Annotated in this window: 50 protein-coding genes (1 of these 50 cut by a window edge); 21 read left to right on the top strand and 29 right to left on the bottom strand. The window is 59.5% G+C overall.

Annotated elements, in window-relative coordinates:
* Positions 1–93 precede the first annotated feature (93 nt).
* Both yjeH and I6L40_RS07945 read right to left on the bottom strand, forming a co-directional pair.
* The gene (gene yjeH, locus I6L40_RS07950; RefSeq protein ID WP_216995237.1) at positions 94–1,371 is read right to left on the bottom strand and encodes an L-methionine/branched-chain amino acid transporter; all 1,278 of its coding nucleotides are present in this window, start codon (positions 1,369–1,371) and stop codon (positions 94–96) included.
* A 101-nt stretch (positions 1,372–1,472) separates the two neighbouring features.
* Positions 1,473–2,372, bottom strand: a complete 900-nt coding sequence (locus I6L40_RS07945) for a LysR family transcriptional regulator (protein ID WP_216995236.1) — start codon at positions 2,370–2,372, stop codon at positions 1,473–1,475.
* Between the two features lie 156 nt (positions 2,373–2,528).
* Here I6L40_RS07945 and I6L40_RS07940 point away from each other — a divergent pair, with 156 nt between their 5' ends.
* Positions 2,529–3,551, top strand: a complete 1,023-nt coding sequence (locus I6L40_RS07940) for an MBL fold metallo-hydrolase (protein ID WP_216995235.1) — start codon at positions 2,529–2,531, stop codon at positions 3,549–3,551.
* A 91-nt stretch (positions 3,552–3,642) separates the two neighbouring features.
* On the top strand, positions 3,643–4,362 hold the full coding sequence (locus I6L40_RS07935; RefSeq protein ID WP_216995234.1) for an ABC transporter substrate-binding protein: 720 nt from the start codon (positions 3,643–3,645) through the stop codon (positions 4,360–4,362).
* A 91-nt stretch (positions 4,363–4,453) separates the two neighbouring features.
* Here the strand turns inward: I6L40_RS07935 and I6L40_RS07930 are convergent, their stop codons facing one another.
* Positions 4,454–5,746, bottom strand: a complete 1,293-nt coding sequence (locus tag I6L40_RS07930) for an HAAAP family serine/threonine permease (protein WP_216995233.1) — start codon at positions 5,744–5,746, stop codon at positions 4,454–4,456.
* A gap of 494 nt (positions 5,747–6,240) precedes the next feature.
* Here I6L40_RS07930 and I6L40_RS07925 point away from each other — a divergent pair, with 494 nt between their 5' ends.
* Positions 6,241–7,179 carry a LysR family transcriptional regulator gene (locus I6L40_RS07925; RefSeq protein ID WP_042032866.1) on the top strand — a complete coding sequence of 313 codons (939 nt, stop codon included), beginning with the start codon at positions 6,241–6,243 and terminating at the stop codon, positions 7,177–7,179.
* 73 nt (positions 7,180–7,252) lie between these two features.
* Entirely contained in the window at positions 7,253–8,665 is a 1,413-nt protein-coding gene (locus I6L40_RS07920; protein WP_216995232.1) for an MATE family efflux transporter, read from the top strand.
* A gap of 86 nt (positions 8,666–8,751) precedes the next feature.
* On the opposite strand, the gene alsS is transcribed toward I6L40_RS07920, so the two are convergent.
* Positions 8,752–10,422 carry an acetolactate synthase AlsS gene (alsS, locus tag I6L40_RS07915; RefSeq protein WP_042032863.1) on the bottom strand — a complete coding sequence of 557 codons (1,671 nt, stop codon included), beginning with the start codon at positions 10,420–10,422 and terminating at the stop codon, positions 8,752–8,754.
* Between the two features lie 18 nt (positions 10,423–10,440).
* Positions 10,441–11,235 (bottom strand): acetolactate decarboxylase, encoded by a 795-nt coding sequence (gene budA, locus I6L40_RS07910; protein ID WP_033115811.1) that lies wholly within the window; start codon positions 11,233–11,235, stop codon positions 10,441–10,443.
* A gap of 108 nt (positions 11,236–11,343) precedes the next feature.
* Between budA and I6L40_RS07905 the strand changes: the two genes are divergently transcribed.
* Positions 11,344–12,255 (top strand): LysR family transcriptional regulator, encoded by a 912-nt coding sequence (locus I6L40_RS07905; RefSeq protein ID WP_104015449.1) that lies wholly within the window; start codon positions 11,344–11,346, stop codon positions 12,253–12,255.
* A 22-nt stretch (positions 12,256–12,277) separates the two neighbouring features.
* Here I6L40_RS07905 and tyrS read toward each other — a convergent pair whose 3' ends face one another.
* Entirely contained in the window at positions 12,278–13,477 is a 1,200-nt protein-coding gene (gene tyrS / locus I6L40_RS07900) for a tyrosine--tRNA ligase (protein WP_041208119.1), read from the bottom strand.
* A gap of 109 nt (positions 13,478–13,586) precedes the next feature.
* On the opposite strand from tyrS, the gene I6L40_RS07895 reads away from it, so the two are divergent.
* Together I6L40_RS07895 and I6L40_RS07890 are read left to right on the top strand one after the other, a co-directional pair.
* The gene (locus tag I6L40_RS07895) at positions 13,587–14,924 is read left to right on the top strand and encodes a peptidoglycan DD-metalloendopeptidase family protein (RefSeq protein ID WP_041208118.1); all 1,338 of its coding nucleotides are present in this window, start codon (positions 13,587–13,589) and stop codon (positions 14,922–14,924) included.
* A gap of 124 nt (positions 14,925–15,048) precedes the next feature.
* The gene (locus I6L40_RS07890; protein ID WP_216995231.1) at positions 15,049–16,167 is read left to right on the top strand and encodes an anhydro-N-acetylmuramic acid kinase; all 1,119 of its coding nucleotides are present in this window, start codon (positions 15,049–15,051) and stop codon (positions 16,165–16,167) included.
* 81 nt (positions 16,168–16,248) lie between these two features.
* On the opposite strand, the gene I6L40_RS07885 is transcribed toward I6L40_RS07890, so the two are convergent.
* Complete coding sequence (locus I6L40_RS07885) at positions 16,249–16,710, bottom strand: GNAT family N-acetyltransferase (RefSeq protein ID WP_216995230.1); 462 nt, start codon at positions 16,708–16,710, stop codon at positions 16,249–16,251.
* Positions 16,711–17,298: 588 nt separating this feature from the next.
* A complete protein-coding gene (locus tag I6L40_RS07880; protein WP_216995229.1) occupies positions 17,299–17,451 on the bottom strand; it encodes a hypothetical protein in 153 nt (50 codons plus the stop codon).
* A 188-nt stretch (positions 17,452–17,639) separates the two neighbouring features.
* Between I6L40_RS07880 and I6L40_RS07875 the strand changes: the two genes are divergently transcribed.
* Positions 17,640–18,905: a RidA family protein gene (locus I6L40_RS07875; RefSeq protein ID WP_216995228.1), complete on the top strand. Its 1,266-nt coding sequence runs from the start codon at positions 17,640–17,642 to the stop codon at positions 18,903–18,905.
* A 71-nt stretch (positions 18,906–18,976) separates the two neighbouring features.
* Here I6L40_RS07875 and I6L40_RS07870 read toward each other — a convergent pair whose 3' ends face one another.
* The 3 genes from I6L40_RS07870 to I6L40_RS07860 form a co-directional block, all read right to left on the bottom strand.
* Entirely contained in the window at positions 18,977–19,699 is a 723-nt protein-coding gene (locus tag I6L40_RS07870; RefSeq protein ID WP_216995227.1) for a PA1136 family autoinducer-binding transcriptional regulator, read from the bottom strand.
* Complete coding sequence (gene hchA / locus I6L40_RS07865; protein ID WP_041208110.1) at positions 19,696–20,559, bottom strand: glyoxalase III HchA; 864 nt, start codon at positions 20,557–20,559, stop codon at positions 19,696–19,698. Before hchA ends, I6L40_RS07870 begins: the two co-directional genes overlap by 4 nt.
* 145 nt (positions 20,560–20,704) lie before the next feature.
* On the bottom strand, positions 20,705–21,577 hold the full coding sequence (locus I6L40_RS07860) for a LysR family transcriptional regulator (RefSeq protein WP_216995226.1): 873 nt from the start codon (positions 21,575–21,577) through the stop codon (positions 20,705–20,707).
* 134 nt (positions 21,578–21,711) lie between these two features.
* On the opposite strand from I6L40_RS07860, the gene I6L40_RS07855 reads away from it, so the two are divergent.
* Entirely contained in the window at positions 21,712–22,743 is a 1,032-nt protein-coding gene (locus tag I6L40_RS07855; RefSeq protein ID WP_216995225.1) for an NAD(P)H-quinone oxidoreductase, read from the top strand.
* Positions 22,744–22,963: 220 nt separating this feature from the next.
* Here I6L40_RS07855 and I6L40_RS07850 read toward each other — a convergent pair whose 3' ends face one another.
* Both I6L40_RS07850 and tkt read right to left on the bottom strand, forming a co-directional pair.
* Positions 22,964–23,770 (bottom strand): HEPN domain-containing protein, encoded by an 807-nt coding sequence (locus I6L40_RS07850; protein WP_071912217.1) that lies wholly within the window; start codon positions 23,768–23,770, stop codon positions 22,964–22,966.
* An 82-nt stretch (positions 23,771–23,852) separates the two neighbouring features.
* Positions 23,853–25,844 carry a transketolase gene (gene tkt, locus I6L40_RS07845; RefSeq protein WP_083593451.1) on the bottom strand — a complete coding sequence of 664 codons (1,992 nt, stop codon included), beginning with the start codon at positions 25,842–25,844 and terminating at the stop codon, positions 23,853–23,855.
* Between the two features lie 350 nt (positions 25,845–26,194).
* Between tkt and metK the strand changes: the two genes are divergently transcribed.
* The 5 genes from metK to gshB all read left to right on the top strand — a co-directional run bounded on the left by metK (position 26,195) and on the right by gshB (position 30,651).
* Positions 26,195–27,346: a methionine adenosyltransferase gene (gene metK / locus I6L40_RS07840; protein ID WP_041208104.1), complete on the top strand. Its 1,152-nt coding sequence runs from the start codon at positions 26,195–26,197 to the stop codon at positions 27,344–27,346.
* Between the two features lie 68 nt (positions 27,347–27,414).
* Entirely contained in the window at positions 27,415–27,954 is a 540-nt protein-coding gene (locus tag I6L40_RS07835; RefSeq protein WP_071912221.1) for a SprT family zinc-dependent metalloprotease, read from the top strand.
* A 73-nt stretch (positions 27,955–28,027) separates the two neighbouring features.
* Complete coding sequence (locus I6L40_RS07830; RefSeq protein ID WP_043849340.1) at positions 28,028–28,732, top strand: endonuclease; 705 nt, start codon at positions 28,028–28,030, stop codon at positions 28,730–28,732.
* A gap of 119 nt (positions 28,733–28,851) precedes the next feature.
* On the top strand, positions 28,852–29,583 hold the full coding sequence (gene rsmE / locus I6L40_RS07825) for a 16S rRNA (uracil(1498)-N(3))-methyltransferase (RefSeq protein ID WP_005343824.1): 732 nt from the start codon (positions 28,852–28,854) through the stop codon (positions 29,581–29,583).
* Between the two features lie 114 nt (positions 29,584–29,697).
* Positions 29,698–30,651, top strand: coding sequence for a glutathione synthase (gene gshB, locus I6L40_RS07820; RefSeq protein ID WP_216995224.1), 954 nt, complete (start codon positions 29,698–29,700; stop codon positions 30,649–30,651).
* A gap of 108 nt (positions 30,652–30,759) precedes the next feature.
* Here the strand turns inward: gshB and I6L40_RS07815 are convergent, their stop codons facing one another.
* The gene (locus tag I6L40_RS07815) at positions 30,760–32,385 is read right to left on the bottom strand and encodes a methyl-accepting chemotaxis protein (protein WP_071912223.1); all 1,626 of its coding nucleotides are present in this window, start codon (positions 32,383–32,385) and stop codon (positions 30,760–30,762) included.
* Between the two features lie 118 nt (positions 32,386–32,503).
* Here I6L40_RS07815 and I6L40_RS07810 point away from each other — a divergent pair, with 118 nt between their 5' ends.
* Together I6L40_RS07810 and ruvX are read left to right on the top strand one after the other, a co-directional pair.
* Entirely contained in the window at positions 32,504–33,058 is a 555-nt protein-coding gene (locus tag I6L40_RS07810; protein WP_043849418.1) for a YqgE/AlgH family protein, read from the top strand.
* Between the two features lie 37 nt (positions 33,059–33,095).
* Positions 33,096–33,518, top strand: coding sequence for a Holliday junction resolvase RuvX (gene ruvX, locus I6L40_RS07805; RefSeq protein ID WP_033116074.1), 423 nt, complete (start codon positions 33,096–33,098; stop codon positions 33,516–33,518).
* A gap of 56 nt (positions 33,519–33,574) precedes the next feature.
* Here the strand turns inward: ruvX and dtpB are convergent, their stop codons facing one another.
* The 7 genes from dtpB to ampC form a co-directional block, all read right to left on the bottom strand.
* The gene (dtpB, locus tag I6L40_RS07800) at positions 33,575–35,080 is read right to left on the bottom strand and encodes a dipeptide/tripeptide permease DtpB (protein WP_071912225.1); all 1,506 of its coding nucleotides are present in this window, start codon (positions 35,078–35,080) and stop codon (positions 33,575–33,577) included.
* 480 nt (positions 35,081–35,560) lie between these two features.
* Positions 35,561–36,526, bottom strand: coding sequence for an HTH-type transcriptional regulator YidZ (gene yidZ, locus I6L40_RS07795; RefSeq protein ID WP_071912227.1), 966 nt, complete (start codon positions 36,524–36,526; stop codon positions 35,561–35,563).
* Between the two features lie 177 nt (positions 36,527–36,703).
* Entirely contained in the window at positions 36,704–37,648 is a 945-nt protein-coding gene (locus I6L40_RS07790) for a hypothetical protein (RefSeq protein ID WP_071912229.1), read from the bottom strand.
* Positions 37,649–37,670: 22 nt separating this feature from the next.
* Positions 37,671–38,021: a hypothetical protein gene (locus I6L40_RS07785; protein ID WP_133164099.1), complete on the bottom strand. Its 351-nt coding sequence runs from the start codon at positions 38,019–38,021 to the stop codon at positions 37,671–37,673.
* Between the two features lie 416 nt (positions 38,022–38,437).
* Complete coding sequence (yidZ, locus tag I6L40_RS07780) at positions 38,438–39,409, bottom strand: HTH-type transcriptional regulator YidZ (protein ID WP_041208095.1); 972 nt, start codon at positions 39,407–39,409, stop codon at positions 38,438–38,440.
* Between the two features lie 18 nt (positions 39,410–39,427).
* Positions 39,428–40,600, bottom strand: coding sequence for an MdtL family multidrug efflux MFS transporter (locus I6L40_RS07775; protein WP_071912233.1), 1,173 nt, complete (start codon positions 40,598–40,600; stop codon positions 39,428–39,430).
* A gap of 293 nt (positions 40,601–40,893) precedes the next feature.
* Complete coding sequence (gene ampC / locus I6L40_RS07770; RefSeq protein ID WP_216995223.1) at positions 40,894–42,042, bottom strand: FOX/MOX family class C beta-lactamase; 1,149 nt, start codon at positions 42,040–42,042, stop codon at positions 40,894–40,896.
* A 212-nt stretch (positions 42,043–42,254) separates the two neighbouring features.
* Here ampC and I6L40_RS07765 point away from each other — a divergent pair, with 212 nt between their 5' ends.
* Genes I6L40_RS07765 through I6L40_RS07755 form a run of 3 tightly spaced genes read left to right on the top strand, consistent with a single transcriptional unit; the run spans position 42,255 to position 46,112 of the window.
* The gene (locus I6L40_RS07765) at positions 42,255–43,175 is read left to right on the top strand and encodes a MoxR family ATPase (RefSeq protein WP_216995222.1); all 921 of its coding nucleotides are present in this window, start codon (positions 42,255–42,257) and stop codon (positions 43,173–43,175) included.
* Complete coding sequence (locus I6L40_RS07760) at positions 43,172–44,155, top strand: DUF58 domain-containing protein (RefSeq protein ID WP_216995221.1); 984 nt, start codon at positions 43,172–43,174, stop codon at positions 44,153–44,155. The genes I6L40_RS07765 and I6L40_RS07760 overlap by 4 nt, the downstream gene beginning before the upstream one ends.
* Entirely contained in the window at positions 44,142–46,112 is a 1,971-nt protein-coding gene (locus I6L40_RS07755) for a DUF3488 and DUF4129 domain-containing transglutaminase family protein (protein WP_216995220.1), read from the top strand. Before I6L40_RS07760 ends, I6L40_RS07755 begins: the two co-directional genes overlap by 14 nt.
* Before the next feature lie 73 nt (positions 46,113–46,185).
* Here I6L40_RS07755 and I6L40_RS07750 read toward each other — a convergent pair whose 3' ends face one another.
* Positions 46,186–47,616, bottom strand: coding sequence for a sodium:alanine symporter family protein (locus I6L40_RS07750; RefSeq protein WP_041208088.1), 1,431 nt, complete (start codon positions 47,614–47,616; stop codon positions 46,186–46,188).
* Positions 47,617–48,327: 711 nt separating this feature from the next.
* On the opposite strand from I6L40_RS07750, the gene tal reads away from it, so the two are divergent.
* Positions 48,328–49,278 carry a transaldolase gene (gene tal / locus I6L40_RS07745; RefSeq protein WP_071912242.1) on the top strand — a complete coding sequence of 317 codons (951 nt, stop codon included), beginning with the start codon at positions 48,328–48,330 and terminating at the stop codon, positions 49,276–49,278.
* 159 nt (positions 49,279–49,437) lie between these two features.
* On the top strand, positions 49,438–49,620 hold the full coding sequence (locus I6L40_RS07740; RefSeq protein WP_005338547.1) for a DUF3545 family protein: 183 nt from the start codon (positions 49,438–49,440) through the stop codon (positions 49,618–49,620).
* 148 nt (positions 49,621–49,768) lie between these two features.
* On the opposite strand, the gene accA is transcribed toward I6L40_RS07740, so the two are convergent.
* The 7 genes from accA to lpxD form a co-directional block, all read right to left on the bottom strand.
* The gene (accA, locus tag I6L40_RS07735; RefSeq protein WP_033116084.1) at positions 49,769–50,719 is read right to left on the bottom strand and encodes an acetyl-CoA carboxylase carboxyl transferase subunit alpha; all 951 of its coding nucleotides are present in this window, start codon (positions 50,717–50,719) and stop codon (positions 49,769–49,771) included.
* A 15-nt stretch (positions 50,720–50,734) separates the two neighbouring features.
* Positions 50,735–54,214, bottom strand: a complete 3,480-nt coding sequence (gene dnaE, locus I6L40_RS07730; protein WP_041208431.1) for a DNA polymerase III subunit alpha — start codon at positions 54,212–54,214, stop codon at positions 50,735–50,737.
* Positions 54,215–54,282: 68 nt separating this feature from the next.
* The gene (gene rnhB / locus I6L40_RS07725; protein ID WP_043849329.1) at positions 54,283–54,873 is read right to left on the bottom strand and encodes a ribonuclease HII; all 591 of its coding nucleotides are present in this window, start codon (positions 54,871–54,873) and stop codon (positions 54,283–54,285) included.
* Between the two features lie 153 nt (positions 54,874–55,026).
* Positions 55,027–56,166, bottom strand: coding sequence for a lipid-A-disaccharide synthase (gene lpxB / locus I6L40_RS07720; RefSeq protein WP_071912245.1), 1,140 nt, complete (start codon positions 56,164–56,166; stop codon positions 55,027–55,029).
* Positions 56,159–56,950 carry an acyl-ACP--UDP-N-acetylglucosamine O-acyltransferase gene (lpxA, locus tag I6L40_RS07715; protein WP_042030265.1) on the bottom strand — a complete coding sequence of 264 codons (792 nt, stop codon included), beginning with the start codon at positions 56,948–56,950 and terminating at the stop codon, positions 56,159–56,161. Before lpxA ends, lpxB begins: the two co-directional genes overlap by 8 nt.
* Positions 56,951–56,955: 5 nt before the next feature.
* A complete protein-coding gene (gene fabZ, locus I6L40_RS07710; RefSeq protein WP_013724020.1) occupies positions 56,956–57,378 on the bottom strand; it encodes a 3-hydroxyacyl-ACP dehydratase FabZ in 423 nt (140 codons plus the stop codon).
* 63 nt (positions 57,379–57,441) lie between these two features.
* Positions 57,442–57,671, bottom strand: partial view of a UDP-3-O-(3-hydroxymyristoyl)glucosamine N-acyltransferase gene (gene lpxD / locus I6L40_RS07705; RefSeq protein ID WP_005343790.1) — the end only. Its footprint extends 790 nt past the window's final position; only the last 230 of its 1,020 coding nucleotides appear in the window; the start codon falls outside the window, past its right edge; its stop codon occupies positions 57,442–57,444.

Raw genomic sequence — 57,671 nt, 5'->3', positions numbered from 1 at the left:
GATTTTGGCAAAAAGCGCGCTGACTTATGACCCATATGAGCATCCATTATGCCCATATCAAAAAGCCCCGCACTGCGGGGCTTTTTCCGGGAGCTACTTGATGGCGCAAATATCGTCAGAGGTCAGCAGGCGGCGTCTGCGCCGCCACAACGAGAAGCCGCCGTAGCCAAGAGTGAGCACCACCGCATAGAGCACCTGAGTGGCGAGCGCCACCAGCACCAGAGCACAGAGCAGCACACTCACCCCCGCCAGCCCCTTGCCCACCCCGCCGAGCAGGCGCCAGCCCGCCGCCATGCAGAGCAGGTAGACCAGCACGAAGTTGCCGTTGGCATAGCGGATCAGCTCATCGAGCGGCAGTCGCAGCCAGATGATCAGGGTGATGCAGAGCAGACAGATGGCGAGCACCAGTCCTAGCGCCCGCAGCGGTGCGCCGCGCGCGGTGAGCACGGCCAGCGAAGCGGGCAGCTTGCCTTCCCGCGCCATGCTCCAGATCAGCCGGGCAAAGCCCTGAATGTAGATGTTGATGCTGGCAAAACAGGAGAGGTAGCCGAGCACCGCCACCAGCCACTTGGCGGTGGGGCCGAACAGCAGCGCCAGCAGGGAGGGGATCGCAGTGGCGTTTTTCGCCTCATCGCCGTAGAGGCCATATTTGAGCACCACCAGCGAGTGGATCCAGTAGATAAGCCCCGCCAGCAACACCCCGCCAAGCAGGGCGATGGGGTAATCCCGCTCCGGCCGCTTGAACTCCTCCCCCATATGGGCGAAGGCTTCCAGCCCGACGAAACACCAGAACATCACCGCCAGCGCGGTGGCCATGGCGGGCCACTCGTCCGCCGTCGGCAGCGGCCGGGCCGCATCGCGCCAGCTCACCTCCCCCTTGAACCAGATAAGCAGGGTGAGCCCCAAAATGGCCAGCGCGATCAGCAATTGCAGGTTGCCGGAGGAGCGCGCCCCGCGCAGCCCCAGCAGAAAGACCCCGAGCAGGGTCAGCAGCTGGATGGCCCAGAGGGTCCACTCCCCCATATCGAACAGGGCGTGCCAGAAACCGGCGGCAATCATCAGGGCGGCGGGCAGACCCACCGGCAGCACTGCCAGAAAGAGGAAGGCGGAGAAGCGCTCGGCGCCGTTGCCAAAGGCGAGGCCGATGAGGTGCGGAGCGCCGCCCGCGTGGGGATAGCGGCGGCCGAGGCGGGCGAAGGTAAAAGCGATGGGCAGCACCAACGCAATCAGCAGCAACCAGGCCCAGAGCGAGGCCCCGCCCGCCAGCGAGGCGGCGGTCGCCGGTACCACGAAGATCCCGGTACCGAGCAGCGAGGTGGCGAGCAGCCCCATCCCCTGCCAAAGCCCGAGATCCTTTTTCAACCCAGACATATCCTTTTGTCCTGACTAAAAAAACATCCCGCCATGTTAGGCCTGCCCCGCCCCTTTGTTAAGTACGATGGTTAAGCGCGGTGGCGAAAATATGCAGCCTTTTATTCAGGCTCGGGCTCAGCTTGCAGGGATTCGGCCAGAAAATCCCCCAGCAGGGTGATCTTGAGCACCTGCCGCCGCGCCGCCGGATAGATGAAGTAGAGGGTCTTGGCCGGGCTCTGATAGTTGCCAAGCAGCGGCAGCAGACGTCCCGCAGCGATATGGTCACGCACCTGTTCGGCGGGCTGCAAGGTGATGCCGGCCCCCGAAAGCGCCGCCGTCAGCAGCGCCGGCCAGTGGTTGATGCGCAGGCGCGAGGCGACCCGCACCTCCTCGCTCTGGCCATCCTCGCCGACAAACTGCCAGCGCTCGTGCTCGCCCCAGTTGCCGTGCAGACACTGGTGGCGGGCGAGATCGGCCGGATGACGGGGCACCCCGTGACGATTGAGGTAGTCGGGGGCCGCGCAGAGCCGGTAGTGCTGGGTCAGCAATGGGCGGGCAATGAGCGCCTCATCCTGCGGGCGCAGGGTACGGATGGCGGCGTCAAACCCCTCCTCCACCAGATCGACCCAGCGCGGGGTAAGCTGCAGATCCACCTCCAGCTTGGGGTAGCGGTCGAGAAAAGCGGGCAGCAGCGGCACCAGCCGGTGGTGGCCAAAACTGAGGGGGGCGGCGATACGCAGCCGTCCGGCCGGCTCGGCCAGCAGATTCTGGGTGAGTGACTCGGTCAGAGCCAGCTCCTCCAGCACCCGCTGGCAACGAGCGAGAAAGAGCTGGCCCAGTTCGGTCAGGGTCTGCTGGCGGGTGGTCTTGTGAAACAGCTTGCCCCCCAGCCACTGCTCCAGCCCCAGCACATGCTTGCCCACCATCTGGGCGCTAATTCCCTCCTCGCTCGCCACCGCGCTGTAGGAGCCGAGATCCACTACCCGGGTGAAGATACGCATGCTGGTCAATCGGTCCACAACCCCTCCTTTTTGCCCGTTTCAAGGCCGTTTGGCCCGCGACAAGGGCTCCAATTCACAACCAAAAGTTTAGTAAGAAATGATTTTTAGCCAATTTATCGCACTTTTGGTTACCAATATAGTGACCAGCAACGCCACCAAACAGGACATATCCCCATGAAAAGCACCTATCTGGCCGCCCTGCTGGTCGGTCTGCTGGCCACCGGTGTCAGCCAGGCGGCCGAAAGCAGCTTTATCAGCAACCTCGATCACGCCCCGGCCACAGCAACTCAAGCCCGGCCCGATATCTTCCGGGTCAGCCTGCTCGGCACCGGCACCCCGGTGCCCCAGATCAGCCGCGGCGGCTACAGCACCCTGGTCGAGGCGGGCAACCAGAAGCTGGTGTTCGATTTTGGCCGCAACTCCGCCACCCGCCTGTGGCAGCTGCATATCCCCATCGGCCGGGTCAACGCCTTCTTCCTCACCCACTTCCACTCGGATCACACCAACGGACTGGCGGATCTCTGGCTGACCGGCTGGCTGCAACCGGCCTATGGCCAGCGCCACGCACCGATGGAGCTTTACGGGCCCAAGGGCACCGATGCCCTGGCTCACGGCCTGCAGCAGGCCTACGCCACCGATATCGCTACCCGGGTCAAGGATGAGGGGACGCCGCTCGACGGGGTGAAGATCAACAGCCACGAGGTGACTGCCGGGGTGGTCTACGACCGGGATGGGGTCAAGGTGACCGCCTTTGACAACGACCACGGGGTCAACATCAAGCCGTCGTTTGGCTATCGCATCGACTACCACGGCCACAGCGTGGTGCTCTCCGGCGATACCCGCTACAGCCCGCAGGTGGTGAAAGAGGCCAAGGGGGCCGATCTGCTGGTGCACTGTGTCTCCATGACCTCGGCCGAGCAGATGCAGGCCAACCCGGGCTACAAGGCGATTGCCGGTCACCTCGCCTCCCCCGAGCAGGCTGCCCGCGTTCTGAACGAAGCCAGACCGGACCTGACCGTGTTCAGCCACATCGGGCTCAACGGCAAGATCACGGTGAAAGATCTGGCGCAGGATCTACGTGCCCGCTACACGGGCCCCTTCGTCATCGGCAATGACCTGATGCAGATTGACCTGCCCACCACGCCGTCCGGCAAGGGCTACGCCCTCTGGCAGGCGGAGAATATCGACAACAAATAGGTGACATGGATGCCGATCAGTCATGACCGGCATCCGCAATCGGCACCACAGGGCTATCTTTAAGAGGTGTTTGACCACAAGGAGTTATCTCATGAGTCTGAAATGGAAGCACCTCGCCCTGGCCACCCTTCCCCTGCTCGGCATGACAGCCGCTCAGGCGGCGCAGTTGACCAGCCTTGAATGGCCCCCCTACACCAGTGCCAGTCTGCCTGAACAGGGCAAGACCAGTCAGGTGGTGACCGCGGCCTTTGCCCTGGCCGGCGACCCGCTGACCATCAAGTTCTACCCCTGGCAGCGCGCGGTGGACGAGGCAACCAACAACCCCGAGGTGCTGGGCTACTTCCCCGAGTATCTCGATCCCAAGAGCAGCTGCCTCTTCTCCGATCCCATCGGCCACGGCCCCCTCGGCTTTGCCCAGCGGGCCGATCAGCCGGTGAGCTGGCAGAGTCTGGACGACCTGAAGGGCAAGAAGATCGGGGTCGTCACCGGTTACGTCAACACCACCGAGTTTGACCAGAAGGTGGCCAACAAGGCGCTCTCGGCCGATGCCACCAGCTCGGATAGCCAGAACCTGCTCAAGCTCGGCAACGGCCGGCTCGATCTGGCGGTCATCGACCAGAACGTGATGACCTATCTGCTGGAGAGCGATCCCCACCTCAAGGGGGTCGCCGCCAACCTCGCTTTCAACAGCAAGATCCTCGAAGACAAGTCGCTCCACGTCTGCTTTACCAACTCCGCCAAGGGCAAGGAGGCGCGGGACAAATTCAACAAGGCGCTGGCCAGCGACGAGGTGAAGAAGCTGATGAAGTAGCGATACCGCATCCGCTCACCGCCCCAAACAGCCATAAAAAAAGCCGCCTCTTGCGAGGCGGCTTTTTCATTCAACAGATTGACCGGAGTTATCAGGCAATCAGCTTGTAGATGATACCGGACATGGCGATCAGGCCGATGATGGTCACGAAGCCGTTGCTGATGTTGCCAGCGTATTTGCGCATGGCCGGAACCTTGGCGATGGCGTACATCGGCATCAGGAACAGCAGCATTGCGATGATCGGGCCGCCCAGATCTTCGATCATGCCGAGGATGCTCGGGTTGATGGTAGCGATGGCCCAGGTGGTCAGGATCATGAAGATCGCGGTCACTTTGTTCAGCTGCTTGACGTCAACGTTCTTGCCCTTTTCACGCAGGGACTTGGCCATCAGGCCGTTCATGCCCTCTTGCGCACCCAGGTAGTGGCCCAGGAAGGATTTGCTGATAGCAACCATGGCGATCAGCGGAGCCACAGTGGCGATAACCGGGTTGTCGAAGTGGTTGGCCAGATAGGACAGGATGGAGATGTTCTGTTCTTTGGCAGCAGCCAGGTCAGCCGGGGAGAGGCTCAGTACGCAGCTGAATACGAAGAACATAACGGTCATCACCATCATGACGTGGGCACCCAGCAGGATGTTGCTGCACTTCTTCTCGGCACCTTCACCGTAACGACCTTTGTTGTCCACCGCGAAGGAGGAGATGATCGGGGAGTGGTTGAAGGAGAACACCATTACCGGGATAGCCAGCCACAGGGTCTTGATGAAGTCGCCGTTGAAGGCATCACCCAGCGCCGGAGCTTCAGTGATGATGGCACCGTTCCAATGCGGGATCAGGTAGAGCGCCAGGCCCATCAGGGTGAGCACGAACGGGAATACCAGCACGCTCATCGCTTTGACGATAACCTGGCCGCCGAGGCGAACGATCGCCATCAGACCGAGGATCAGCGCCAGAGACAGGATGGCACGGGGAGGTGCAGTCATGCCCAGCTGGTGAACCATCAGGCTCTCGACGGTGTTGGTGATGGCTACTGAATACATCAGCAGGATCGGGTAGATGGCAAAGAAGTAGAGCAGAGTGATGAACTTGCCTGCGGTCTTGCCGAAGTGCTCTTCTACTACTTCAGTGATGTCGCCATCACGGGTAGAACCGGACAGCACGAAGCGGGTCAGGCCACGGTGGGCGAAGAAGGTCAGCGGCAGGGCCAGGATCAGCATGGCAACCAGCGGCCACAGGCCACCTACACCGGCGTTGATCGGCAGGAAGAGCACACCGGCACCGATTGCGGTACCGTACAGGCCCAGCATCCAGACCACATCGGCCTTGTTGATGCCACGAGCGGCGTTGCTGGCTACACGACCATCAGCTGCAATATTCATGTCAGACATAAGTTGTTCCTGTCATCTAGGAAAAATGGGATTCTTGTTCATTCGGGCCTTGGCCCGGTTCCATCTCCCTGGAACGCCTGCTCTTCTTCCCTGTAGCTCTCACGCCCCGGCAATCTGGTCATCACTCCATGTAACAACAAGAATGCAACAAACAACGGCATGAGTTTTTGACTCTGAGGGGGGACACCTGCTCGCCTTAACAACTCGACAACATGCGTCTCTCTCGATGGGGTGACTTTAATTAAATGACCTTATTAATCACAGCGTTTTTTTGAATTAATCAACCAAAGTTTGATTCGAGTCGCCTTTCGGACGACTAAGATCACACTCAAGGCGCCTTGTTGTGAGTTTTTTTTAACATTTAAAATTAGTTTCACTGGATTCAATGAATTTTGATGATTTACATTTTTAAAACAAACGACCATTTCCGGGTGGATTGTATGCAGCATCCCCTTGGCGTACCCTTGTGATTCACGCCTTTTTGTTGACTCAAGATGACCATAACCCGTACCGATCTCGCCGAACTGGCGGTGTTTGCCGCCGTCGCCCGCCACCGCAGTTTCAGCAAGGCCGCTCTCGAACTCGGCGTCTCCGCCTCCGCCATCAGCCACAGTCTGAAGGGGATGGAGGAGCGACTGGGGGTGCGGCTGCTCAACCGCAGTACCCGGGCCGTGGTGCCGACCGAAGCGGGCCAACGGCTGCTAAAGCAGCTGCTCCCCACCCTCAATACCCTGGAAGAGGCGCTCGCCGAGCTGGCCCGCAACAGCGATGAACCGGTGGGCAGGCTCAAGCTCTGCGCCCCGCGCAACGCCATCGACAGCCTGCTGGCACCGGTGCTCATCGACTATCTGGCCCGTTATCCGCGGATGCAGGTGGAGGTGGTGGAGCAGGAGCTGATGCCGCGCATGATCGAGGATGGCTTCGATGCCGCCCTCTTTTACGGGGATCTGCTGCCCAAGGAGATGATCGCCATTCCGCTCGGGCCGCCCCAGCGCTATCTGGTGGTGGGCTCTCCCGCCTATCTGGCGCAGAACGGCACGCCGGAGCACCCGAGCGAGCTGAGCCGCCACGCCTGCATCGGCTATCGCCTCACCCCGCACCACCACTACCGCTGGGCCTTTGCCGCCGATGGCAACCTGCTGGAGATAGAGGTAACCGGGCCGCTCACCACCAGCACGCCGGCCCTCTATCTGGGCGCTGCCGAGGCGGGGTTGGGGCTGGCCTACTGCCTTGAGGAGGAGGTGAGCCAGAAGGTTGCAGAGGGGAAACTCATCACGGTGCTGGAGCCCTGGAGCCCCACCTTTGCCGGCTTCTATCTCTTCTATCCGAGCCGCCATCAGCTTGGCAGCGGGCTGCGCATCCTGATCGACATGCTCAAGGCGCACTATCAAAACAGCGGATTACTGAGTAACACTCAGCAATTCATCAAGTAGAAACCGGATTATCACCAAAAAAGTATTAATCTAGACTAACTGTTCGATAACCGAGCACATCGAGAGAACAGATATGTCTGCCTACTTCACATTACGGCAACGGGCCATGACCCGTCGCTTCTGGGCCTATGCCCTCCCTTCGATCCTTGCCATGCTGGTGTCCGGTGCCTACTACCTGGTCGATGGCATCTTCGTCGGCCACTATGTGGGGGCGGCCGGTCTGGCCGGCATCAATCTGGTCTACCCGGTGATCATGGTGCTGCTCGGTCTGGCCGCCATGATCAGCATGGGTGCCGCCACCGGCATCTCCTACCAGCAGGGTGCCCGCAACTTCGCGCTGGCGCGCAAGACGCTGGTCAATGCCCTCTGGCTGCTGCTGGTGCTCGGTATTACCGCCCCCATCCTGCTCTATTACCTCCACACCGATATTCTGCTGGCACTCGGCATCGAGCAGGGTACCGAGACCTGGAAGCAGGCGAGCGACTATCTGCTCTGGATTGGTGGCGGTACCCTGCTGCTGGCGAGCAATCTGGCGGTGCCCTATCTGCTGCGCAACGACGGTCGCCCGAAACTGGCCATGGTGCTGGTAAGCAGCGGCGCCGTGCTCAACATCCTGCTCAACTACGTGATGGTGGCCAGACTGGGGCTGGGACTGATCGGTACCGCCCAGGCGACTCTGATGGCGGAAGGGGCGGTGAGCCTGATCGGCCTTGGCTACTTCTTTACCCCCTGGGCCCGGCTGCGCCTCGGTTGGCGCGACATGGTGCCGAGCCTGCCCACGGTGCCGAACCTGCTCTTTACCGGTCTGCCGAGCCTGATTGCCCAGTTCAACCTCGGCCTGCTGCTGATGCTGCACAACAGCCAGCTGATGGTGTATGGCAATGTGAAGGATCTCGCCGGCTTTACCGTGGCCGGTTACACCGAGGCGGTCTTCATCGTCATCCTGCAGGGGCTGGCCTTCGGCATTCAGCCGCTCATCAGCAAGGCGGCGGGGGCCAAGCGCAATCGCGACCTCAAGTATCTGATGGAGATGGGGCTCAAGTTCACCTTCATCTACGGCATGCTGGTCTGGATCACCATCCAGCTGCTGCCCCAGCAGGTAGCCATGCTCTATACCGGCGATGACGACCCCGAGCTGCTGGCCGCCGCCGTCAGCAGTCTGCTGCTCAATCTGGGCGCCATTCCGCTGGAGGGGATCATCATGTTCGGCATCGTGCTGCTGCAATCCATGGCCCGTACCCGTCAGGCGCTGGTCATCTCGATTGCCAAAACCTTGCTGCTGCTGCCGCTCATCTTCCTGCTGCCGCTGCTGTGGGGCCGTGATGGGGTACTGATGGCCCAGCCGGCCACCGTGCTGCTGCTCACCCTGCCGCTCTGCTGGCTGCTGTGGCGTGAATGGCTGCGCCTCAAGCGCGCCTGCGCCCCCACAATCAAGCGCCGCACCAAGCCGGCCAGGGCCGACGGGGCCATTCAGCTGGCTCGCTAAATTCTGCCTGAACCCTGCCTGCAATCGGCATAAAAAAACCGGCATCCCTGATGCCGGTTTTTTCATCTCTCAGCGCCCGAGCACACTCAAGCCATCACTTCCGGCCTGAGCTGAGCCATCAACCCGGGGTTGTCGCTGTAATCCACCGGAATGGCCACCACGGCCGGCCCCTCCACCGCCAGCGCGGCACGCAGGGTGGCGCGCAGCTCGTCGGCCGAGCGCACCGCAAAACCGGCCGCCCCGAACGACTCGGCGTAGCGCTTGAAGTCGATGGCACCGAACGACACGCCGGAGGTGCGGCAATACTTCTGCTGCTCCTGGATCGCTACCATGTTGTAGCCGTTATCGACCCAGATGATGTGGACGATATTGCTCTTGAGCCGTACCGCCGTCTCCAGCTCCATGCTCGACTGCATGAAGCTGCCATCCCCCGATACCGAGATCACCTTCTCCCCCGGCCGCACCAGCGCGGCGCCGATGGCCCACGGCAAGGCGACCCCCATGGTCTGCTGACCGTTGGAGATAAGCACCTGACGGGCGCGGAAGCTGTAAAGGTAGCGGGCGATCCAGATATGGAAGCTGCCCATGTCGACGCAGAGGGTCATGTCATCGCGCACCAGATCCTGCAGCTCGCGCACGATGCGCAACGGATGCACCGGCGTGCCGTGCAGATCGTCGGCCCGCATCGCCAGCCGCAGCCGCTGCTGGCGCACCCCTTGCAGCAGGCGATCCACCTCGGGGATGCGCAGCTTGGGCGACCCCATGCGGCGGGTCAGTTGCAGCAGGTTGGCGCGGATCGACCCCAGCAGCTCCGCCGCCGGGCAGTAGCAGCTGTCGATATCGGCGGGCAGCACATCGATATGGAGGATGCGACGCACCCGGTCGCCATTCCACAGCACGGGGTCGTACTCGATGGGGCTGTAGCCGATGGCGATCACCAGATCGGCCCCCGCCAGCAGCTGATCCCCCGGCTGGTTGTTAAACAGCCCCACCCGCCCGGCGAAGTCATCGAAGTGGCAACTGTCGACCACCCCGGCCGCCTGATAGGTACCGGTCACCGGCAGCCGCGCCTTGTCAAGGAAGGCGCGCACCGCTTCGGCGTTCTCGGGCCGGCTCGCCATCAGGCCGAGCAGCACCACCGGATTGTCCGCCTCGCGAATGAGCTCGAGCGCCTGGGTCATGCTCGCCTCGTCGGCGGCGCCGGGCTCCGGCATCTCGCGCGGCACCAGCACCTCCCCCTGCACCGGCTTGTTGATGATGTCCATCGGCAGGCTGACAAAGGCAGCACCCGGGCGGCCAAACTCGGCGGCGCGAAAGGCGTTGGCCATCACCTCGGAGAGGGCCGCCCCGCTGTTGACCTGAGCGCTGAACTTGGTCACCGGACGGCAGAGGTTGACCGTATCCATGCTCTGGTGGGTGAGCTTGAGGCAGTCGGCGCGGCGCACCGCACCGCCCAGCGCCACCATGGGGTCCCCCTCCGAGGTGGCGGTCGCCAGCCCGGTAATAAGGTTGGAGCAACCGGGGCCCGAGGTGACCAGCGCCACCCCCGCTTTGCCGGTCAGGCGCCCCACCGCGGCGGCCATAAAGGCGGCGTTGGCCTCGTGGCGCACCACTATGGTCTCGATGGGGGAGTCCTCCAGCGCATCGAACACCCGGTCAATCTTGGCACCGGGAATACCGAACACCTGCTTGACCCCCTGCGCCTCCAGATGGCGCACCACCAGCTCGGCGCCGCACTTCCACTGTCTGTTTTCCATGATATTGCTCCTTCTATATCAGCCTTCCGCGGCCTGAATGGCGCGATCGAGATCGGCGGGGTTGAGGTCGGCCTGCCGGAAAGCGGGATCCGATGGCAGGGCCAGATTGAGATGACGCACCACCGAGAGACGCAGGGTGCCGTGGGCCATGGTGTAGTCGAGCAGATGGCCGCCGCCGCTGCGATCGGCGGTGATCATGTGCTCGTGAAAGCCCGCCACATTGATCCCCTGCACAAACGGCGGGCAGCGAAAGCCCACCAAAGTCCCCGCCACCGCGGCAAACCGGAACAGCGGCTGCTGCTCGATAGCCTCCAGCATGGGGCGATAGGGCGGCTCCTGACGCGGCACGGTGCGCACCTTGGCCGACTCGAACTGGCCGTCGAGGCGCATGGCGACGAAGACGTTGTCGGAACCCACCAGCCGATCGACCCACTGGTGAATTTCGTCGCGGCTGAGGGGATGGTCGAAGCGACGCTCCAGACAGGGGCGAAAGTGGGTCATCACCGCAAAGGGGGTCTTCTGATCGGCGCGGGCGGGCCGGGCCGAGCCATCGGCCCGCAACTGGTGGATCTGGCGCTCGAAGGCGATCAGCTCGCCATCGAGGTGGTTAAAGGTACCGAGACCAAAGTCGCCGTGGCGCAGCAGCTCGCTCATGGTGGTCTCCCCTTCGTAGACCCCCGCCAGCAGGGCGCTCATCAAAGAGCTTTGGTAGATCTCGCCGCCATCGTGCTGCCTGCGCCAGCGGGAAAACTGCTGACTCACTTCGAGGGCACACGCGCATCCGGCACTGTCAGATGTTGCAATACGTTCCATTCGGGTTTCACCTCCGGCCTGAATCCTGTTAGCGTTCGGATTCAATGGTGACCCGGATCACATTTCAACGCCAATACACCGATCCCGCGACTTTGAGACTCTTTCGATATGGAACTGCGAACCCTGCGCTACTTCATGGCGGTCGTCGACAAACAGAACTTCACCCGGGCAGCCGAGGCGCTCAACATGGCCCAGCCGCCCCTGAGCCAGCAGATCCGCAAGCTGGAAGAGAGCCTCGGCACCCCGCTGCTGCGCCGCCTGACTCGCGGCGTCGAGCTGACCGAGGCGGGCGCGAGCCTCTATCGGGATGCCACCCAGATCCTGACGCTGGCCGATGCAGCCAAACAGAAGGTGAAGCGGATCGCCCGCGGCGAGCAGGGGGCGCTGCGCATCGGCTTTGCCGGCTCTACCGTGCTCCACCCCGCGGTGCTGACCCTGTTGCACGACTATCGGGAACGCTACCCCGAGGTGGCGCTCACCCCGCAGGAGGGCACCATGCCGGCACTGGTGGAGGCGCTGCGCCACGACCGGCTCGATGCCGCCATCCTGCGCCTCCCCTGCAGCGGCAGTCAGGGGCTGGATCACCACCTCATCGAGCAGGAGCCGCTGCTGATCGCCCTGCCCACCAGCCACCCCAAGGCCAAGCTCGGCCCCATCGCCCTCGCCAGCCTGCGCGATGAGAGCTTTATCCTGTTCCCCCGCGAGATTGGCCCCGGCCTTCACGACGGCATCATGGCCCTCTGTCGGGAGGCGGGATTCGAGCCGCAGCTCGGCCCCGTCTGCCCGCAGGTGATCTCCACCGTCGGCATGGTGCAGGCGGGTTTTGGCGTGACCCTGGTGCCAAGCTCGGTGGCGGCGTTGCGCCCGCTTGGGGTGAGCTATCACCCCATCGCCGGCAGCGGCCTGATGACCGCCATCAGCCTCGCCACCCGCCCCCACCCCGGCAGCGCCGTGCTGCGCCGCTTCATCGCCCAGATACAAAAAAGGCCTCCCGAAGGAGGCCTTTTACGGCAATCTTGATGCCTTGCTTGACGGTCGCGGTTTACTTGACGGTCACGCGGGCGAACTTGCGCTTGCCAACCTGATAGACGGCGGTACCGGCACCGATGAGTGCCTTGCCATCTTCCAGCTTCTCGCCATCAACCTTGACCGCGCCCTGCTTGATCATCCGCAGCGCTTCGGAGGTGGTGGCCACCAGATCGGCATCTTTCAGCAGGTTGGCAATGGCCAGACCTTCGCCTTCCAAAGCCAGCTCGACTTCCGGCATTTCGTCCGGAATGGCGTTCTTGGAGAAGCGCTGGGTGAAATCTTCGTGGGCCGCTTCGGCCGCCGCTTCGTCGTGATAACGGGCGATGATCTCTTTGGCCAGCCAGATCTTCACGTCGCGCGGGTTGAGAGTGCCGGCAGCGATGCCTGCCTTGAACTCTTCGATTTCAGCCAGCGGACGGAAGGAGAGCAGCTCGTAGTAGTTCCACATCAGATCGTCGGTGATGGACATGATCTTGCCGAACATCTCGCCCGGAGCGTCATGGACGCCGATGTAGTTGCCTGCGGACTTGGACATCTTCTTGACGCCATCCAGACCCACCAGCAGCGGCATCATCAGCACGCACTGGGTCGCCATGCCGGCATCTTTTTGCAGCTCGCGGCCCATCAGCAGGTTGAACTTCTGGTCGGTACCGCCCAGCTCAACGTCCGCCTTCAGCGCGACCGAGTCATAGCCTTGCAGCAGCGGATAGAGGAATTCGTGAATCGCGATGGACTGGCCGTTGCTGTAGCGCTTCTTGAAGTCGTCGCGCTCCATCATGCGGGCTACGGTCTGCTTGGCCGCCAGCTTGATCATGCCGGTCGCACCCAGCTCGCTCAGCCAGCTGGAGTTGTACTCGATGCGGGTCTTGGCCGGGTCGAGGATCTTGAACGCCTGCTCGGCATAGGTGAGGGCGTTGTGCTTGATCGCCTCTTCGGAGAGCGGCGGGCGGGTGGCGTTCTTGCCGGAGGGGTCACCCACCATGGCAGTGAAGTCACCGATCAGCAGGATCACTTCATGGCCCAGATCCTGGAAGGTTTTCAGCTTGTTGAGGATCACGGTGTGACCCAGGTGAATGTCGGGGGCCGTCGGGTCCATGCCCAGCTTGATGCGCAGCGGGCGCCCTTCCTTCAACTTGGCAACCAGTTCCTCTTCAACCAGAATTTCTTCCGCTCCGCGCTTGATCTCGGCTAGCGCCACCTCGAGCTGGGACATTTTTTGACTCTCCATCACGATTCCACAGGGCCAAACATATTACTGGAATGGCGGGCCAATTGGAAAGGCTGTAAAATCCGTCCATTCTGCCCGACTTCATCTGCATCTCATGGTTATTTGGCACGCCTTCAACTCTCTCCCTCACTGGCACCGCAAGATGGTGCTGATTTTGAGCATCATGATCATGATGCTGGCGGCCTGGCCCAGCGAACAGGCGGTCGCCACCCGGGTCGATGAAAACGGCAACGAGATTGCCCTGCGACAGCAACAGGAAGAGAACAGCGACGACAATCTGCCCCAGGACGACATCACCGCAGATGCCGTGCAGCCGGCCACCCCGCCCAAGCCGACCTATGTCACCAAACATGTGAAGGTGCGTCGCGGCGACAACATGGGGGTGATCTTCCAGCGTCTTGGCCTCAGCACCACGGATCTGCACCTGATCGACCAGCTCGATGACAGCAACCCGCTGCGCATGCTGCAGCCGGGGCAGGAGCTCACCTTCAAGCTGACCGAAGATGGCCAGCTGCACAGCCTCTACTACCCCCACAGCCTCGAACAGGCGCTCAAGGTGAGCCGCAAGGATGACACCTTCGTCGCCCGCAGCGTCAAGATCGCCCTCGACACCCGTGAACAGGTGACCAAGGGGGAGATCCGCTCCAGCTTCTGGAGCTCCGCCGTCGAGGCGGGCATGACCGAGGATCAGATAATGGACTTGGCCGCCATCTTCGGCTGGGACATCGACTTTGCGCAGGACTTGCAGCCGGGGGACAGCTTCCGTGTGGTCTACGAAGACAAGTTCCGCGATGACGAGCGGGTTGCCTCCGGCGATATTCTGGCGGCCGAGTTCGTCAACCAGGGCACTGCCTACCGCGCCGTACTCAATGAAGATGGCAACTACTACACCCCGGAAGGCAAAGCGATGCGCAAGAGCTTCCTGCGCGCGCCGGTCAACTTCAAATACATCAGCTCCAACTTCAACCCGCGCCGCCTCCATCCGGTGACCGGCAAGATCCGCCCCCACAACGGCATCGACTATGTGGCGCCGGTGGGCACCCCCATCATGGCGGCGGGCTCCGGCAACGTGGTGGCGGCGGGCTACAACCAGTTCAACGGCAACTACGTCTTTATCAAGCATGCCGGCAACTATGTGACCAAGTACCTGCACCTCTCCAAACGCACCGTCAACAAGGGGCAGCGGGTCAAGCAGGGGCAGACCATCGGCCTGTTGGGGGGCACCGGTCGCGTCACCGGACCACACCTGCACTATGAATTCGTGGTGGGCGGCGTACACAAGAACCCGCGCACCCTCAACCTGCCGCAGGCGGAGTCCCTGAGCGGACGCGAGCTGGCCAACTTCAGAAAACTGGCGACACCGCAACTGGCCAAGCTCGACAGCCCCGAGCTGCAGCTGGCCCAGAACAAGCGGGAGAGTCGCGGCAACTAAAGCCTTCAGGGCTGGCGGGGTAGCGGCCCCGTCAGCCCTTTTTATTTTGCCTGCGCATGGCTCTGCGCCATGCTGCATCGGTGTCGGGAAGCGGACTATCCCGACCAGCGAGTGAGGAGAGCCAATGGCTGAACGCTATATCGGATTGATGTCAGGCACCAGCATGGACGGCATCGACGCTGTACTGGTGGTGATCGACGGGGATCAACTGCGGGTCGAGGCGGCCATCAGCCACCCCTGGCCCACCGCCCACGAGCTCCATGAGCTCTGCACCCCGAGCGACAACGAGATCGATCGCATGGGGGTGGCCGACAATCTGGTGGCGCGCGAATTTGCCGCCGCCACCCACGCCCTGCTGGCCAAGACGGAGCTCACGCCCGCCGATATTCGCGCCATCGGCAGCCACGGCCAGACCATCCGCCACCGCCCCCAGCTTGGCTTTACCCTGCAGATCGGCAACGCGGCCCTGCTGGCGGCGCTGACCGGCATCGATGTCATCGCCGACTTTCGCACCATGGACATGGCCCTCGGCGGTCAGGGTGCGCCGCTGGTGCCCGCCTTCCATCAGGCCTTCTTTGCCCGCCCCGGCGCCCTGCGGGTAGTTTTAAACCTCGGCGGCATCGCCAATATCTCGGTGCTGCCGGGCCATGCCAACGGGGTCTATGGCTTCGATACCGGCCCGGCCAACACCCTGCTCGACGGCTGGTATCGCCGCCATCACCCCAAGGGGGCCGGCTATGATGCCGGCGGCCAGTGGGCAGCCAGCGGCCAGCTCATCCCCGAGCTGCTGGAGCAGCTCTTGGCCCACCCCTACTTCACCGCCCCCCACCCCAAGAGCACCGGACGGGAGATGTTCACCCTGGCGTGGCTCGATGGCGAGCTGGCTGGCCGCCCCTATGCTCCGGCGGATGTGCAGCGCACCCTGCAGGCGCTCACCTGCCACAGCATCGCCCGCCAGCTGCCTGCGACTCCCGAGGCGTTCGGGGCCAGCCAACCCAAGACCGAGCTCTTTGTCTGCGGCGGCGGCGCCTACAACACCCCGCTGCTGGCGGAGCTGGCCAGCCTGCTGCCCGGCTGGCGCATCGCCAACACCGCCGAGCTGGGGATTGCTCCCGACTGGATGGAAGGAGCTGCCTTTGCCTGGCTGGCGGAGCGCTTTATCAAGCGCAAACCCGGCAACCTGCCCGCCGTCACCGGCGCCAGCCATCCGGCGGTGCTCGGCGCCCTCTATCCGGCGGGCTGACGGGCCCATACCCGGCCCTGCTATCGCCTGTCAGCCCGCGGCTGGCAGGCTTGTTCCCCCTCTTCGATTCCCCTGCGCCAGTTAATTCAGCCCCTCGATATTGAGGCTGTAGTAGTGCTCATCCTTCTCGATCTTGCCGGTAAAGCGAAAACCGAACGAGGCGTAGAGCTCTTTGGCAATCCGGTTATCCTCGTCGATCATCAGCAGCACCTCCCGATACCCCTCACGACCAAAGTGGGCCAGCAGCTCGCCAAAGGCCTGCCGCCCCAGCCCCTGCCCCATAAAGCGGGCATCCAGCATAAAGCGGAAGATCTCGACCATGTCGCCCGGCACATCACCCCCCTTGTACATGACAAAGCCCACCAGCTCCTCCCCGCGATAAATCGCTCTGGGCTCAAAGCCCGGGAAGTAGGCCGCCTCCACCAGCGAGATGGCATTGCAGCAGAGATACTGCTCGAACAGGGTGCCTACCCCGTCCTTGTTGGTTGTCAGCTCACACACCTCGAAGCAGTTCGAGGCGTCGATCTTCTCGATCCTGATCATCTACATCCTTTCGTTGTATCCGGCCCGCTGGCCGCGATAAATAAGCCCTCTCCTCTCTTTGCACTGTCATAACGCTGCACAGTCATAACGCTTGCACCGTCATCACGGGCAAAACCGGAGGGGTCGCCTGCCACAACAACACAGGGTTGTGCGCCCGATGGCAGGCTCAAATTGTTTCACCTGAGTAACAAAGAACAGAAACACCATTTCACTGGTGCAAAAATAGCAGGGAGCCCTGACGGCAACCGGTCGGCAAACCGGAGTCAGGGCCGGTGGCCGATCCTGACATGCAGGGGTGAAGGGAGTCTGAACGAGCCCGTTTGCCCGGCTCGGCACCGCTGAAAATTCATGGCATAAGGCTGATGCGTTGAGCCCCTTGCAGCGGCGTGCCATGGGATATCCGGAAAGCCTTTTCACCGGCTCCATGCAAAAGCGCTGAATTATATTCCCGTTACATCTTTGCAGGGGCCTGAATATCCCGCGGCTACCATATTTTCGCTCTGCCAGATAGTGCTTATAAAAAAGCAAAAATAGATATTTATGCGGCAAAAAATGAATGCGCTGCCAGCAAGCCTGAATAATTTGCAATTATCCTGAGTGCCAGCCACCCATATTTCTGGCGCCAAGACCGTCGGCGCGGGCCTCGCGCTGCAGGCCGCAAAAAATGGCCATCAGATACTTCTTATTAGCCCTGAATTGATCCGCACCAGAGATATATTTCAGGGCGTTGAGCCATCTCATAGAAACGCGATCCCGGTTTGCATCGCTATTTTGCGGTTCATAGAATCGCGCTTGTCTGAACCCTCTCCCCCTCTGGTGCCGCAATGGTTGCCGGGCGCGCTATATCGCCGCGCTCTGCCCACATTTTTTGTCGCTGGCGGGAGGAACCCCTGACCCCAATAACGATGATTACAACGAGGTGTATCCCAATGAGTGGCACTATTATCAAGTCGGCCCGCAATACCCCCAATGCTCCGCAGCATATCGGCCCCTATACCCAGAGCGTGGCCTTCTCCCACTACAACAATATCTCCGCCCAGCTGCCGGTCGACCCGAAAAGCGGCGCCCTGATCGAGGGTGATATCAAGGCGCAAGCCAGACAGTGCCTCACCAATATCAAGGCCATCGTCGAGAGCATCGACCATGTGATGGACGACGTGGTGAAAGTGACCCTCTTCCTGCAAGAGATGGCTGACCTCGAGGCGGTCAACGAGGTCTATCGCGAGTTCTTCCCGCGCAATCTGCCGACCCGCACCGTGCTGGCCGTGGCGGGTCTGCCGCTGCACGCCAAAGTGCAGATGGATGCGCTCATCTCCAACGGCGAAGGCACCTTCCCGCAAGCTCCGTGCCCGCTGGTGAAGCTCGCCCGCAACAGTGCCCGTGCGCCGCAAGACCCGCTCTCCACCCAGACCGTCGCCTTCTCCCACTACAACAATATCGGTGCCCAGCTGCCGGTTGAGCCCGCATCCGGCGCCCTGATTGGCGGCGGCATTCGCGAGCAGGCGGCCCAGTGCCTGCACAACATCAAGGCTGTGCTGGAGGGGATCGACGTGCCCTTCGACGATATCGTCAAAGTGACCGTCTATCTGACCAATCTGGCAGATCTGGATGCCGTCAACGAGGTCTACACCACCTTCTTCCCCGACTCCGCCATTGCCCGCGCCGCCGCCTATATGCCTGCCCGCAGCGTGATTGCTGCCTCCGCCCTGCCCATGGGTGCGCTGGTACAGATGGATGCGGTCATCTCCCACGGTGACGGCACCCCGCCGCAACTGGTGGAAGACAGACACAATCTGGTGATCCGCCCGCGCAATACCGACAAGGCACCGCGCAGCCACTTGCACACCCAGACCGTCGCCTTCTCCCACTACAACCATATTGCCGGTCAGCTGCCGGTTGATCTGGCCACCGGCAAGATCCTGACCGGCTGCGTGCGGGAGCAGACCGCCCAGTGCCTCAGCCATATCAAGGCGATTGTGGAGAGCATCGGCCATGTGATGGACGATATCGTCAAGGTCAATATCCAGCTCGCCAATATCGCCGATCTGGCCGAGGTGGATGCCATCTATACCAAATACTTCCCGGCCTACCTGCCGGCCCGCACCGTGATCGCGGTGCGCGAGCTGCCCGCCGGCGCACGAATCCAGATGGATGCGGTGATGTCCAACGCGGAAAGTACCCCGCCACAGGCGTAAGGTTTGTTGAAATAAAAAAGAGACCGGCTGATGGCCGGTCTCTTTTTACATGCCAGACAAAGGGGTGGCCCTCAGCCCTCAATATCGCGGTACCTGATCGCTACTCTGACCGCCTCAGCGGTAGTGGCAACCCCCAGCCGACGGCGGGCACTGCGCAGATGGTTCTCGACCGTGCGCACCGAGAGCTTCAGGGTGGTGGCGATATCGGCATGGCGCCAACCCCGGGAGACCCACTCCAGCACTTCGCGCTCGCGCCCAGTGAGGCCACGCTCGTGACCCGCCACCGGCATCTCCATCAGGCGACGGGCTACATGAAAAGCCGCCGCCGCGATCAGCGCAAGGCCAACCCGAGCGGGAGCGCTGGCATCGATCTGATCGCCGCCAAAGCTCATCGCCCCCTCCAGCCCCAGCGGCCCATAGACGGGCACCTGCAAGCCATGTCGGCCCGGCCCCTCAGGCTGGCGAACGATACGGTACAGCTCCCCAGCGGCGCTATGGATCTTGCTCCAGAAGAAGGGCTGGTCTCGTTCTCTGATGTGCATCGCCATCGGGCACTCGCGCATATAGGCATGCAGGTCGACCGCCTCGCCGCTCTCCAGCCACTCCCCCTCCAGCCAGTAGAGGTGCTCGACCACCCCCTCCTCGCTGGCACTGATGGAGAAGAGCGCAAAGCGGTGATACCCCAGCGGGGTGGCGAAGGCACGCACCAGTTGCTGGATCTCCTCCAGCCGCTGGCACCCTTCCAGCGCCACCGCGACCTGCAGTGCACTGGCTGGCGACGACGACAACCTCATCGCTTGGCAACCGCCTCCAGCAAGGTGGTGGCGGCCAGTTTGCCGAGGTTATTGCCAGCCAGCGGGCTGTCACCAGTCAGCAGATTGCGATCCCGGCATACCTCTCCCGAGATGCCGTTGTTGACGATCTCGAAGCCAATCTCTTTGAGCTTCTCGCCAAACTTCCAGGTGAGGTGGCCCGGCATATAGCCAATTGCCGGGGTCTGGGCATCCAGCTCGTCGGGGAAGGCGCAGATCTTGTAGCCCGCGAAGGTCTCTGGATTGGCCACCGCCAGCAGCGCAGCAGGCCCGTGACAGAGGGAGATGATGAAGCGATCGTTGGCCATCGCCCACTCCAGCAGCGCTTTCACCTCGGCACTCTCCGGCAGCCCCATCAGGGCGCCGTGCCCGCCGGGAATAAAGACGCCGATATAGTCCGAGTCGGCGGCCAGCGCCTCTTTCAGCAGATCGGCCAGCTTGGCCGGTTGGCGGAACTGCGCCTGATATTTGCCGTAGAGCCCTAGCACCTCTTCGTCTTCGCCGGGCATGGCCCACCACTCGAACTTGACCGGATTGCCGGAAAGGGTAGCCACATCAAAGGCAAAGCCCGCCTTGTCGAGGTGATACATGGGCAGCAGGGTTTCGACCGGATGGTTACCGGTAGAAAACAGGGTGCCGTTGTCGGTGGGCAGATAGCGCTCATCGGCCCCGATCAGCAGGATCTTCCAGCGCCCCTCCCGATAGGGAGCGGGATAGTCAGCCCCGGCAAGGTCAGATTTGCGCGAGGTGAACTGGCTCAGGGAGTAGGGCGACGGGAAGAAAGCATTCTGCTCTGCCGGATCCGGGGTCGGTTGTTTATCGTCAACAAGCATATCGGTCATGGGTCAGGCTCCAGTAGTGGTGGACTCGGTCTCACAGTATTGACTGTCAGAGACCAAGTAAATGAGGGTTTTCCCTCAACCGCCATGACTATGGCAAGGGATGTGACCGCGTTGCGACAAAACCTGAACAGAGCGCCCGCCAGACTTAGACCACTGCGGCAAATGCCCTGACGATGGCATCCATGACCGCCCTAACCCGCGCAGCATGTTGCACATCCTGATGGGTCACCAGCCACACATCGTAGGATTGCTGTAACTGCCGCTCGGGCCAGACTCGCATCAACCCGGCTTGCTCGGCCAGCGGAACCGCCACCTCGCCAAGCCCCAACCCCATCAACAGGGCCTGACGCAGCATCAGGCTGGTATTGACCCCCGCGGCGACCGTGGCTCCCTCGGCCGCCTCTTCGAGCATCATGGGGGATCGCGCGCTCTGCCAGTGGGGCTCATACACCACCAGCGAATGGCCCGCAAAACCGGTGCCCGCTTCGGGAATGCCATGGCGAGCCAGATAGTCGGCGGAGGCATACAACCCGACCGGCCAGGAGGCCAGCTTGCGAATAATCAGGTCGGGATTGTCCGGCTTCACCGTCCGGATCGCGATATCCGCTTCCCGCAAGGACAGATTGACCACCTGGGTCGAGGTATTGAGGATGACCCTGATATCGGGATAACGCTGATGCAGCTCGGTCAGGGCCGGTATCAGAAAATCCATCCCCAGGGTGTCTGTAGTCGCCACGCGGACCTCCCCGACCAGACGGTTGTCGACCCCTTGCGCCGCCCGTACGAAATCAATGGCCGCCAGCTCCATCTGCTGAGCGCTGGCCAGCACTATCTCTCCGACATGAGTCAGCACATACCCTTTGGATGTGCGGAGAAACAGCGTGGCCGCCAGACGATGCTCCAGTGCGGCAATCCGTCTGCCAATGGTTGCCTGATCGACCCCGACCACACGGGCGGCGCCCCTCAGGCTACCTTCCCGATGCAACGCCAGAAAAATTTTCGCATCATCCCAGTTCATCACGACTCCCGGTTGAAATGCATTTTTGCATTACAGGTGAGGGATAATACTGCGTTTATTCATCAGAAATCTCCACTATCTTGGTGCTCATCCCACTAGGGGAACCTCATATCACCTCGTTACAGGAGCAGCTGATGTCTCATTCTCATTTCATTCCCGCCACCATGAACGCGGTAGAGATTACCCAGCCCGGTGGCCCCGATGTCTTGCAACTGACCACCCGCGCCACACCAGCGCCCAAGCCCGATGAGGTCTTGATCCGGCACTATGCGACCGGCATCAATGGGCCGGATGTGATGCAGCGCAAGGGGCTCTACCCGCCTCCGGCAGGGGCATCGGATATTCCCGGGCTGGAGGTCGCCGGGGTCGTGGTCGCCAAGGGGGAGCAGGTGACCCATCTCAAGATTGGCGACAAGGTCGCAGCGCTGATTTCGGGTGGCGGCTATGCCGAGTACAGCGTCGCCCACCAGGGCAATGTCCTGCCCCTGCCGCCCGGATTGAGCTTTGTCGAAGCCGCGGCGCTGCCGGAAACCTTTATGACGGTCTGGTCAAATATGTTTGAACGGGGTCAGTTTAAAAAAGGGGACATTATCTTGATCCATGGCGGTGCCTCCGGTATCGGCACGACCGCCACCATGCTGGCCAAGGCATTTGGCGCCGCCAAAATCATCACCACGGTCGGCTCACCCGAGCAGCAGGCCGCTAGCATCAAGCTGGGCGCGGATGTGGCCGTGCTCTACAAGGAGGAGGATTTTGTCGAGGCAGTGCATGCCGCCACCGATGGCCATGGCGCCGACATCATTCTCGATATCATTGGCGGGGAGTATGTCGCGCGCAACTATGCGGCGGCCGCCATCAATGGCCGCATAGTCCAGATCGGCATTATTGCGGGCGCCGCCCCCAATCTGGATCTGTTTCCCATGCTGCAAAAGCGGCTGACCCATATCGGCTCCACCCTGCGCTCGCGTACTCCGCAGGAAAAAGCCGAGCTGATTGCCCAGCTGCAAACTCATGTCTGGCCATTTATCGAACGCGGCGAGGTCAAACCGCAGGTTTACCAGACCTTCCCGCTGGATGAGGCCGCTGCCGCTCACCATTTGCTGGATTCAGGCCGTCATATCGGCAAGCTGGTATTAACCATGGCGCCCTTGTCATCAGATAAATAAGGCACATAGCAGACTTGGTTGAGGTGAGTGCGGTGATATCCAACGCGGAAAGTACCCCGCCGCAGGCGTAAGGGTTGCAGAAATAAAAAAGAGACCGGCTATATGCCGGTCTCTTTTTTGGTAACAGGAAGGGCATTATTTTTATGGCACAGTCTAAAAGAACGCGAACGTCCGATGACGCTTCGCTAATCGAACCTGCGGGCCAACTCAATCACAATCACTAATTTCTTCGATAATTTTCCGAAATAAAGAAATATCGAAGAAGATGCTGATCTAGCTGTAACGCAATACTTTTTAACAGCTTACTCATCTCCGTCACCTGTTTTATTGACAGTTCTACTGGTTTACCATGCGCAATTTTATTTCTAATCTCACGAGTGTTATGGTATGAGTCAACAACATCATCAGGAATAACCATATGCAGACCATCTTTCAGAACTGATGGAATATCGGCTGATTTCATATTAGAGAGTTTTTGCATGAACATTTGAGCACCATAACTGCCAAACATGTCACTAGGAAAACGGTATTTTATGCTCTCCAACTCCCTTGTCGCTTCAAAGTACCGTTGAGGATTTTTCGATCTACTTGGGATTCTAATTTTTTTCCTCGTTTCTTCAACCTCATCATTTATTGCGTTTTGATAGCCCCTAGCTTTTGCTTTTTTAATAAACTCATCTATTCCTCCATGAAAGGTTAACATTTCTTTTATAACATCAAGAACGTAAGCCTCAAAGAAGCTAAAATTACTAATAAGTATGTACTTAGATAATTTTGCTTTATAACCAACACTAATTTCCTTTAATTGTTCCTTACTTCTCTCTCTTTGAGCATCATCAGGAGCTTCTCTTGCACCATAATGATCTGGAGCTGTTAACTCATCAATTATTCCCTTTTCAAAAAGTCTGATATTTCTTTTTAGTGTTGGCACAGCATGGCAAATTAATATAGAAAATTCGAAGGTTTCTTGTGTTTGCTCCTTCCAACGAGCAAAGGCTTCCGTATGTCGATTAAGTCTTTTATTCATGCGCCTTACTCCCCATCTTTAAAAAATAAAAAAGCGCCTCCCGAAGGAGGCGCTTTTCAGTTCTATACACAGCAATTAGCTATTACAGGGATTCAGCGGTCGCAACCACGTTTTCCACGGTAAAGCCGAATTCCTTAAACAGCAGCTCGGCAGGTGCGGACTCACCGAAGGTGGTCATACCGATGATCTTGCCGCCGAAACCGACGTACTTGTACCAGTAGTCGGCGATGCCGGCTTCGATGGCTACGCGCTTGGTGACGGAGGACGGCAGGACGGACTCTTTGTACTCGGCAGACTGGGCATCGAACACGTCGGTAGACGGCAGAGAGACCACGCGCACGGCACGGCCCTTGGCAGTCAGCTGCTCATAGGCGGCAACGGCCAGTTCCACTTCGGAACCGGTGGCGATCAGGATCAGCTCCGGAGTACCGGCGCAATCCTTCAGCACGTAACCACCCTTGGCGGTGTCGGCCAGCTGCTGGGCAGTACGGTCCATCTGGGCCAGGTTCTGACGAGAGAAGATCAGAGAGGTCGGGCCGTCGGTACGCTCGATGGCGTGTTTCCAGGCGATGGCAGATTCAACCTGGTCACACGGACGCCAGGTGCTCATGTTCGGAGTCAGACGCAGGGAGGCGATCTGCTCAACCGGCTGGTGAGTCGGGCCATCTTCACCCAGACCGATGGAGTCGTGGGTGTAAACAAAGATGGAACGCTGCTTCATCAGAGCGGCCATGCGCAGGGCGTTGCGGGCATACTCCATGAACATCAGGAAGGTGGCGCCGTAGGGGATGAAACCACCGTGCAGGGCGATACCGTTCATGATGGCGGACATGCCGAACTCGCGGACACCGTAGTGGATGTAGTTGCCGGAGGCATCGTCATTGGTCAGGGACTTGGAACCGGACCACATGGTCAGGTTGGACGGAGCCAGGTCAGCGGAGCCACCCATGAATTCCGGCAGCAGCTTGCCGAACGCTTCCAGTGCGTTTTGGGACGCTTTACGGGTTGCGATCTTGGCCGGGTTGGCTTGCAGGGTTTCGATGATCTTGGCGGATTCAGCAGCCCAGTTGGCCGGCAGTTCGCCTGCGGTGCGGCGCTTGAATTCGGCAGCCAGAGTCGGGTGAGCTGCTTCATAGGCGGCGAACTTGGCAGCCCAGTCGGCTTCCAGTTTGGCGCCCTTCTCCTGACCGTTCCACTCGGCAGCGATGTCGGCCGGGATAACGAACGGGGCGTGGTCCCACTTCAGGAAGGCGCGAGCAGCGGCGATCTCGTCGTTGCCCAGCGGTGAACCGTGGCAGTCGTGAGAACCGGATTTGTTCGGGGAACCGTAACCGATGATGGTGCGGCAGCAGATCAGGGTCGGCTTGCCGGTCTCGGCCTTGGCGGCTTCGATGGCAGCGTTGATCGCTTCCGGGTTGTGGCCGTCAACAGCCGGGATAACGTGCCAGCCGTAGGCTTCGAAGCGCTTGACGGTGTCGTCGGTGAACCAGCCTTCTACGTGACCGTCGATGGAGATGCCGTTGTCATCCCAGAACGCGATCAGTTTGCCCAGTTGCAGGGTACCGGCCAGAGAGCAAGCCTCGTGGGAGATACCTTCCATCAGGCAGCCGTCGCCCATGAAGGCGTAGGTGTAGTGGTCAACGATGTCGTGACCCGGCTGGTTGAACTGGTCAGCCATGGCCTTCTCGGCGATCGCCATACCAACGGCGTTGGTGATGCCCTGACCCAGCGGGCCAGTGGTGGTTTCAACGCCCGGCGCGTAACCGTACTCCGGGTGACCCGGGGTGCGAGAGTGCAGCTGGCGGAAGTTTTTCAGATCGTCGATGGAGAGGTCATAACCGGAGAGGTGCAGCAGGGAGTACAGCAGCATGGAGCCGTGGCCGTTGGAGAGGATGAAACGGTCGCGGTCGGCCCACTTGGGGTTGTTCGGGTTATGTCTGAGGTGGCTGCGCCACAATACTTCGGCGATATCCGCCATTCCCATGGGGGCGCCCGGGTGACCGGAGTTGGCTTTTTGAACGGCATCCATACTCAATGCACGAACGGCATTGGCAAGCTCTTTACGAGAAGGCATCTGTATCTCCTGCGATTGCTTCATTTGATGGCCAAGATGTAAGGCGCGTTATTGTCCCAGCAGGGCGCGCGGCGTGCAAATGTTATCTGGACGAATAAAGCCGCTTTGGGAGGACAATCGCTTTTCTTGGCGGCGTTTGACCAGACAGAACAACCGCAAACGTTTGATTTCCATCCCCTTGGGGATAGTAAGGAGCCAATAGTGGCCTTCTTGCGACACAGCGACAAAATAGTGCTGGCAATCGGGGGGGGTGCTAACTAAAATAGACGTCCAGATGTAGATACCTCTACACCGTCCTATTCATCCGGTTATTGCCGTGGCGATAACCCAGACAAGCTGAGATTAAAATCATGGCAAAGCTGTTTACTTCCGAGTCGGTCTCCGAAGGCCATCCCGACAAGATTGCGGACCAGATCTCCGATGCGGTACTGGACGCCATCCTCAAGCAAGATACCAAGGCACGCGTTGCCTGCGAGACCCTGGTCAAGACCGGTATGGTCATGGTGGCCGGTGAAGTAACCACCTCTGCCTGGGTAGACATCGAGCAGATCGTGCGCGATACCGTGCGTGAAATCGGCTACACCCACTCCGACATGGGCTTCGATGCCGACTCCTGCGCCGTGCTGAACGCCATCGGCAAGCAGTCCCCGGATATCAACCAGGGTGTTGACCGCAGCGATCCGCTGGAACAGGGCGCTGGCGACCAGGGCCTGATGTTCGGCTACGCCACCAACGAAACCGACGTGCTGATGCCCGCCCCCATCACCTACTCTCACCTGCTGGTGAAGCGTCAGGCTGAAGTGCGCAAGAACGGCACCCTGCCGTGGCTGCGTCCGGATGCCAAGAGCCAGCTGACCTTCGCCTACGACGACGCAGGCAAGATCATCGGTGTGGATGCCGTGGTTCTCTCTACCCAGCACGCTGAATCCATCAGCCACAAAGATCTGGTTGAAGCGGTACGCGAAGAGATCATCAAGCCGGTACTGCCGGCCGAGTGGGTCAACAAGGACACCAAATACTTCATCAACCCGACCGGCCGTTTCGTTATCGGCGGCCCGATGGGTGACTGCGGTCTGACCGGTCGCAAGATCATCGTCGACACCTACGGCGGCATGGCCCGTCACGGTGGTGGCGCCTTCTCCGGTAAGGATCCGTCCAAGGTTGACCGTTCTGCTGCCTACGCCGCCCGCTACGTTGCCAAAAACATCGTTGCCGCCGGTCTGGCCGATCGCTGTGAAATCCAGATCTCCTACGCCATCGGCGTGGCCGAGCCGACCTCCATCAGCGTGGAAACCTTCGGTACCGCCAAGGTTGCCGAGGATCTGCTGGTCAAGCTGGTACGCGAGCACTTCGAACTGCGCCCGTACGGCCTGATCCAGATGCTGGATCTGAAGCGCCCGATCTACCAGGCTACCGCTGCCTACGGTCACTTCGGTCGCAACGAGTTCCCGTGGGAGCAGACCGACAAGGCCGAACTGCTGCGCTCTGCCGCTGGCCTGTAAGGTTCACGGTTGTGATAAAAGGGGAGCCTGGCTCCCCTTTTGCTTATCCGCCATTTGACGAGAACCCGATGTCTGCCACCCCTACCCGCCTCGACCCCGCCCTGCACCAGCAGCTGCTCGCACGCGTCGATGCCTGCTTTGCACAAGCCGAAGCGCGCCTTGGCCGCACCTTCCCCCGCCCGCAAGTCCATTGCAACATGCGTGGTCGGGCGGCGGGATCGGCGCGGCTGCAAACCTGGGAGCTGCGCTTCAATCCCGCCCTCTGTCAGGCCAACCAGCAGGCGTTTCTGGATGAGGTGGTGCCCCACGAGGTGGCCCATCTGCTGGTCTATGCACTGTGGGGGGAAGGTCGCGGCAGATCGCGGGTGCTACCCCACGGCCGCCAGTGGCAATCGGTGATGCGGGAGGTGTTCGGCCTTGAGCCCAGAACCACCCACAGCTTCGATCTGGCGGTTCTGGCCCAGCGCACCATCCCCTATCGCTGCCTCTGTCAGCAGCATCAGCTGTCGGTACGCCGCCACAACAAGGTGGTGCGCGGCGAAGCCCGCTATCACTGCCGACGCTGCAAGCAGCCGCTGGAGCGGGAACGGCCGGAGCCAGAACAGTAAGCCAGCCGGTGTCGCGCTCTTGTGGTAGGGTGCCCGCCATCGTTCGTCTATCATCCCGTTTGCAAGGAATCCCATGCGTTTCATCTCCTCCCTCGCCCTGACCCTGCTGGCCGGTTTGCCGCTGCTCAGCGCGCCTCTGCACGCCCAGACCTTTCGCGAAGCCAAGCAGGATCTGGTCAAGCTCTACCGCAGCCAGCCAGACGCGACCACCTTCTACTGCGGCTGTGACATCAACTATCAGGGCAAGAAGATGAGCCCGGATCTCGCCAGCTGCGGCTATGAGCCGCGCAAGCAGCCCAAACGCGCCGCCCGCATCGAGTGGGAGCACGTGGTGCCCGCCTGGGAGTTTGGCCACCAGCTGCAGTGCTGGCAGGATGGCGGTCGCAAGAACTGCGAGAAGGTGAGCCCGGAGTTCAACAAGATGGAGGGGGACATGCATAACCTCTTCCCCGCCATCGGCGAGGTGAACGGCGATCGCGCCAACTTCCGCTTCTCCGACTGGAACGGCAAGCCGGATCAGTACGGCCAGTGCCAGATGCTGGTGGATTTCAAGGAGCGCCGGGTGCAGCCGCCCAAGGGGCCGGTACGGGGTCAGATCGCCCGCGCCTACCTCTACATGAGCGAGCAGTATGGGCTGCGTCTGGCAGCGCAACAGCGTAAACTGTTCGAAGCTTGGGATCGCCAGTACCCGGCAGAGGGCTGGGAGTGCGAGCGTAACCGCCGCATCGGCAAGCTGCAGGGCAATACCAATCCCTTTATTGAAAAGCAGTGCCAATAACCCCATTTGACCAGGGAGGGGGATCGCCCCTCCTATCATGAAACTCTTTCCTTCTGCCGCGTGAGCCTTGCTCGCCGCAGGATATGAAGGGTTTCCAAGCAAGAGACTGACTAGCAGACATGCGCATTCCACGTATCTATGAACCGGCCACCCTGCAAGTTGGCCAGACCATCGCCCTGTCGGAAGACGGCGCCAACCATATCGGCCGGGTACTGCGCATGCAGCCGGGCCAGCAGCTCGAGCTGTTCAACGGCGATGGCAATCAATATCCCGCCACCATCGCCAGCGTCGGCAAGAAGTCGGTGGAAGTGACCATCGACAGCTGCGACGTCCAATCGGTGGAGTCACCGCTGGCCATCCACTTGGGTCAGGTGATCAGCCGCGGCGACAAGATGGACTTCACCATCCAGAAATCGGTGGAGCTGGGCGTCACCTGCATCACCCCGCTCTTCTCCGAGCGCTGCGGCGTCAAGCTGCCAGCCGATCGACTGGAGAAGAAGCGCGAGCAGTGGCAGAAGGTGGTGATCAGCGCCTGCGAACAGTGCGGCCGCAACGTGGTGCCCGAGGTGCGTATGCCGATGGAGCTCGACGCCTGGCTCGCGGAAGAGACCAAGGAGCTCAAGCTCAACCTGCACCCGCGCGCCGAGTACAGCATCAACACCCTGCCCGTTCCCGAGCACGGCGTGCGCCTGCTGATTGGCCCGGAAGGGGGATTGTCGAGCGACGAGATCGCCCGTACCGTGCAGGAAGATTTCAAAGAGATGCTGCTGGGGCCGCGGGTGCTGCGCACCGAAACCGCCGCCCTGACGGCGATTACTGCGCTGCAGTGCCGCTTTGGCGATCTCGCTTGATACTATCGGCCGCATCAATCAGCCCTATGGCTGCATCGACGCAGCCGCAAGCGGCCGATTACGCTGCGCTAATCGACCCTACAACCCTATCGAGCCATTAAGAAGGAACAGCGGATGACCATTAAACTCGGCATCGTGATGGACCCCATCTCGGCCATCAACATCAAGAAAGATTCCAGCTTTGCCATGCTCGAAGAGGCGCAAAAGCGCGGCTATGAGCTCTTCTATCTGGAGATGAAGGATCTCTACATGGAAGCCGGTCGCGCCTTTGGCACCATGCGCCCGCTCACCGTCAAATATGACTATGCCGACTGGTACACCCTGGGCGAGGTGGTGGATCAGCCCCTCTCCAACCTCGATGTGATCCTGATGCGCAAGGATCCGCCGTTCGACACCGAATTTATCTATGCCACCTACATGCTGGAGCGGGCCGAGGATGAGGGTTGCCTTATCGTCAACAAGCCGCAGAGCCTGCGCGACGCCAACGAGAAGCTCTACACAGCCTGGTTTGCCGAGCACACCCCGACCACGCTGGTGACCCGCCGCGCCGACAAGCTGCGCGCCTTCCACGCCCAGCACAAAGACGTGATCCTCAAGCCGCTGGACGGCATGGGCGGCGCCTCCATCTTCCGCATGAAGGAAGATGACGCCAACGTCGGCGTGATTATCGAGACCCTGACCGCCCACGGCAGCCAGTACTGCATGGCGCAGACCTATCTGCCCGCCATCAAGGATGGCGACAAGCGGGTACTGGTGGTGGATGGCGAGCCGGTTCCCTACTGTCTGGCCCGTATTCCGGCGCAAGGCGAAACCCGTGGCAATCTGGCAGCCGGTGGCCGTGGCGAGGCGCGTCCCCTGAGCGAAGCTGACTGGGCCATCGCCCGCGCGGTGGGCCCGACGTTGAAAAAGAAAGGGCTTATCTTCGTTGGCCTCGATATCATCGGCGACCGCCTGACCGAGATTAACGTCACCAGCCCGACCTGCATTCGCGAGATTGAAGCGGCCTTCGACGTGCACATTACCGGCATGCTGATGGATGCCATCGAGCGCCGGCTGGCCAAGGCCTGAGCCCGCCACAGTTAAATTGCAGCTCGATGTAGTGAGCGAGTGTTAATGCAAAGAGGCGGCCCCGGGGCCGCCTCTTCTACTTCATGCCTTGCTCATTGGTATGAAGGCTTAACAACGGAACTGCCCCACCTTCAGCTTGAGATCGCTCGATAGCTGCTCCAGCTCGTGACAACTCTGGTTCATATCGGAGGCAGCTGCCGTCGACTCGGTCGCAATCTGGGCGATATTGACCACGTTGCGGGTGATATCCTCGGCCACCTTGCTCTGCTCCTCGGCGGCGGTGGCGATATGGGTGTTGAGCTCGTTGATCATCTCCACCGAGGTGACGATCTCGCCGAGCGCCTTGCCGCAAGCGAGCACGGTGCGATTGGACTCCTCGACCTGCTCCAGCCCGTGCATCATGCTGTTGGCGGCCTCGCTCGCCCCCTGCTGCAACTTGACGATGGTCTTGCCAATCTCTTCGGTCGAGCGCTGGGTACGCTGGGAGAGTGTACGCACCTCATCCGCCACCACCGCAAAACCGCGCCCCTGATCCCCGGCCCGCGCCGCTTCGATGGCGGCGTTGAGCGCCAGCAGGTTGGTCTGCTCGGCAATGCCGCGAATGGCATCCATCACGCTGCTGATATCGCGGCTGTCATCGGCCAGCTGGGTGATCATCGCCGCCGTACTCTGGATATGGGAAGAGAGGGAGGACATGTGCTGGATGGCATCTTCCACCACCTCATGACCGTGGCGGGCACTCTGATCGGCCACCCTGGCCGCATCTGCAGCCCCGGACGAGCTGTTGGCCACCTCGGCCACGGTCGCGCTCATCTGGTTCATGGCCGTCGCGCTCTGATCGGTCTCGGCCTGCTGCTGGGCAAAGCGCTGGCGGCTCTCCATCCCGATATGAGCAAGACGAGCGGACTCCTTGGCAAGGTGCTCCGCCATCTCGTTGATCTGGTTAATCAAACCGCGGAAGTGGCTGATCACCTGATTAAGCGATTGGGCCAGCGCCCCCATCTCGTCCTTACGCAATACCGGCGCCTGTTGGCTCAGATCGAGCTCGGCCTGCATGCCGCGCAGCACCTGACTCATTGCCGCCAGCGGCTGACTCACGCTGCGGCCGGCCCACATGCCGAAGAAGAGCACGCAACCGCCCCCGATCAGAAACAGCAGGAGAAAGAGCTGGAAGAGGCGATCCTTGAGCCGGGTCAGCTCGGTCATACTCTGTTCGGCAGCGGTAAGCTGATACTGCACCAGAGCGCTGACCGCATCGCTGAGGGGGTCGATGGCACCATAGAGGGGCATGATCCGGGCACCAAGATTCGCGCGTACCTCGTCCGGCCCGCCATCAAGCACCTGCAATACGGCGGCAATCTGCGGATCGGCCGCAGCGAAGAGCATCTGCACCCGATCCGCCTCCTGCGTCTCCCCCTGATCCATCGCCATGTTGCGGTAATTCTGCCAGCTCTGGGTGACATCATGCTGAGCCTGCATGATGGCCGCTTTCGCCTTCTCCGGCGTAAAGCCGCCCACATTGGCCTTGTTGGTGGCATCAATGACGTTGACGGCGTAGAGATCGGCAATGTGCTTGAGCTCTTTCAGTTGCACCACCTCCCCCTGATACATAGCGTTCATGCCTGCCATCAGCTGGGACATCGCCTGGGTTGCCCCCACCAGCAAGGCCAACAGTGCCAGCAGAGGCACCACACAACCCAGAATCAACTTCTGCCTGATTGAAATCCCTTCCATGGTTTTCTCTCCCTACACGGATAAATGGCGGGCCGGCACGCCTTCGATAAAAAGCGGTTTTGCCCACAGAGTCGAGCTGCCATAATTGCCGCAAATACCTTTGCAATATCTGGCCCATATGCAAACACTGCAAAATCACTTTCTTCTTGCCATGCCAAGCCTCTCGGACCCCTATTTCGAGCGTTCGCTGGTCTACTTGTGCGAACACAACGAAGAGGGCGCCATGGGGCTGGTCGTCAACATCCCGGTCGACATGTCCGTTGAGGCCATGCTGACCCAGCTCAAGCTCACGCCCCCGACCGTTGCGGAACTCAAGCAGCCGGTGGTGCAAGGGGGGCCGGTGCACGCCGATCGTGGCTTTGTACTGCACAGCTTCCGCCCCGGTTTCGGCTCAACGATGCAGGTGGGGGACGAAATGATGGTGACCACTTCAAAGGATATACTGGAAACCCTGGGTACGAGTGAGGCTCCCGATCATTGGCTGGTGGCGCTTGGTTACGCTGGCTGGAGTGCCGGACAGCTGGAACAGGAGCTGGTTGATGGCGCCTGGCTGGTGATCCCGCCCAATCCTGACCTTATCTTCAAAACCCCTATCCACAAGCGGTGGCAGCAAGCTGCCGCCAGCATCGGGGTTAATCCGATCCATCTCTCCAGCGACGTCGGCCACAGCTGAGCCGCTGGCGAACCCCGTTTTATTTCGAGGATTTTTCATGTCATCACGCAGCATCATGGGCTTTGACTACGGCACCAAGAGCATTGGCGTTGCCATTGGCCAGGAGCTGACCGGCACTGCCCGTCCCTTGCGCGCCCTCAAGGCCAATGACGGCATCCCCAACTGGGACGAAATCGAGAAGCTGCTCAAGGAGTGGCAACCGGATCTGCTCATTGTCGGCCTTCCCCTGAACATGGATGGCACCGATCAGGAGATCACGGTTCGTGCCCGCAAGTTCGGCAACCGCCTGCACGGTCGCTTCGGCAAACCGGTCGAGTTCAAGGATGAGCGGCTCACCACCACGGACGCCCGTGCCCGCCTCTTCGAACAGGGTGGATATCGCGCGCTGGAGAAGGGCAGCGTGGACGGCGTATCGGCGCAGCTGATCGTCGAAGCCTGGATGGAAGAGCAGTACAACTAAGCCATCAACAGCAAGGCAGGGGGTGTGCCCCTGCCTTGTTTGCATCTATCTCCCCGTCACGCCTGTGACTGCGGCGCCAGCAACCCCTCTTCCTCCTGCGGTGCGGCATTCATCATCCGGTTCAGCCAGGGCACCATCATGCCCATCACCACGGCGATAATCAGGGTCGCTATCCCAATCTTGCCAAACACGCCGGTATAGATGGGCAAAGTCAGCAGCGGATCCGTGACCCCTTGCGGTACGGCGGTGAAGGTGGCGACATAGCCCCCGAGCAGCGATGCCATCGCCTGGGTCAGGAACCACATCCCGAGGATAAAGCCCATCAGGCGTTGCGGCACCAGTGCAGCCACCATGGCCAGACCCAGCGCACTGATCATCAGCTCGCCGATGCTCTGGAACAGGTAAATAAGCACCATAAACCAGGGCGAGGTGAGCCCCTGCTCATCGGCAAACCACCAGCCGGAAGCTGCGGCAGTCAGAAAACCGAGCGAGCAGAAGAACATCCCGAGGGTAAATTTGAGCGGCATGGTGAGATCCCGCCCCTTGCTGCCCATCCGGGTATAGATCACCGCCAGCACCGGGCTACCCACTACCACCCAGAAGGGGTTGAGCGCCTGGAAGCTGACCGGGTTGACGCTCATGCCCAGCATCTCATGATGCATGTTGTTGATGGCAAAGAAGTTCAGTGAAGTCGGCATCTGGGCGTACAGCACATAGAAGAGCACCGCCTCCAGCATCAGCACGAAGGCCACATACATCTTGTTGCGACCCACGGTGTCGAGCTTGAACGCCTCGCGAAAAAAGACAATTACCACGGCGATAGTCACCGTCATCAGCACCATGTTGGCGATCACCACGTGGTGCATCAACCAGGCACAGAAGAAGACCATGACAACCGAGCCAGCCAATACCATCAGCAACTTGCCGTAGTTGAGGGGCAGATGATCCGGCTCGGAGCCAATGTCTTTCACCATATTGCGGCAGGCAAAGAAGGTGAGCAGCGCAATCACCAACCCGACACCGCAGAGGTTGTAGGTGACGGTATAGCCGTAGTGATCGGCAATGACCGGAGCCAGCGACAGGGAGATAAGCGAGCCGATATTGATCGACATGTAGAAGAGGGTAAAGGCCCCATCCAGCCGCGGATCCTTCGGGGCATAACATTTGGAGAGCAGACTGGCCGGGTTGGCCTTGAACAGGCAGTTGCCGACCGCGATGGTACCGAGCGCATAGAAAATCAGGTCAGGATTGTAAATCGACATGCCGGTCATGAAATAGCCGATAACCAGTACAACCGCCCCCAACACCATGGTGCGCTTGGTCCCGAGAATATGGTCGCCAACATAACCACCGATCGAGATAAGGCCATACACCAGCGCCGAGAAAGCGCCGAAGGTGATAAACGACTGCTCCTGGGAAAAACCCAGTTGCTGTACAAAGAAAACTGCCAGGATCCCCTGCACGCCGTAATAACCGAAGCGCTCCCAGAGTTCGACAAAAAATATCATGAAGAAGGGTTTGGGCTGTTGTAACAACCCGGTCGGTGCTGTTGCTGGACGCATAGTAACCTGCCTTGATAGCTGCTTATTGTTATTAATCTGATGGCGGTGAGCCCATGAAATGAAATACCTGCCAAGCCACCCGACTGCGACCTTGCCCTGTGCCGGCAAGCCGCCGCTCGATATCTGGCAACAGATGTTTCATTCGTCATCTTCAAGGTGCTAAGTGGGGCAAGAAGCGACACTGATGCACCGCAAAGGGGCGAGCAGAAATAAGGGGGCACGCCCCGTCATTTCAAGGTGAGGCATGTTATGTCACTGGCAATTAACTGACTTAATGGTTGATCACACTTTAAAACCCAACTTTCATGATGTTTTCTAATGAAACAGGATTACAAATTCTCTTGCAAAGAGTGTCACTCGAGACGTGATTTATCTTCAATTCTGTGTATTGAACGACAGCAAATGGCTCTCTGCACAGCCATCGCAGACTCAGGACAACTGGCAGGCACAAAAAAGCCGGCGCAGATCCGCCGGCTGAATTCAGGTAGCCCCCCGGGCTGGCGCTCGCTGATAGAGCCGCCTTATCTCCTGCAGTAACCACTGAACCTTTGAGTCCTGATTATGCCGCTTGTGCCAAAGCAGGATAAAAGTGAGTTCCAGCTTGCTGTAGAGGCGCTCGGGCAGAGGTAGCGGCAAGGTAACGAGATTGGGATGATATTTGGCCGCAAACGCGGTGCAGTAGGAGGGCGCAACCGCAATAAGCTCCTGCTGCGACTGGGCTGCCATATACAGCGCCTGCTCGAAGCTGGATACCATCACGGATACATTTCGCTTGAGCCCTTCATCCTCCAGCAACATATCCAGACTCCATGTCTCTTTGACCTCCAGCACCACGCTGCAATGGGAACAGGCCAAAAAGTTCTCCAGCGACCACAGTTGCCGAAGCAGCGGATGATCTCTGCGCAGGAAGACTACGGGCCTGTCGCAAAAGAGCTCTTCATGATCGATGTAGTAGGGAAGATTACCCAGTTTGAGCAGAGAGCGGTCGTAACTTTCGCGCACACAGACACCCAAATCTGCGTCGCCATTGACAAGGTCGCCAAGGGAATGGCGATTCCATGCCAGCATCTTGACTATCGAGTTGGGGTACTTCTCATGAATTTTGATGGGCAGGTCACTGAGTAGATAGAAAGGGGATTGCACCATCAGACTGAAGCGAGCCCCATCGGGGATAGCATCACGATTAAGCGAGGCGATCACCCCGGTAAGCTGGAACCAGAGTTCCAGCTCATCCCCCAACGTCAAGGCAAGATTGGTAGGTTGCAACCCCCTGCGCCCTCTCACAAAAAGCGGATCGGCAAACCACTCCCGCAACTTGGCCAATCCCTTGCTCACCGTGGAAGGCGTAACATTGAGCAGCTTGGCCGCACCGGCCACACTGCGCTCAGCCAGCAGGTATTTGAAAAGCACCAGCAGATTCAAATCAAGATCTTTGAGCGCACGCATATCTCTTCTCGTCAGGCATTAGCCATAGCTGCCTTGATACAATAGCGGCCCGTCATAACGCTTGCCATCGCAGCGTAATGACGGGCCGATAGAATGGCTTGCCGTTGAACCTCAACAGCAAGAGACTAATTCCCGCACTGCCATCAATCTGATTTGTGATGATGACCCAAACTTTGCCTAGCTCTTTGGCACCACAAAGAAGAGACCTTCCAGATTCGGGAAACCAATCACCAGCATCTCTGTCCCCCCGTCATTTTTAAAGGTTGCTATATAAGCGACCACACCATCCCTGGCCTTGGCTAACGCTTCGTTATTGTAGTAATCATTAGGCGTCCAGTTAGCCCCCTTTGCCGGGTCAAACTGGCATTGTTCAAATCCACTAAAATATATTATGTCACGACGAGAGCGTGGTACATTATTACGGCCAAATAATGTACATCCGGCAGCAGGCAACTCCAGGGTAACTGTCACCATATCCCCATTGCGGGTAGTCTCTACATTCCCCAGCATATCGGTTGCAAGCCCATTATTGGGATGCCAGCTGGCTGTATTAACAAGGCTGGTTTCTATCGGTGTTAACTTTATTTTACCAGACCAGTTGGCATAACTGGCCGTCCCAATCAAAGATAAATCAAGCCCATTAGTGGCCTTTTTCACCTCATCAACCATGCTCAACTTATTGGATGCAATAGATATTTTTTGCCTGCTCTGTTCGACTGATGGTGCGCTATGACTTCTGCTCACCCTATTCAAAACCAGCTCGCCCGGCACCTTGGTTACTTGATTAAAACCAGTAAACCATGAACTAAATATTTGACCGTCGTCCACCATAACTTGCCAATTATATTTCTGTCTTGACCCAAAGTTATAGTTTAAAGCTAAACCTGCCAAACCTAATGTACTATCACTATTTATTAGTTCAGACTTATAAAAAATGGCCGACTTGGGATCGATGTTTTTAACATCGTGGGGGGTTATTTTACCATCGATGTTGACCAATTGTTGCGGAGTGTCTGGATTACTCTGCTTTACTACAGTGACTTTGGATTCGTCGGAGCCACCGCCACAACCATACAAGGCCCCCACACAGCTCACAACCAACAATATACTCTTCAGTTTCATCACACCTTGTCTCCTCTCTTTGTCATCCTGCGCAATCAATTCTTGTCGTACGAGGCGCATACAGGCCTGCGCTCAAACTGCCAAACACAGAGTCCCAAAATCCCCGTTTTGTCTCTATCTGCACGACATTTTCAACACCATGACAAATAGCTGCCGCATCAATTTTGTCATTTAGACCGAAGTCGACATCAGAAAAGAAAAAATGGCTGGTAATCTCTTCTGAATGGATAATCGCACCTTTATTAAGTGCAATAGTCTGTGAGCCATCAGAGTGAACAGTATTCTTGGCACAGCCACAGAGTAATACGGTCAATAAACTGGTGACCGTTATAGTTTTGCAATTAATCATATAAACAACCTTTTTCAGTTCCACTCACCAACTACATCGAACCTTTACTGCTATAACCAAGGGATCAAATAGAGCTTCTCTGGTATAAATAAAAGTCGTAATGATTTACTTCATGAGAGTTCAAATACTAATAGACGCTCCCCTGAATAAACATCCAGATGCAAAACAGGGTAATAATGTCAAAAAAGTCAATATTATTAATGTTGTAATTACTGCGTAGCCTCTGGCATACACAGAAAACAATATTTTCAGTGCAATGCAGAGGCGTTTATTATAAGTGGCAGTATCTAACAGAGGGAGGTATAGAGTCTATAGCAAAACAGGAAGTCAGAACGTTCCATTACGGAATCAGTGTTAAGATAATGTATCAATATAAATACATTTTTATCAGTATCAGCTATTCAGCGCGCATAAAAAAACCGGAGCAAACGCTCCGGTTTTTATCCATTCGATTGTTCCGACTCGCGATTGTAGAGCCGCCTTATCTCGTTGCGCAGCCACATTACCTTGGCATCCTGATTGTGCCGCTTGTGCCAGAGCAGGATAAAAGCGATCTCCAGCTGCTGATAGAGTTTCTCCGGCAGTGGCAAGGGCATGGCAATCAGGTTGGCATGGTGCCTGGCCGCATACCCCCCGCAGTAGGAGGGCGCCACCGCGATAAGCTCGTGACTAGACTGGGCGGCAATATGCAGCGCCTGCTCGAAGCTGGAGACCATGATGGGCACCTCCCGCTTCAGCCCCTCGTCCTCCAACAGACTATCAAGAGCCCAGGTATCATTCGCTTCCCACACCATGCTGACCTGGGGACAAGCCAGAAAATTCTCCAACGACCACTTCTGCTGCAGCAGGGGGTGATCCTTACGCAGAAAAGCGACTGGACGATCGCTGAACAACACTTCGTGATCGATGTAATAGGGCAGCCGGTTTACCTTGGCCCGGGAGCGGGAATAGGTCTCCCGGGCACAAAAACCGAGATCGGCATCGCCATTGACGATGTCGTTGAGCGAGTGATGATCCCAACCCAGCATCCTGACAACCGAGTTGGGATACTTTTCGTAGATGGTCATCGGCAGATCGCTCAGGAAGCTGATGTAGAAGGGGGACTCCATCACCAGACTGAAGCGGGCACCATCAGGGATCGCCTCGCTGTTGAGCGAGGTGATGCTGTCGGTCAGCTGATACCAGACCTTGAGCTCCTCTTCCAGCGTCAGGGAGAGATTGGTCGGCTGCAGCCCCTGTCGTACCCGGACAAAGAGGGGATCGTCAAACCACTCCCGCAGCTTGGCCAGCGCCTTGCTAACCGCCGACGGGGTGACGCAGAGCCTCTTGGCTGCACCGGCGACACTGCGCTCCTGCATCAGATACTTGAAGACAATCAGCAGGTTCAGATCGAGCTCAACCAACGTACGCATATCCCTCCTCATTCCCGTTTATCCCCGCGATTGCGCTTCGCGAACAGCAAGCCATGGTACCAGCCCTTTCACTCCCAGGTAACTGAGCAACGTCAGCAGCAGGGAGCAGAAAAGCATAGCCAGCGGGGAAAAGCCCAACTGCCCCGTCAACCAAATATAGAGACCGGACAAGCTGATCTGCATGACGCAGAGCACCGCACTGGCGAAGGCCACATTGTGCTGGCAGCCATCCAGCGCTTTTCCCATGGCCACCCCGAAGCCGCAGGAGAAGCCGACACAGACCAGTGCAAAGCCGGCCAGCAGCAGCGTGACATCATTGCCCCGCAACCAGCTGCCCAGCAGCAGGCATGCCGCCAGCAGGTAGGCAAGGTGGGAGAGTGCCAGCACTCGCTGCTTGCCCAACCAACGCAACAGCAGTGGCGTCAGGAAGGAGGTCGACATGCTCACTCCTGCCATCACCATCATGACGACGGAGTACTGCTCGGGGGAGAACCCATACTCCTGCATCAGGATCAGGGGAGAAACGCTGACGTAGACCAGAATGGCGGTCACGCTGGTGCTGGTCAGCAGCGAAATCAGCATAAAGCGCGGGGAGCGCAACAAGGCAAATGGCAAACCTCCAGCGCTCTCCTGCCTGTTTGCCGGCCGGGTCTCCTTGAGCATCAAGAAGTTGATCAGACCGGTCAATGCCGCCACCAGAGCCATCGTGACGAAGATCCCCTGCCATTGAAAACGGGAGAGGATGAGGTAGCCCAACACCGGCGCCAGTACCGGAATGACGCAGATAACCCCGTTGATCATGGAGAGTGCCATCGCCAGCCGCTCTTCGCTCAGCACATCCCGTAACACGGTAAAAGTCATGATATAGAGTGCCCCCGCCCCGACCCCCTGCCAGAATCGCCCCAGATAAAACTGGGTGACATCGGTTGAATGGGCTGCCACCAGCGAGGCGGCAAGAAAGATGATGGCACCACCCAGCACCACGGGGCGACGGCCATAACGATCGGCAATCATGCCTCCCAGCAGGACTGTCGCAGCCATGCCAAAGAGATAGATGGAAAAGGCGGTGTGGATCTGCGCCTCATTGGCCTGCAGGCTCTCGGCAATCCGGGGGACGGCGACCAGATAGAGATCGATGCCGACCGGATAGAGGATGATCATCAGGAAGGCGCACAGCAGAAAAGTTTTCATGGAGGCTCCGTAACAGAAATCTGGCCCTGTTCTGCCAAAAGCGCGGCAAACAGCAGGCAAGCAAGTGACTATGCGGAGCACTATAGGGGGGGCCTACCACCACACCTAGTGAAGAGATGGCGATCGATACATTCCAAAATGGAAATATTGTTTCTGCCAATGTGCGATTAAGGCAACTGAATGGACAAGCCGCCGGGCAGAAGAGAACTATGAGCTGAGTAAAAATAAACGCGATAAAAAGTGCGCCGGGCAATCCCGGCGCACTTGCTTACGGTAAAACGCTATCCCCGTGATCAGTCGGCCAGCTTGCTCAAAATGGCGTAAGCCGCCTTGACCCGGGCATCATTGGGATAGTTGCGGTTGGCCAGCATGACGATGCCAATCCCCTTGGCCGGGACAAAGGCAACATAGGCACCAAAGCCGTTGGTCGAGCCGGTCTTGTTGTAGAGTCGCGCCCCCCCCGTCTCTTGGGACGCGGCAACAGGTTTGACCGGGTTGGCATTGTAAATCACCGCCGAGGAGTTGCCCGCCAGCAGCGTCTGCTCGCTGACGGGATAGGCGTAACTCTCCCAGCCCAGTCCCTGGGTCATCTCGCCTACCGAGTAGCGCCCTTGGTGGGTCAGGGAGATGGCCTGCTGCAACGCCTTGTCATCAACCCCGCTGATATTGGCCTTCACGAAGGCGAGCAGATCCGCCGAGCTGGTCTTGATGCCGTAGGCCTCGTCGGCCAGCATGCCGGGATTGACCCTGATGGGCTTGTCCTCTTTCGAATAGCCATAGGCGTAGTCCCCCATGGCCTGCTTCGGCACCTCGAGATAGGTGTGGTGCATACCCAGCCCAGGCAGCAGGGTCTGCCCCATCAAGCGGGCAAATGGCTGCTGCAGGCTGCTCGCCGCCAGATAGCCGAACAGACCGATGCTGGGGTTGGAGTACTGGCGATGGCTGCCCGGCTGATAGGCCGGCGTCCACTGGCGATAGTAAGCCTGCATCTGCTCGACCGATTCCACCTCATCGGGGAACTGCAGGGGCAAGCCGCCTGCGCTGTAGGTGGCGAGCTCGGCCATGGTGATGCCATCAAAGGCGGAGCCCTTGAGCCAGGGCGCGTACCGGCTCACCTTGTCATCGAGCTTGAAGCCCCCCTTGACCACGGCGTAGGCGCCGAGGGTGGAGGTATAGGTCTTGCTGACCGAGCCAATCTCGAACAGGGTCTGCTCGCTGACGCGCTGACCGCTCTCCCGGTTGGCAACGCCATAGTTGAAGTAGTGGGCCTTGCCATCTTTCAGTACGGCAACCGCCATTCCCGGGATCCGGTACTCCTTGAGCACGGGTTGAATGGCGCCGTCCACGATGGCGGTGAGAGGAGCATCCTGTGCGGCAGAAGCGAATGAAGAGATCAGCAGGGAACCCAGCGCCAACCGCGAGAGAGTTTTTGGTTGTTTCATGACATCTGTCTTGTGGTGAGTTGAGAAGTGCATCATAAGGACGCTTGGTGAGCTGAGCGTGAACAACTGTGAAGTCGGTGTGAAGTCATTGAAAAAACGCGCCATTTCAATGGTTTTACGGCGTACTGAGCCCGCCCTGAGCGACTGGCGTATAAGCTGTAGGTGCAACAACAGAGAAGCAAGATACGGACAAGGCGAAAGCGGGAGGAGTAGTGAAATCACAGGAACAGATCACGGCGGTGCTGACAACACTGGAACGGGTCATTCTGGGTAAACCGCTGCAGCTCAAGGTTGCACTGGTCACCCTGCTGGCCCGTGGCCACCTGCTGATCGAGGATCTGCCCGGCATGGGCAAGACCACTCTGGCTCAGGCGCTGGCGCAGGTATTGGGATTGAGCTGCCGCCGGATGCAGTTTACCGCCGATCTGCTACCTGCCGATTTGCTGGGCCTGCAGATCTTTGATCCCCGCCAGCAGCACTTCACCTTTCATCCCGGCCCCATCTTCACCCAGGTGCTGCTGGCCGACGAGATCAACCGCGCCAGCCCCAAGGTGCAGAGCGCGCTGCTGGAGGCGATGGCCGAGCAGAAGGTAAGCATCGAGGGGCATACCCATCCCCTCCCCACTCCATTTTTCGTCATCGCCACCCAGAACCCGGCCGATCAGGCGGGCACCTATCCCCTGCCCGAATCCCAGCTCGACCGGTTTGCCGTGCGGCTTTCACTCGGTTTCCCTCCTCGCGAGGCGGAGCGCAGACTGTTGCGCGGCCAGCAGCTGAGCCAGCCTCTCCCATGCCTGCTGGACGCCGATGCCTTGGCCCTGTTGCAAGCCGAAGCCGAGACCATTCACCTCTCGGATGCCACCCTCGACTACCTGCTGGCACTGGTACAGCAGAGCCGCTTTGATGGCGAGCTGCCACAGACCCTCTCCCCCCGGGCGGCCCAGACCCTGCTGGCGGTGAGCCGGGCTTGGGCGCTGGTGGCCGGACGACGTTTCGTCACGGTGGAGGATGTGCAGGCGGTCTTTCCCTATGTGGCGGAGCATCGGTTGCGGGGCAGTTTTGGCGTGCAGCACGGCGAAGCCTGCCCCCTGAGCCAGCGACTGCTGGCCAGCGTCGATCCGGATCGGCCATGACTGACTGGCGCCGGCTAAAGGATCGCTGGCAGTTGCGCTGGCTTGATCGCCGCATCCCCCCGACACGCCAGATCACGCTGGGGCCGCGCAGCCTCTTCATCCTGCCCACTCGCATGGGGTTGCTCTATCTGCTGGTACTGCTCGCCATCTACCTGCTCGGCACCAACTACCAGAACAATCTGGTGCTGCTGGTCGCCTACTGCCTCGGCAGCCTGTTTATGACGGCCATGTGGCTTACCCATCGCAACCTGCTGGGTCTGGCCTTGATGGGCGGGCCCACAGCTACCGGCGAGGCGGGCAGCCAGCTCCCCATCAGAATACGGGTACAGAGCCCGCGCCCGCTCTACGGCGTTCGGTTCACCCTGGGCGATAACCCGCTCTGGCAGGCCGAGATAGGCGCCACGCCCCTCGAACTGCTGTTGCCGGTCACGGGTCGGCGCCGCGGTCGCCTCCCCCTTGGCCGGCTTAAAGTCGAGAGCCGCTATCCCCTCGGCCTCTTTCGCTGCTGGTCGTTGCCGGATCTGCAACTTGAGGGGTGGGTCTACCCCAAGGCTGTCTATGGCCCGCAGCGGGAAGATGAGAGCACCGCAGCCGACGAACAGCAGGGGGATATGTTGCCAGCCGCCATTGGCGACTTTGATACTCTTCGGGCTTACCAGCAGGGCGAAGCCATGAGCCGGATCGCCTGGAAGCAACTGGCACAGGGGCGCGGCCTGCTCAGCAAACAGTTTTGTGAGCCGCATCGGGCTGGCCGCCATCTCAGCCTCTCGCGGGTAACAGGTGGCGATCTGGAGCAGCGGCTGGCGGTACTTGCCTGGTGGTGCTGCGACTATGGCAAACAGGGGCACCCCTTCTCCTTAACGCTGGCCCGGGAGACGTTGGGGCCTGATAGCGGCCCCGCATTTGTGCAGCGCTGCCTGCTGACACTGGCGCAACTGGATAACCCGGCAAACGAGGGCAGAACGGATGTTGCTCGATAACCGGCGCCTGCTGCCCCTCATCGCCCTGCAACAGCTGCTGCTCATTACCGCACTCTGGCCCCAGTTACAGCTATGGGTCATGGCGGTGGGGGCCATCACCCTGTTTACCCGCGCCATGATGCTGTGGCGCGGATGGCGGCCTCCACCGGCACGAGTGCTGGCGATACTGGCCATCGGCTGTTTGCTGATGCTCCTGCTGCAGTGGCGGGGATTGGGCACCCTGCCAGCGCTGGTCAACCTGCTCTGGCTCGGCTACAGCCTCAAGCTGATCGAGGTTAGGCGCGATCGGGATGTCGAACAGGTGCTGCTGCTCGCCTTCTTTCTGATTGCGCTGGCACTGGTGCAGCGTCAGAGCATCGGCTGGGCGCTGTTGCTGGCACTCTCGCTCTGGCTGGCGGTCACTGCACTGGTCAATGCCGCGGCCCCACAACAGAAGCACCCATGGCGCAGCGCGGGCGGCGCCCTGCTGCTCGCCCTTCCCCTGCTGCTGACCCTCTTTATCGTGCTGCCAAGGTTGCCACCGCTCTGGCAGATGCCGACCGCAAGCCGAGCCCTGACGGGCCTCTCGGAAGAGGTGGCCCCCGGCGACATAAACGAGCTGGTCAGCTCCTCCGAGCTGGTGTTTCGCGTCACCTTTGCCGATGGCCCGCCCCCGGCGCAGGAGCGCTACTTTCCGGTCATGCGGCAGGAGTATTTTGACGGACGGCGCTGGCAACTGAGCACCGAGGTGAAAAGATGGCAGCAAACAGTCCCCTTGCTGAACGTGACATCCACGCTATCAGATAGCCCGCTGCCCGCGGGGAGCTATGAAGTGCTCGCAGAGCCACAGCGCCATCGCTGGGCCTTCGCCATGACGGCGCCCCGTGTGGTGGCGGGGCCGGTACAAGCCACTCCGATCGCGACCCTCTATCGACAGGGGAGCAACGAGCTGGCCATCCGCTATCGGGCAAGCACAGCGAATCTCCCCGATGTTACAGAGCGTGAACAGCAGCGCAACCTCCAGCTACCTGCCAAGGACAACCCGCAGGCGCGGGCCTATGCCCGGGAGCTTGCCACCCGTTATCCCGAACCGAACGCGCTGGTCGGCGCCCTGATGGCCCGATTTCGCAGCCAGCCTTACACCTATACCCTGACGCCACCACGACTGGGCCCGGATGGGGTGGACGATTTTCTGTTCGATACTAGGCGGGGATTTTGTGGCCACTACGCCATGGCAACTGCCTTTGTGCTGCGGGCAGCCGGTATTCCGGCACGACTGGTGACCGGCTACCTCGGTGGCGAGTGGAATCCGCAGGGCAGCTATCTGGCAGTCCGCCAGTTCGATGCCCACGCTTGGGTGGAGTATCTCGACCGGCAGCAGCATTGGCAGCGCATCGACCCGACCGCAGCCGTCGCACCGGAGCGGATCGAGGGCAATATGGCGCAGGCGCTTGGCGAGCAGTTTGCCGCCGCCGATCCCCTCTCTTTGCAGCGCTATCGCAGCTGGGCCCTGCTCAACCAGTTGCGTTGGTGGGGCAACAATCTCGACTACCAGTGGAGCCGCTGGGTGTTGGGGCACGATTCCAGCCAGCTCTGGCAACAGGTTGCGCAGCGCTGGCCATCGCTGGCTGGGCAAACCCCCTGGCTTATCCTGCTCAGTTTGCTACTGGTCGCTCTGATGGTGAGCCTGCCGCTCCTCTGGCCTGCCCGCGCCCCCGCAACCCTGCGGATCTGGCAGCCACTGCTGCGCCGGGGAAAAGCGGCCGGCTGCACAGTGCAAGCGGGCGAGACGCTGGGCCAGTGGTGTGAACGACTGGCAACGCTGCGCCCCGCTCTATCCCGCCCCTTGCTGCAGGCGGCCTGGCTCTACCGGCGCTGGCGTTACGGGCCGCTCACCGCCCATCAGCAGAAACGCTGCCTGCGACAGCTGAAACGGCGAGTGCGCCAGATTTGCCAGAGCTGGGATCGCCAGACATAAGCGCATCACACAAGGCATAAAAGCAGAGAGGGGAGCCACCGGCTCCCCTCTCTTGCACATCATGCAACACGGATTACTTTTTGACGGGATTATCCCAGATACCCTCTTCCAGCTGGGAGCGGATCTCGGGGTACTTGTTGGCATCAAAGGTGGGCACCTTGCCCAGCCTGAGCTGGTCGTTGTAATCCTTCGCCAGCTTGATGGCGACGCCGGAGAGCAGCAGGATGGCCACCAGGTTGACGATGGCCATCAGCCCCATGGAGACATCCGCCATCGCCCAGACGGTCGGCAACTCTCCTACCGAGCCGAACATCACCATCCCCAGCACAAACATCCGGAACAGCATCAGGCCGCCCTTGTGGTTGTGCTCGAGGAACACCAGGTTGGTCTCGGCATAGGAGTAGTTCGCCACGATGGAGGTAAAGGCGAAGAAGAAGATGGCCGCCGCGATAAAGATATTGCCGCCATGACCAATCTGGGAGGAGAGCGCCCGCTGGGTCAGCTCCACCCCGGTCACACCGGAGCCCGGCTCAAACTGGCCGGACATCAGGATGATGGCCGCGGTACAGGTGCAGATGATGATGGTGTCCATAAAGACCCCCAGCATCTGCACATAGCCCTGGGAGGCCGGGTGCGGCGGATAGGGCGTGGCAGTAGCCGCTGCGTTGGGGGCCGAGCCCATCCCCGCTTCGTTGGAGAAGAGACCGCGCTTGATACCGTTGATCATCGCCTGGGAGATGGCATAGCCCAGCGCCCCCGAACCTGCCTGCTCAATGCCGAAGGCAGATTTGAAGATCAGCATCATCACGTGGGGCAGCTCGCTGATATTCATGGCTACGATGACCAGCGCCAGCAGGATGTAGGCCAGCGCCATAAAAGGTACCACCAGCTCGGCAAAACGGGCGATGCCACGAATACCGCCGAAGATGATGAGACCGGAAAGCGCCACCAGTGCCAGACCGCTGACCCAGTCAGGAATGCCGAAGGCCACCTTCATCGCCAGACTGATGGAGTTGGCCTGCACCGCATTGAACACCAGACCAAACGCCAGAATGAGGCAGAGCGAAAAGAGCACCCCCATCCAGCGCATGCCAAGCCCCTTCTCCATGTAGTAGGCTGGGCCGCCACGGTAGTTGCCATCCTCATCCTTGACCTTGTAGAGCTGGGCCAGAGTGCTTTCGACGAAGGCGGTCGACATGCCGATAAAGGCGATCAGCCACATCCAGAAGATGGCGCCGGGGCCACCCAGATAGATGGCAACGGCCACACCGGCCAGATTGCCGGTACCGACCCGGGCGGCAAGGCTGGTGCAGAGTGCCTGAAAGGAGGAGATGCCGGCGTTGTCCGATTTGCGGCTGTTTTTCAGCACGGAGAACATGTGGCCGAAGTGGCGGATCTGGATAAAACCCAGGCGGAAGGTGAAGAAGATACCGACCCCGATGAGCAGGTAGATGAGCACAGCTCCCCACATCAGGTCGTTTAGCATCGCAATCAAGGTGTCCATAATTCTCTCGTTGTTATTCACATCCATGGCCAGTGCAAATCTGCGTACACAGGCCGCTTTCTGTCTGTTGTTTAATTATCGTGTCGCTAAAGGGGCGGAATCTAGCACAGCGGAAGAACCCGGAATAGTGATCCCGATCACCCTGGACACAAAAAACGAACGGAAAACGCCACTAAAGCTCCATTTAAATCGCAAACTTTCAACAAATCCAATAATTTAATCAGACAAACGCGAATATAGCTCCATAGGAGTATTTTTCTGCCGGCCTATTTCTCTCCGTCAGAAACAGGCAAACGCTTGCATGAAACGGCTTTCAAGAGGGGATATTTCGCAAAACGTTTTCGCTGTAAGAAAATTTCAAGTATGCAACTCAACAATTTATGTGATCGGCCACGCAAATATGAATATTGGCTAAAAAAAATGGCTTGGTGGCAAACCGGAAACAGTCTGCCAAAAAATATAAAAAACCTTATTAATCAGTATGTTTTGCGCATTAAAACGGAACTTCTCAACAGCCTGAATATTTAACAGCCAAGTGCCCCTATTGCAGGAAGCACCACATAAGTATTAATTAGGCAGGCAATGATGATGGGTCATACCCATCGCGCTTTTCTGAGCCTGAGGCATCAAGATCCTGTAATTTTATTTCAGAACCACCGTCTCAAGCCCGCAACCCAGGGATTACTCCCTCATTAAGAGATGACATTCGCTATGGCCGATAAATTAACCCAGCTGAAAGCCCTGACCACTGTTGTTGCCGACACCGGCGATATCGAAGCGATCAAACGCTATCAGCCCATCGATGCCACCACCAACCCCTCTCTGGTTCTGAAAGCCTCCGAGATCCCCGAGTACGCACCGCTGATCGAAGACGCCATCAAGTGGGCCAAATCCCAGAGCCAGGACAAGGCACAGCAAATCATCGACGCGGGCGACAAGCTGGCAGTCAACATCGGTCTGGAAGTGCTGAAGATCGTTCCGGGCCGCATCTCCACCGAAGTGGATGCCCGTCTCTCCTTCGATACCGGCGCCAGCATCGCCAAGGCCCGCAAACTGATCCGTCTCTACAACGAAGCCGGCATCAGCAACGACCGCATCCTGATCAAACTGGCTTCCACCTGGGAAGGGATCCGTGCCGCCGAGGTGCTGGAGAAAGAGGGTATCCAGTGCAACCTGACCCTGCTGTTCTCCTTCGCCCAGGCTCGCGCCTGTGCCGAAGCCGGCGCCTTCCTGATCTCCCCGTTCGTGGGCCGCATCCTCGACTGGTACAAGGCCAAAAATGGCCGTGATTACACTGCCAGCGAAGATCCGGGCGTAGTCTCCGTTACCTCCATCTACAACTACTACAAGCAGCACGACTACCCGACCGTGGTCATGGGCGCCAGCTTCCGCAACACCGGCGAGATCCTGGAGCTGGCAGGCTGCGACCGTCTGACCATTGGCCCGGCCCTGCTGGAAGAGTTGAGCAAGACTGAAGGCGCCGTGGTACGCAAGCTGGACTACACCGGTGAGCACAAAGCCAAGCCGACCCCGATGACCGAGGCCGAATTCCGCTGGGAACTGAACCAGGACGCCATGGCTCACGAGAAGCTGGGCGAAGGTATCCGCATGTTTGCCATCGACCAGGGCAAGCTGGAAACCATGCTGGCTGGCCGCCTGTAATCGGTTAATTTTTCTACGAAAAACCGGGCTCCCTCAGGGGGGCCCGTTTTTTTTGTACCCGACTTTTAGCACGGTCATAGAGCTGTAACGAAAACGTTTTATTTTCAACCTCGTTATGTTATACGGATGGTGAAAACGATAAAAACCAAGGAGGGAGCCATGGAAATGTTCAACTTCGATTATGACGAGGTAGTTGAGCTCGGTTCACGTAGCCGCGGGACAACGGGAAAAAAACGCAAATGGCGCGAGATTGAGGCGTTGAAAGACAAGCACCGCCTGCAGAAGGAGCTGCAATCAATCGATATCGCCTATGAAGGTCTGACCGACGAGATTGAGCTGTAATCGAGTCAATCTTGGTAAAAGCGCCCCGCTCACCTGGGGCGCTTTTTTTGCCTCCAACCGGCGCTCAGAAGCACACCTGACAGCTTGTTACAGGGCTATAAAACAAAAGCCCCCGTATCGACGGGGGCTTGGTGCAGAGCGAGTGGACTTAGCAGTAACCGTAGCCCAGCAGACGCTGGTAACGCTGCTCCAGCAGTTGCTCGCTATCAAGCGGACGCAGGGCATCCAGATCCTGCTTGATGCGCGCCTTGAGGTTTTTGGCCATCTTGGCGACATCGCGGTGAGCGCCGCCAAGCGGCTCCTCGACGATGGAGTCGATGAGCTTGAGCTCTTTCAGACGCTGGGCAGTAATGCCCATCGCATCGGCCGCCACGGAGGCCTTGTCGGCACTCTTCCACAGGATGGAAGCACACCCTTCCGGCGAGATGACGGAGTAGGTGGAGTACTGCAGCATGTTGACGCGGTCGCCCACGCCGATAGCCAGTGCGCCGCCGGAGCCGCCTTCACCGATCACGGTGCAGACTACCGGCACGGTCAGACCGGCCATCACCTTCAGGTTGCGGGCAATCGCTTCGGACTGGCCACGCTCCTCGGCACCCACGCCCGGGTAGGCGCCCGGAGTGTCGATAAAGGTGATGATCGGCATCTTGAAGCGCTCGGCCATCTCCATCAGGCGCAGGGCCTTGCGGTACCCTTCCGGGCGCGGCATGCCGAAGTTGCGCTTGATCTTCTCCTTGGTCTCGCGACCCTTCTGGTGACCAATCACCATCACCGGCTCGCCGTCGAGACGGGCGATACCGCCCACGATGGCCTTGTCGTCGGCATAGGCGCGATCGCCAGCCAGCTCGTCAAAATCGGTGAAGATATGCTCGAGGTAGTCGAGGGTGTAAGGGCGCTGGGGATGACGCGCCATCTGGGATACCTGCCAGGCACCCAGATCACCGAAGATCTTCTTGGTCAGCTCTTCGTTTTTCTTCTCCAGCCGATGGATCTCGTCTTTAAGATCCACGGCACGATTGCCTTCACTCACATGTTTGAGTTCATCAATCTGCGCCTGCAACTCGGCAATCGGCTGTTCAAAATCCAGAAAAAGACTCATAGGGCCTTAGAACCTCTAATCAAAAACCAACTCGACCCGCTCTCGCCCAAGCAGGACGCGCAAGTCATCTAACAGTTGATCGGTGGGCGTCACCCGCCACTCGGTACCGAGCGTCAATCGCACCCGGGAACCGGGGCGACGATAGTTTACCTGAACCGGACAGACTCCGGCACGGGCGGGCTCCAAAATCTCGCACAAACGCGGAAAAAAGCGATCATCGATACGCTGTTCATCAAGGGAGATGCGAATTGCTCTGGCAAAACGCTCCCTCGCATCGTTGATATCCAGTAATTCACGGGCCGACATTTTAAGGCCACCGGAGAAGTCATCAAAGCTGACCTGTCCAGAAACCACCAAAATACGGTCTTTTTGCATCAACTCTTCGTACTTTTCCAGCGCTTCGCTGAAAAGTGTCACATCGAGACGGCCGGAGCGGTCGTCCAGAGTGAAGATCCCCATCTTGTTGCCGCGCTTGGTCACCATGCTGCGGGCGGCAATCACCAGCCCCGCCGCCGTGGTCACCGTATCGCGGGAAGTAGGATGCAGATCACACAATCGGCCCGACGTATAACGACGCAATTCGCCGCTGTACTGGTTGATCGGATGACCGGTCAGATAGAGCCCGAGGGTCTCGCGCTCCCCTTCCAGCCACACCTTGTCAGGCCAGTGCGGCACGTTGGCGAACGCCTTCTTGACGTCGTCAATCTCCTCGGTGAGCACGCCGAACATGTCGACCTGCCCCACCGCCTGCGCCTTGGCGTGCTGCTCGGCGGCGCGCATCGCCTCCTCCAGGGTCGCCATCAGGGCGGCGCGGTGGGGGCCGAGCCGATCCATGGCACCGGAGAGAATAAGCTTCTCCATCACCCGCTTGTTGAGCTTCTTGATGTCGACCCGGTTGCAGAAGTCGAACAGGTCGCGGAACGGCCCATCCCGATCCCGCGCGTCCAGAATCGCGTCGATAGGGCCTTCACCGACCCCCTTCACCGCGCCGATACCGTAGACGATATGACCATCTTCATTGACGCTGAAGCGGTAGCGGCCGGTATTGACGTCCGGCGGGATCACGGTGAGCCCCATCCGCTGGCACTCGTCCACCAAGGTCACGATCTTGTCGGTGTTGTCCATATCGGCGGTCATGACCGCCGCCATGAACTCGGCCGGGAAGTGGGTCTTGAGCCAGAGGGTCTGGTAGGAGACCAGCGCATAGGCGGCGGAGTGTGACTTGTTGAAGCCGTAGCCCGCAAACTTCTCCACCAAATCGAAGATCTTCATCGCCAGTTCGCCGTCGACGCCATTTTTGATGGCGCCCTCTTCGAAACCGGCTCGCTGCTTGGCCATCTCCTCGGGCTTTTTCTTACCCATCGCCCGGCGCAGCATGTCCGCACCACCGAGCGTATAGCCCGCCAGCGTCTGGGCAATCTGCATCACCTGCTCCTGATAGAGGATGATGCCGTAGGTGGGTTCGAGGATGGGCTTGAGGCTCTCGTGCTGCCACTTCTCGTCCGGATAGGAAATGGCTTCATTGCCGTGTTTACGGTCGATGAAGTTATCCACCATGCCTGACTGGAGCGGGCCCGGACGGAACAGGGCCACCAGTGCAATCATGTCTTCGAAGCAGTCGGGCTGCAGCCGCTTGATGAGGTCCTTCATACCGCGGGATTCAAGCTGGAATACCGCTGTGGTCTCGTAGCGCTGCAGCAGATCGAACGAGCGCTTGTCATCGATGGGGATGGCGGCGATGTCGACCGGCGGCTTGCCCTCTTTGGCAAGACGCGGGTTAATCATGCCGAGCGCCCAGTCAATGATGGTGAGCGTTCGCAGACCCAGGAAGTCGAACTTCACCAGACCGGCGTATTCCACGTCGTTCTTGTCGAACTGGGTAACCGGGTGATGGCCCTCATCATCACAGTAGAGCGGCGCAAAGTCGGTGATCTTGGTAGGCGCGATCACCACGCCACCGGCGTGTTTACCGGCGTTGCGCACTACCCCTTCGAGCCGGCGGGCCATGTCGATGAGGTCTTTGACCTCCTCGTCCTGCTCGTAGAGCTCGGGCAGCTTGGGCTCGGCCTCGAACGCCTTGGCCAGCGTCATGCCCGGATCCGGCGGGATCAGCTTGGAGATGCGATCGACAAAACCGTAGGCGTGGCCCAGTACCCGGCCCACGTCCCGCACCACCGCCTTGGCCGCCATGCTGCCGAAGGTGATGATCTGCGACACAGCCTCCCGACCATACATATCGGAGACGTGCTCGATCACTTCATCCCGTCGATCCATGCAGAAGTCGACGTCGAAGTCGGGCATGGAAACCCGCTCGGGGTTCAAGAAACGTTCGAACAGCAGGTCAAATTCCAGCGGGTCGAGGTCGGTAATCTTGAGGGCGTAGGCCACCAGAGAGCCTGCACCGGAGCCACGGCCCGGGCCAACGGGGATGCCATTGTCCTTGGACCACTGGATAAACTCCATCACGATGAGGAAGTAACCCGGGAAGCCCATCTGGTTGATTACTTTCAGCTCGATATCGAGACGCTCGTCATACTCGGGACGACGCTCGGCCCGCACCGCCGGATCCGGGAACAGGAACTCGAGACGCTCCTCCAGACCCTCTTTCGATTTGGCCACCAGAAAATCTTCGGTGGTCATGTCGCCGGTCGGGAAGTTGGGCAGGAAATATTCGCCGAGACGCACCGTCACGTTGCAGCGCTTGGCGATCTCCACCGTGTTCTCCAGCGCCTCGGGGATGTCGGCAAACAGCTCGCACATCTCCTCCTGACTGCGCAGGTACTGCTGCGGGCTGTAGCGGCGCGGACGGCGCTTGTCCATCAGGGTATAGCCATCATGGATGGCGACCCGGATCTCGTGGGCGTCGAAATCATCGGCGTTGAGGAACACCACCTCGTTGGTAGCCACTACCGGCAGCTCGAACTCGGTGGCAATGGCCACCGCCATGTGCAGATAGACCTCCTCGTCGGAGCGACCGGTGCGCAGCAGCTCGAGGTAATAGGCATCCGGGAAGTGGGTCTGATAGAAGGCGACGCACTGCTCGGTCATCTGGCGGTTGCCCTTGAGCAGGAATTTGCCCACATCCCCCTCGCGCCCGCCGGAGAGCACGATCACCCCCTTGGCGTGTTCGGCAAGCCAGGCCTTGTCGATGACCGGACGCCCCTGCACATGGCCGCGCTGATAACCGCGGGAGATGAGCAGGGTGATGTTCTGGTAGCCCTCGTTGTCCATGGCAAGCAGGGTGAGGCGGAACTGCTCGTCACCAAGCTCGTCACTCTGCACCCAGAAGTCGGCGCCGACGATGGGTTTGATCCCCTTGCCGTGGGCGGCACCATAGAAGCGCACCAGACCGCACATGTTCATCTGGTCGGTCAGGGCAATCGCCGGCATGTTGTCGGCCGCGGCAGCCCCGACAATGGGATTGATCTTCTGCAGTCCATCCACCATGGAGAAGTCGGTGTGGACTCGCAAATGGATAAAACGGGGGTCAGCCATCGTCATGCCCTCTCATTACGCAAGCAGAACCAGCCAAGGCAGAAATCGTTCAGACATATCAGCATGGATTATTCGAGCCCCAGTGCGCGGCGCACCGGCTTGAAGCTTTTGCGATACTCCGGCAGCGGGCCGCGCTCAGCCAGAATGGCGAGGTGCTCCGCAGTCGGATAACCCTTGTGGCGGGCAAAACCGTACTCGGGATGACGGCTGTCCAGCTCGGTCATCTCCGCATCACGGGTCACCTTGGCGAGGATCGAGGCGGCGCTGATGGCGGCCACCAGACTATCGCCCTTGACCACGGCACGCGCCTCCATCGGCAGAGCAGGACAGCGGTTGCCATCGATAAAGACCAGCTCGGGCGTCACCTTCAGCCCCGCTACGGCGCGCTGCATCGCCAGCATGGTGGCATGCAGGATGTTGAGATCGTCGATCTCCTCCGGGGTGGCTCGGCCGATGGCGAAGGCCAGCGCCTTCTCCTTGATCTCGTCAAACAGAGCGAGGCGCTTCTTCTCGGAGAGCTTCTTGGAGTCCGCCAGCCCGGCAATCGGATTGGCCGGGTCGAGAATGACCGCGGCGGTGACCACGTCACCCACCAGCGGGCCGCGGCCCACTTCGTCCACACCGGCAACCAGCTTGTCGTCAGGAATATCGATCATCATCTTGTAGCCTTGAATCAAAACAAGGAAGGTAGGTTCGAATAGCGAAGCGTATTCGAACGTTCCCTGGGCATCTATTAGTTAGGTGAGCGTTCGGTGACACAGTGACGCGATCGTCCGATTACGCCGCAGCGCGGCTAATCGAACCTACCGCTGCTACCTGCCGAGCAGCTCGGCTACCGCCTCGGCAGCCTGCAGATCGGCGTTGCAGCGAATGAGTTGATGGAGCTCGGTGAAGGTGTTGACCAGCGCACTGTTGTCGTGCTCGAAATATTTGCTTACCTCTTCCACCAGATTCTCCGGGGTGCACTCGTGCTGGATGAGTTCCGGCACCAGCATGCGCCCGGCCAGCAGGTTGGGCAGGGAGACAAATTCGGTCTTCACCAGCCGCTGGGCCAGCCAGTAGCTGAAGGGCTTGAGCTTGTAACCCACCACCATCGGCTTTTTCACCAGCATGGCTTCGAGCGCCGCGGTGCCGGAGGCGAGCATCACCACGTCGGCGGCGATCATCGCCTCGCGCCCCTGCCCTTCCAGCAGCACCATCTCGAGATCCGGTGCCACTTCGGCTTTGATAGCCATGAATTGCTCACGCCGTTTCTGGTTGACCAGCGGCACGATAAAGCCGAGATCCGGATAGCGCACCGTCAGGTGTTTGCACGCTTCGAGAAACAGAGGGGACATAAAGCCCACTTCCGCCGTGCGGCTGCCCGGCAGTACAGCCAACCAGCGGCGGTTGGCATCGATGCCCAGCTTGCGGCGCACGGCAGCCTGATCCGGCACCAGCGGAATGTCATCCGCCATGGTGTGGCCGACAAAACGGCAAGGGGCCTCGAAACGGTCGTAGAAAGCTTTCTCGAACGGCAGGAAGGCAAGCACCATGTCGGTGGCGGCCTTGATCTTGTGAATGCGGTTCTGACGCCATGCCCACACCGAGGGGCTGACATAGTGAACCGTCTTGATACCGGCGCGGCGCAGTTTCAGCTCCACCCCGATATTGAAATCCGGTGCATCCACACCGATGAAGATATCGGGTGGATTGGCGATGAAGTGGCGCAGCAGTTCGCGACGAACCTTGAGGATACGCGGCAGACGCCCCAGCACCTCGGTGATCCCCATGACGGAGAGCTCTTCCATCTCGAACAGGGCCTTGACGCCCAGAGCCTGCATGCGCGGCCCGGCGATCCCTTCGAACTGCGCGTCCGGGTAACGGACTTGCAGCTCGCGCACCAGACCGGCAGCCAGAATGTCGCCGGAGACCTCTCCGGCGACGATACCGATACGAACCGGATCAGGCACGGATGATCCCGCGCTCGTTGTCTTTGAGGAAGTCAACATAGAGCTGGACGGCCGGTTCGGCTTGCGCCATCTCGATCAACACCGGCAGCACCTCTTCGATGGTCTTGCCAGAGCGGAAGATCTCTTTGTAGGCACGCTTGACGGCAGAGATGGCCTCAGCGCTGAAACCGCGACGACGCAGACCTTCGGAGTTGACCCCGAACGGCTTGGCGTAGTTGCCGGCGGCCATCACGTAGGGCGGCACGTCCTTGTTCAGGGCGGCGCAGCCACCAACAAAGGCGTGAGAGCCAACGCGGCCGAACTGGTGAATGGCAGAGAGACCACCGAAGATCACGAAATCGCCGATCACCACGTGGCCCGCCAGGGTCGCGTTGTTGGCGAAAATGCAGTTGTCACCGATGATGCAGTCGTGGGCAACGTGAACGTTGACCATGAACAGGTTACCACTGCCCACCTTGGTCAGGCTCTGATCCTGGATGGTGCCGCGATGCACGGTGCAGTTCTCGCGAAAGACGTTGTTGTCGCCAATCTCGAGGAAGGTGCGCTCGCCGGCGTACTTCTTGTCCTGGCAATCCTCACCGATGGAGGTGTGCTGGAAGATCTTGTTGCCGCGACCAATCTTGGTCGGGCCCTTGATCACCACGTGGGAGCCCACCCAGGTGTTGTCGCCGATTTCTACCTCGGCGCCGATGACAGAAAAGGGGCCGATTTCAACCCCTTTACCGATCACGGCAGACTCATGGACGATAGCAGTATCGTGAATGGTGGCAGTCTGGTCGATCACGTGTGTTAAACCTCGCGTTTGGCGCACATCAGCTCGGCGGTACAGACCACTTCACCGTCGACGGTGGCGACACCGGTGAACTTGGCAATACCGCGACGCTCTTTCAGGAACTCCACGTCGAGCACCAGCTGGTCACCGGGGCCGACCGGACGCTTGAAGCGAGCGTTGTCGATTGAGGCAAAGTAATAGAGTTCATTGGGGGACGGCTTGCCCACCATGGTAAAGGCCAGGATACCGGTGGCCTGCGCCATCGCTTCGAGGATCAGTACTCCCGGGAACACCGGCTTGGCCGGGAAGTGCCCCTGGAAGATCGGCTCGTTGAAAGAGACGTTCTTGATGGCGCGCAGGGTTTTGCGCTCATCGCTAATCTCGTAGTCGTCTACACGATCCACCATCAGGAACGGATAACGGTGGGGCAGCAGATCCATGATTTCCTGGATGCCCAGGCTCTTCTTTTCAGTAGTCAAAACAGTACCCTATACCAATCGTGATTATTCTTGATCCAGCTTCTTCTCAAGCTTGCTTAACCGCTTGTGCATCTCTTCGATACGCATCACCCGGGCGGCGGTCTTGCGCCACTCTTTATTGGTTTGCAGAGGGATGCCGGAAGAGTAGACACCGGGCTCGGTAATGGGTCGCATCACCATGGCCATACCGGTAACGGTGGCCTGGTCACAGATCTCCATATGCCCGTTAAAGACGGAAGCGCCGCCAATGATAC

This window comes from Aeromonas sp. FDAARGOS 1410 (assembly GCF_019048745.1).
Taxonomy (GTDB): Bacteria; Pseudomonadota; Gammaproteobacteria; order Enterobacterales; family Aeromonadaceae; genus Aeromonas; species Aeromonas jandaei.
The sequence above is the reverse complement of the archived record's forward strand: the minus strand, read 5'-3'. Positions and strand labels throughout refer to the sequence as shown.

Excerpts from the sequence above, each read along its gene's own strand:
- yjeH (WP_216995237.1), bottom strand. The coding sequence starts at position 1,371 with ATGTCTGGGTTGAAAAAGGATCTCGGGCTTTGGCAGGGGATGGGGCTG.
- I6L40_RS07940 (WP_216995235.1), top strand. The coding sequence starts at position 2,529 with ATGAAAAGCACCTATCTGGCCGCCCTGCTGGTCGGTCTGCTGGCCACC.
- I6L40_RS07935 (WP_216995234.1), top strand. The coding sequence starts at position 3,643 with ATGAGTCTGAAATGGAAGCACCTCGCCCTGGCCACCCTTCCCCTGCTC.
- I6L40_RS07930 (WP_216995233.1), bottom strand. The coding sequence starts at position 5,746 with ATGTCTGACATGAATATTGCAGCTGATGGTCGTGTAGCCAGCAACGCC.
- I6L40_RS07925 (WP_042032866.1), top strand. The coding sequence starts at position 6,241 with ATGACCATAACCCGTACCGATCTCGCCGAACTGGCGGTGTTTGCCGCC.
- I6L40_RS07920 (WP_216995232.1), top strand. The coding sequence starts at position 7,253 with ATGTCTGCCTACTTCACATTACGGCAACGGGCCATGACCCGTCGCTTC.
- alsS (WP_042032863.1), bottom strand. The coding sequence starts at position 10,422 with ATGGAAAACAGACAGTGGAAGTGCGGCGCCGAGCTGGTGGTGCGCCAT.
- budA (WP_033115811.1), bottom strand. The coding sequence starts at position 11,235 with ATGGAACGTATTGCAACATCTGACAGTGCCGGATGCGCGTGTGCCCTC.
- I6L40_RS07905 (WP_104015449.1), top strand. The coding sequence starts at position 11,344 with ATGGAACTGCGAACCCTGCGCTACTTCATGGCGGTCGTCGACAAACAG.
- tyrS (WP_041208119.1), bottom strand. The coding sequence starts at position 13,477 with ATGTCCCAGCTCGAGGTGGCGCTAGCCGAGATCAAGCGCGGAGCGGAA.
- I6L40_RS07895 (WP_041208118.1), top strand. The coding sequence starts at position 13,587 with ATGGTTATTTGGCACGCCTTCAACTCTCTCCCTCACTGGCACCGCAAG.
- I6L40_RS07890 (WP_216995231.1), top strand. The coding sequence starts at position 15,049 with ATGGCTGAACGCTATATCGGATTGATGTCAGGCACCAGCATGGACGGC.
- I6L40_RS07885 (WP_216995230.1), bottom strand. The coding sequence starts at position 16,710 with ATGATCAGGATCGAGAAGATCGACGCCTCGAACTGCTTCGAGGTGTGT.
- I6L40_RS07880 (WP_216995229.1), bottom strand. The coding sequence starts at position 17,451 with ATGAGATGGCTCAACGCCCTGAAATATATCTCTGGTGCGGATCAATTC.
- I6L40_RS07875 (WP_216995228.1), top strand. The coding sequence starts at position 17,640 with ATGAGTGGCACTATTATCAAGTCGGCCCGCAATACCCCCAATGCTCCG.
- I6L40_RS07870 (WP_216995227.1), bottom strand. The coding sequence starts at position 19,699 with ATGAGGTTGTCGTCGTCGCCAGCCAGTGCACTGCAGGTCGCGGTGGCG.
- hchA (WP_041208110.1), bottom strand. The coding sequence starts at position 20,559 with ATGACCGATATGCTTGTTGACGATAAACAACCGACCCCGGATCCGGCA.
- I6L40_RS07860 (WP_216995226.1), bottom strand. The coding sequence starts at position 21,577 with ATGAACTGGGATGATGCGAAAATTTTTCTGGCGTTGCATCGGGAAGGT.
- I6L40_RS07855 (WP_216995225.1), top strand. The coding sequence starts at position 21,712 with ATGTCTCATTCTCATTTCATTCCCGCCACCATGAACGCGGTAGAGATT.
- I6L40_RS07850 (WP_071912217.1), bottom strand. The coding sequence starts at position 23,770 with ATGAATAAAAGACTTAATCGACATACGGAAGCCTTTGCTCGTTGGAAG.
- tkt (WP_083593451.1), bottom strand. The coding sequence starts at position 25,844 with ATGCCTTCTCGTAAAGAGCTTGCCAATGCCGTTCGTGCATTGAGTATG.
- metK (WP_041208104.1), top strand. The coding sequence starts at position 26,195 with ATGGCAAAGCTGTTTACTTCCGAGTCGGTCTCCGAAGGCCATCCCGAC.
- I6L40_RS07835 (WP_071912221.1), top strand. The coding sequence starts at position 27,415 with ATGTCTGCCACCCCTACCCGCCTCGACCCCGCCCTGCACCAGCAGCTG.
- I6L40_RS07830 (WP_043849340.1), top strand. The coding sequence starts at position 28,028 with ATGCGTTTCATCTCCTCCCTCGCCCTGACCCTGCTGGCCGGTTTGCCG.
- rsmE (WP_005343824.1), top strand. The coding sequence starts at position 28,852 with ATGCGCATTCCACGTATCTATGAACCGGCCACCCTGCAAGTTGGCCAG.
- gshB (WP_216995224.1), top strand. The coding sequence starts at position 29,698 with ATGACCATTAAACTCGGCATCGTGATGGACCCCATCTCGGCCATCAAC.
- I6L40_RS07815 (WP_071912223.1), bottom strand. The coding sequence starts at position 32,385 with ATGGAAGGGATTTCAATCAGGCAGAAGTTGATTCTGGGTTGTGTGGTG.
- I6L40_RS07810 (WP_043849418.1), top strand. The coding sequence starts at position 32,504 with ATGCAAACACTGCAAAATCACTTTCTTCTTGCCATGCCAAGCCTCTCG.
- ruvX (WP_033116074.1), top strand. The coding sequence starts at position 33,096 with ATGTCATCACGCAGCATCATGGGCTTTGACTACGGCACCAAGAGCATT.
- dtpB (WP_071912225.1), bottom strand. The coding sequence starts at position 35,080 with ATGCGTCCAGCAACAGCACCGACCGGGTTGTTACAACAGCCCAAACCC.
- yidZ (WP_071912227.1), bottom strand. The coding sequence starts at position 36,526 with ATGCGTGCGCTCAAAGATCTTGATTTGAATCTGCTGGTGCTTTTCAAA.
- I6L40_RS07790 (WP_071912229.1), bottom strand. The coding sequence starts at position 37,648 with ATGAAACTGAAGAGTATATTGTTGGTTGTGAGCTGTGTGGGGGCCTTG.
- yidZ (WP_041208095.1), bottom strand. The coding sequence starts at position 39,409 with ATGCGTACGTTGGTTGAGCTCGATCTGAACCTGCTGATTGTCTTCAAG.
- I6L40_RS07775 (WP_071912233.1), bottom strand. The coding sequence starts at position 40,600 with ATGAAAACTTTTCTGCTGTGCGCCTTCCTGATGATCATCCTCTATCCG.
- ampC (WP_216995223.1), bottom strand. The coding sequence starts at position 42,042 with ATGAAACAACCAAAAACTCTCTCGCGGTTGGCGCTGGGTTCCCTGCTG.
- I6L40_RS07760 (WP_216995221.1), top strand. The coding sequence starts at position 43,172 with ATGACTGACTGGCGCCGGCTAAAGGATCGCTGGCAGTTGCGCTGGCTT.
- I6L40_RS07755 (WP_216995220.1), top strand. The coding sequence starts at position 44,142 with ATGTTGCTCGATAACCGGCGCCTGCTGCCCCTCATCGCCCTGCAACAG.
- I6L40_RS07750 (WP_041208088.1), bottom strand. The coding sequence starts at position 47,616 with ATGGACACCTTGATTGCGATGCTAAACGACCTGATGTGGGGAGCTGTG.
- tal (WP_071912242.1), top strand. The coding sequence starts at position 48,328 with ATGGCCGATAAATTAACCCAGCTGAAAGCCCTGACCACTGTTGTTGCC.
- I6L40_RS07740 (WP_005338547.1), top strand. The coding sequence starts at position 49,438 with ATGGAAATGTTCAACTTCGATTATGACGAGGTAGTTGAGCTCGGTTCA.
- accA (WP_033116084.1), bottom strand. The coding sequence starts at position 50,719 with ATGAGTCTTTTTCTGGATTTTGAACAGCCGATTGCCGAGTTGCAGGCG.
- dnaE (WP_041208431.1), bottom strand. The coding sequence starts at position 54,214 with ATGGCTGACCCCCGTTTTATCCATTTGCGAGTCCACACCGACTTCTCC.
- rnhB (WP_043849329.1), bottom strand. The coding sequence starts at position 54,873 with ATGATGATCGATATTCCTGACGACAAGCTGGTTGCCGGTGTGGACGAA.
- fabZ (WP_013724020.1), bottom strand. The coding sequence starts at position 57,378 with ATGGATCTGCTGCCCCACCGTTATCCGTTCCTGATGGTGGATCGTGTA.